Here is a 57,671-nt window from a genome sequence, read left to right as displayed (position 1 = left end):
GCCGAGGAGCATCGTGCCCGCCGTTCGCAGCGGCGAGCGGTCGGCGCCGCGCCGGGCCAGGGCGCCGACGGCCGCCGAGGCGAGGAGCATGCCGAGGACGTAGCCGAAGGAGACCGAGCCCGCGCCGGAGCCGCCCTCCGCGAACCACGGCATGCCCGCCACGCCCGCGAGCGCGTACAGGGCGAGGGAGAGGAAGCCGCGGCGGGCGCCGAGCGCGGTGCCGACGAGCAGCGCGGCGAAGGTCTGGCCGGTCACCGGCACCGGGGAGCCGGGCACGGGGATCGCCACCTGGGCCGCGATACCGGTGAGCGCGGCGCCGCCGAGGACGAGGGCCGCGTCGCGGACGCGGGACGCGGGGAGCAGGTCGGCGAGGACTGCGCCGGGACGAGCGGTGGCGGTGGCGGTGCTCATGGGGACTCCGCTGGGTGGTGTGGACACGTCGGGACACCGTGACGCTATCCCAGCGTCCTGGAGCCGATCACCGTTGGCGCTCGACAAAGGGTGGAACGGCGCCTTCGTACGCTTCGCACAAAGCGTGCCGCTTACACGCGGTCGGGCGTGATACCGGTCACTGAGGCAGCGACGCCCCGGTCACGCCGCTGACGTGGACCGCGTCTGTAGGGTCCCACCAAAGGGCGGCTGTTCGGGCGGGGTCCGTCTCGCCCGTCGGTCGCCGTCTGGGCAGCGCGGGGGCGTTTTGCTAGCTTCGCCCACATGGTTGCCCAGGCCCGGTACTTCACGTCGCGTCGCTATGTCGACCTGCGACGCCAGGGCACGGCCACCTGTCACCTCCGGGACTAGGGGCGGACCGCTCGGCACGCCCCGCCTTCGTACGACGTGCCGGCTCCCCCCCTTTTCCCGAGGACGGTCTTCCATGCCCCGTACCGCGGTGCCCCCTCCTGTCCTGCCCGTCTCGCCCGTTCCGCGTGCCGCCGACAGCGACCGGCGGCGCACCAGCGCCAGTGCGGTGCTGCGCTGTGTGCTGGAGCACGGGCCGGTGGCGCGCAGTACCGTCGCCCGGCTGACCGGGCTGTCGCCCGCGTCGGTGACCGAGTACTGTGCCCGGCTCGCCGACCGGGGCCTGCTCCGCGAGGCGGCCGTGCCCCGCCGCTCGAACGGGGTGGGCCGGCCGCACGTCCCCGTCGACCTGGACGACACGCGGTTCCTGGTCGGCGGGGTGCACGTGGCCGTGCCGTACACCACGGTCGCGCTGCTGGATCTGCGCGGCCGGGTGCTGGCGCGGCGGCGGTCGGCGCACGACGGGACCGATCCCGGCCGGGTGCTGGCGCGGGCCGCCGAGGGGCTCGCGGAGCTGCTGGCCGGGATGCCGGGCCGCCGGCCGCTGGGGGTCGGGGTGGCCGTCGGCGGCTGGGTGGACCGGGAGACGGGCACCGTGGTCGAGCACGAGCTGCTGGGCTGGCGGGAGGTGCCGGTACGGGAGCTGCTCGGCGCCCGCACGGGCCTCGCGGTCCATGTGGACGGGCACGCGCGGGCGTTGGTGAACGGGGAGCGGCTGTTCGGGCGGGTCCGGGGCAGCGGGAGCGTGCTGCACCTGTTCGTGGGGAACGTGGTCGACGCGGCCTTCGCCACGCATGACGAGGTGCACCACGGGCCGCGCTCGGCGGCCGGGACCATCGCCCATCTGCCGGTGCCGGGCGGCACCGAGCCGTGCGCGTGCGGCCGTACCGGATGTCTGCAGGCGGAGCTCGGCGAGCGGACGCTCGGCCGGCGGGCCCGGGCGGCCGGGGTGACCGACTCGGGCGATCCGCTGCGCGTGGTGGCCGCGGCGGCGGCCGGAAACGCGGTGGCCCGGCGGCTGCTGGTGGAGCGGGCCCGGGCGACCGGGCGGGCGGCCGGGCTGCTGCTGGACGTGCTCAATCCGGAGACCGTCGTGGTCACCGAGGTCGGGGTCATCCACTTCGAGGACTGCCTCGCCGCACTCAGGGAAGCGGCGGGAATACGGCGTGCGGCGGCCGTCCTTCCGACGAGTTTCCCGGATTCCGTGCTGGCGGTGGCGGGCGGTTCGGTGGCCCTCGACGTGCTGTACCGGGATCCGCTGGGCGCGTCACCTCAGGGTATTTAATTCAGAAACTCCGAATGTTGACAGGGCTCAATGGTGGGCAGGAACATGCTGGTCATGAGCCTTCTTATCAGCTGTCGCACCCTTTGTTGCTGACACGTTGCCGCGCGTGAAGCGCGTGTTTCCGGCTCACTGTTCTTCTCTTCCGTCCGGCCTGTGGTTCCGGAATTCCTCCTGTCTTCCCCCACTTTTCCTCCGGGGAGTCCTCGCATGCACCGTCGTGTTTTCCTCAGTTCCCTGCTGGGTGCGTCCACCGCGGCCGTGGCCCTCGGCGGCTGTGCCAGGGGCGACGCCTCCGCCGACACCCGCGGCGCCGCCACCCGGCCGCTCGCCGCGAAGGTCCCGGCCGGCACCAGCCTGAAGATCGCCGACTATCAGGGCCAGCAACAGCTCCAGTTCCGGCTGGCGAAGCTGCCCGCGCCGCCGTTCACCGTGTCCGGCTGGCTGAACATCGGCGCCGGTCCGGACGTCATCAACGCCTTCCGCGCCAAGTCCCTGCACGTCGCGAACAACGCGGGCATCCCGCCGATCCAGGCGCACTACCAGGGCTTCGACGCGAAGATCGTGGCGATCGACCTCACCCGCAAGCCGAACTACCTCTTCGCCACCAAGCCCGGCAGCGACATCCGCGCGGTCGGCGACTTCAAGGGCAGGCGGCTCGCCTTCTCGCAGGGGCAGGCGCAGGGTGTCGTCCTGCTGCGGGCGCTGAAGCGGGCGGGCCTGGCGTACGACGACGTGAAGCTGGTCCCGCTGACCAGCAACCAGTTCCTGACCGCGCTGCAGTCCGGACAGGTCGACGTGGCCCCGCTCGCCAACAGCCAGGCGCCCGCCTATCTGAAGCAGTACGCGGCCAAGGGCGCCCGCACGGTCCCGACCGACGTCGTGGATCTGCTCAATCTGCTGTGGGCCCCGCAGTCCGTCCTGAACGACCCCGCCAAGGCCGCCGCGATCGCCGCCTACGTCCCGCGCTGGGCGCAGGGCCAGGTGTGGGCGTACGAGCACCCGGACGTGTGGAACGAGGAGTTCTACGTCAAGACCCAGAACCTGACCCTGGACCAGGCCCGGGGCATCACGAAGCTCGCCAACAAGCCGCTGTTCCCGCCCCGTTGGGACGAGGCGATCGCGTGGGAGCAGGAGACGGCCGATCTGCTCGCCGAGGGCGGCTTCGTGAAGAAGTTCGACGTCTCCTCGCTCTTCGACCACCGCTTCGAGGCGCTCGCCGCCCGGGCCGTATCCGAGGAGTACCGGACATGACCGCCATGACCACGACGACCGCCGCACCGGCGGCGGCCGCAGCGGAGCCGCCCCCGGTCCGCCGGCGCCGCCGCCTCTCCCCCGGCCGCCGGCTGCCCGCCGCCCGGCTGGTCGGCCCCGTGCTCGTCCTGACGTTGTGGACCGCCGCCTCCGCCGCGGGAACCCTCGACACGAACGCCGTTCCGGCGCCCTGGACGGTGCTGCGCACGGCCGGCCGGCTGTGGGCCGACGGCACGCTGCCCACCGACGTCCTGACCTCCCTGGAGCGGGCCGGGTACGGCTTCGCTATCGGGCTCGCCGCCGGTGTGCTGCTCGCGCTCGCCTCCGGGCTCAGCCGGACCGGGGAAGCGCTGATCGACGGGACCGTGCAGCTCAACCGGGCGATCCCGACCCTCGGTCTGATCCCGCTGTTCATCCTCTGGCTGGGCATCGGCGAGACCTTCAAGGTCGCGATCATCGCGATCGTCGTCTACGTCCCGGTCTATCTGAACACGCATGCCGCGCTGTCCGGCATCGACAGCCGGTACGTCGAACTCGCCGAGGTGCAGGGCCTGTCGAGGCTCGCCTTCGTCCGGCAGGTCGTGATCCCCGGCGCGCTGCCCGGATTCTTCGTGGGACTCCGGCTCGGGGTGACCGGCTCCTGGCTGGGCCTGGTGGTGCTGGAACAGATCAACGCCACCAGCGGCCTCGGCTATCTGATGTTCCAGGCGCAGAACTACGGACAGACCGACGTGATCCTGGTCGGCCTGCTGGTCTACGGCGTCTTCGGCATGGTCTCCGACAGCGTGGTCCGGCTCGTCGAACGGAGGGTGCTGTCATGGCGCCGCACACTGGGCAACTGACCCGGCCGGCCGTCCGGCTGCGGGGCCTGACCCGGTCGTTCGACGGCCGTACGGTCCTCGACGGCATCGACCTCGATCTGCCCGCCGGCCAGTTCACGGCGCTGCTCGGGCACAGCGGCTCGGGCAAGTCCACCCTGCTGCGGGCGGTCGCGGGCCTGGACCACGGGGTGGCCGGCGCGGGGCGGCTCACCGCGCCGGAGCGGGTGTCGGTCGTCTTCCAGGACTCCCGGCTGCTGCCCTGGCGCCGGGTGCTGGACAACGTCCTGCTCGGTCTGGACGGCGAGGACGCCGTCGAGCGCGGCCGTGCGGCACTGGCGGAGGTGGGCCTCGCGGGCCGCGAGCGGGCCTGGCCGGGCGAGCTGTCCGGCGGCGAGGCCCAGCGGGCCGCGCTGGCCCGCTCGCTGGTCCGTGAGCCCGAACTGCTGCTGGCCGACGAGCCGTTCGGCGCGCTGGACGCGCTGACCCGGATCAGGATGCACACCCTGCTGCGCGACCTGTGGCAACGCCACCGGCCGTCCGTGCTGCTGGTCACCCACGACGTGGACGAGGCGATCGTGCTCGCCGACCGGGTCCTCGTCCTCGACCAGGGCCGGATCGCCCTCGACCAGACCATCGACCACCCCCACCCGCGCTCGTACCGCGAGCCGGTGCTGGGCGACTACCGGCAGCGGCTGCTGGCCGCCCTGGGCGTCACGGAGGAACACCGGTGACCGTGAGAAAGCTCCATCTGAACGCGTTCCTGATGAACACGGGCCACCACGAGGCATCGTGGCGGCTCCCGGAGAGCGACCCGTACGCGCACATCGACCTGAAGCACTACGTGCGCCTCGCCCGGATCGCCGAGCGCGGCACCTTCGACTCCCTCTTCCTCGCCGACGGCCCCCAGCTGTGGAGCAATCTCGCCCAGCGCCCGGCCGGCGCCCTGGAGCCGCTCACCCTGCTGACCGCGCTGGCGACGGCCACCGAACACATCGGCCTGATCGCCACCGCCTCCACCTCCTACAACTCCCCCTACAACCTGGCCCGCCGCATCGCCTCGCTGGACATCGTCAGCGGCGGCCGGGCCGGCTGGAACATCGTCACCACGGCCGGTGCCGAGGCCGCCCGCAACTTCGGCCTGGACGCCGAGCCCGCCCACGCCGAACGGTACGCACGCGCCGCCGAATTCCTGGACGTGGTGCTGAAGTTGTGGGACAGCTGGGAGGACGACGCGATCGTCGCCGACAAGGCGGCCGGCGTCTGGGGCGACGACGGCAAGATCCATCCGCCCCGGCACCAGGGCAGGTACTTCCGCGTGGCGGGCGCCCTCAACGTCCCGCGCACGCCCCAGGGTTACCCCCTGCTGGTACAGGCGGGGTCGAGCGAGGACGGCAAGGCCTTCGCCGCCCGCTACGCGGAGGCGGTCTTCACCGCACAGCAGACCCTCGCCGACGCACAGTCCTTCTACGCCGACCTCAAGTCCCGGACGGAGCAGGCGGGCCGGAATCCCGGGCACCTCAAGGTGCTGCCCGGGATCGTGCCCGTACTCGGCTCGACGGAGGCGGAGGCACGGGCGGCGGAGCGGCTGCTGGAGGACCACATCGTGTACGACCACGGGGTGGACCGCCTGGAGCGGCTGCTACAACTCCCCTCCGGGGCACTGGAGTTGGACGGCAGGCTGCCCGCCGGCCTGCCACCCGAGTCCGCCGTCGAGGGGGCGAAGAGCCGCTACACGCTGGTGGTGGAGCTGGCCCGGCGCGAGCGGCTCACCGTGCGGCAGCTGATCGCGCGGCTCGGCGGCGGGCGCGGTCATCTCACCTTCGCTGGGACGCCCGAGCAGGTGGCCGACCAGATCGAGACCTGGTTCACGCAGGGCGCCGCCGACGGCTTCAACATCATGCCCGCCGTACTGCCCTCGGGTCTGGACGCCTTCGTCGAGCACGTCGTACCGCTGCTGCGCGCCCGCGGCCTGTTCCGGACCGAGTACGACGGCCGCCACACGCTCCGGGAGCGCTACGGCCTGCCCCGCCCCGCCAACCAGTACCTGACCCCCGCATGCGCATAGGCGCTCAGAAAGGACCCGCCATGTCCCTCGGCATCACCAAGGTCACCGCCCGCATCGGCGCCCGCGTCACCGGCGTCGACCTCACGAAGCCCCTCGCCCCCGAGCAGATCACCGGGATCCGCGAGGCCCTGAACGTGCACAAGGCACTGGTCTTCGCCGCCGGTGACCTGGACGACGCCGGCCAGCAGGCCTTCGCCCGGCACTTCGGCGACCTGACCACCGCGCACCCGACGGTCGGCGCGGTCGACGGAGCCCCGAACGTGCTGCCCGTCGACAGCGAGCGCGGCCGCGCCAACCACTGGCACACCGACGTCACCTTCGTCCTCAACCCGCCGCAGGCCAGCACCCTGCGCTCGATCACGATCCCGCCGTACGGCGGCGAGACCCTGATCGCGAACGCGGCGGCCGCCTACCGCGACCTGCCCGAGCCGCTGCGCCGCTTCGCCGACACCCTGTGGGCCGAGCACACCAACGACTACGACTACGCGGTGCCGGACGAGGAGATCGACGAGGAGAAGGCCGCCCAGCGCGCCCGGTTCACGTCCATCACCTACCGCACCGCGCACCCGGTGGTCCGCGTCCACCCGCTCACGGGCGAGCGGGGCCTGTTCATCGGCGGTTTCGCGCAGCGGATCGTCGGCCTGTCGGCGGGCGAGTCGCGCAAGATCCTGGACCTCCTCCAGGCGTACGTGACCCGCCCGGAGAACGTCCTGCGGCACCGCTGGGCGGAGCGCGAGCTGGTCCTGTTCGACAACCGGATCACCCAGCACTACGCCATCGACAACTACGACGGCCAGCCGCGCCGGCTGCACCGGGTGACCGTCGCCGGTGACGTCCCGGCCGGCGTCGAGGGCAAGGAGAGCTACGCGATCGAGGGCGACGCCTCGCACTACACACCGGTGACCGCGGCCGCGTGACCGACCGTTCACCCTGCGTACGGCAGATGTCCGGATAGTGGGCAGCCCGTTGGCCTGAGCGGACGGGCCGCCCACACTGGCGGGGTTTTTGCCCGCCCATTGCAGGGGGAGAGCCGCGCTCATGCCGAACAGCGACACCACGACGGAGACGCCTCCGCAGCAACGGAGTGGCAGCTCCCTCTCCCACGGCCTCAAGCAGCGCCATCTGTCGATGATCGCGCTGGGCGGGGTGATCGGCGCGGGGCTGTTCGTCGGCTCCGGTGCGGGCATCGCCGCCGCCGGCCCGTCCATCGTGATCGCCTACACGGTCTCCGGCCTGCTGGTGATGCTGGTGATGCGGATGCTGGGCGAGATGTCGGCCGCGTACCCCTCCTCCGGTTCCTTCTCGGCGCACGCCGAGCGGGCGATCGGCCCCTGGGCGGGCTTCGCCGCGGGCTGGTCCTTCTGGATCCTGCTCTGCACGGCCGTCGGCCTGGAGGGCATCGGCGCGGCCCACATCGTCTCCGGCTGGGTGCCCGGCACGCCCGAGTGGATGTGGGTGGCGCTGTTCATGGTCGTCTTCTGCGGGACGAACCTGGCCGCCGTGAAGAACTTCGGCGAGTTCGAGTTCTGGTTCGCCACGCTGAAGGTCGGCGCGATCAGCCTCTTCCTGATCCTCGGCGTGCTGGCCATCGTGGGCGTACTGCCCGGCACGGACGCCCCCGGCACCTCGAACCTCTCCGACTTCCTCCCGCACGGCAGCAACGGCCTGATCATCGGCCTGCTCGCGTCCGTCTTCGCCTACGGCGGCCTGGAGACGGTGACCATCGCGGCGGCCGAGTCCGAGGATCCGGTCCGGGGCGTGGCGTCCGCCGTCCGCACGGCGATGTGGCGCATCGCCCTGTTCTACATCGGCTCCATGGCGGTCGTGGTCACCCTGGTCCCCTGGAACTCCGCGGAGGTCGTGTCGAAGGGCCCGTACGTCGCCACGCTCGACCACCTGGGCATCCCGGGTGCGGGCCAGCTGATGAACGTGGTCGTCCTGGTCGCCCTGCTGTCCGCGATGAACGCCAACATCTACGGCGCCTCGCGCATCGCCTACTCCCTGGTCGACCGCGGCTACGGCCCGAAGGCGCTGGCGAAGCTGTCCGGCGGGGTCCCGCGCATCGCGGTCCTGACCTCCTCCGTACTGGGCTTCGTCTGCGTGCTGCTCAGCTATTGGCGGCCGAACGACATCTTCAAGTGGCTGCTGAACATGATCGGCGCGGTCATCCTGGTCGTCTGGATCTTCATCGCGGTCTCCCAGCTCCTGCTCCGCCGCCGCATCGAACGCGAGACCCCCGAGAAGCTGGTCGTCCGCATGTGGGCGTTCCCGGTCCTCACCTGGGTCGCCCTGGCGGGCATGGCCGCGATCTTCGTCCTGATGGCCCGTGAGGCGGACACCCGGGTGCAGCTGTACTCGACGGGCGGGATGACGCTCGTCCTGGCCGCGGTGGGGTACGGATGGCAGCGGGTGCGGGCCAGGAACTGACGCCCGCTTCGCCCGGCATCCCCGTCCGGCGACAGAAAGGCCCCCACGTACGACACGTGGGGGCCTTTCTGTTGCTCCGGCGCTCTTGTTGCTACCGTGCACTTGCAAGCCATGTGCAATAAGGTTCCGGAGGGGATCACCCATGCCCGTCTACACGCTGCCCGACCTGCCCTACGACTACTCCGCGCTCGCCCCCGTGATCAGCCCGGAGATCATCGAGCTGCACCACGACAAGCACCACGCGGCATACGTCAAGGGCGCCAACGACACGCTGGAGCAGCTCGCCGAGGCGCGGGACAAGGAGACCTGGGGGTCCATCAACGGACTGGAGAAGAACCTGGCCTTCCATCTGTCCGGGCACATCCTGCACAGCATCTACTGGCAGAACATGACCGGCCCGAAGGACGGCGGCGGCGAGCCGCTGGCGCAGGACGGCGTCGGCGAGCTGGCCGAGGCGATCAAGGAGTCCTTCGGCTCCTTCGCCGGCTTCAAGACGCAGTTGTCCAAGGCCGCCGCGACCACGCAGGGCTCCGGCTGGGGCGTGCTCGCCTACGAGGCGCTGAGCGGCCGGCTGATCGTCGAGCAGGTCTACGACCACCAGGGCAACGTCGGCCAGGGCTCGATCCCCGTCCTGGTCTTCGACGCCTGGGAGCACGCCTTCTATCTGCAGTACCGCAACCAGAAGGTGGACTTCATCGAGGCCATGTGGCAGGTCGTCAACTGGCAGGACGTGGCCAGGCGTTACGAGGCCGCGAAGTCCCGCGCCAACTCCCTGCTGCTCGCCCCCTGAGAACGTCCTGCCTCGTGATCGTCTTCTCACCCTTCACGACGGCAGGCGGATGAAAGGAGACCCCCGCGAGGACGTGACTCGCGGGGGTTTTCCCCCTCCCCGGGGTCCACCGATCGGTCGACGGCAAGTTCCACCGGGCACCCGTGTCCCGCAACTGCCCTGCTCAGCGAGGCTTTCGGGCATGAACTCACCTACCGTGCGCATCGCACGCCTCAGCGCCAGGCACCCCTGGCGGGCGCTCGTCGGCTGGCTGCTCTTCGTGGCGCTGTGCCTCGCCGTGGGCAGCGCCGTCGGCACCCACGAGGCCACGACCTCCGACTACCGGGTCGGCGAGGCGGGCCGGGCCGAGGCGATGGCCGCCGACGGCCATCTGGAGCGCAGGCCCACCGAACAGATCCTGGTCTCGGCCCGGTCGGGCGCCCTGGACACCCGGGCCGCCGGCGCGGCCGTGCACGACCTCACCGCGCGGATGAAGCGACTGCCCGAGGTCGCCGGGGTGGCCGCGCCGGTACGGTCCCCGGACGGCCGGGTCCTCCTGGTCGAGGTGGCGATCAAGGGCGAGGAACTGGACGCCACCGGCAAGGTCGGGGCGCTCGTCGCGCAGACCGAGGCCGTGCAGCGCGACCATCCCGCGCTGCTCGTGCAGGAGACCGGAAGTCCCTCCACCAGCAAGGGGGTCGACCAGCAGCGCGACGACGACCTGGCCCTGTCCGAGAAGATCACCCTGCCGCTGACCCTGGTCACGCTGCTGGTCGCCTTCGGCTCGCTCGCCATGGCCGCCGTACCGCTGCTGCTGGCACTGTCCTCGATCGCGGCCGCCGTCGGGCTGGCGATGGTCGCCTCGCACCTCAGTCCGGACGTCGGCGTCGGCACCAACGTGATCCTCATGATCGGCCTCGCGGTCGGCGTCGACTACACGCTCTTCTATCTCAAACGGGAGCGGGAGGAGCGGGCCCGCTCGGCCGGGCGGCTGAGCAGTGAGGCGCTGGTCGAGCTGGCGGCGGCCACGTCCGGGCGGGCGGTCGTGGTCTCCGGGCTCGCGGTCGCCGCCTCCACCGCCACCCTGTATCTGGCCTCGGACGTCATCTTCTCCTCACTCGCCACCGGTACGGTCCTGGTCGTCCTGGTCGCGGTGGCCAGCTCCCTGACCGCGCTGCCGGCGCTGCTGAGCGTGCTGGGCCGGCGGGCCGAACGCAGGGCACTGCGCCGGACCCGGCGCGGCCGGCCGGCCCGCCGGATCCGGGACGACAACGGCGGCCGGTTCTGGTCGGCCCTGCTGCGGCCCGCGGCCCGGCACCCACTGGCCACGCTCGCCCTCTCGGGCCTCGCCCTGCTCGCGCTCGCCCTCCCGCTGTCCGGCCTGAAGATCACGGAGATGACCCAGGACACGCACTCGCGCGCGATCCCCGCGATGCGGGTGTACGACCGCCTCAACGCCGCCTTCCCGGACCGCCGGGTCACCCACCAGGTCGTCGTACAGGCACCGGCGGCCGAGTCCGCCGAGGTCGGCGGGGCACTTCGCGCGCTGGCCGACCGGACCGCCGCGGACCCGCTGTTCACCGACTTCGCCCGCGTCCGCACCTCCGCCGACCACCGGACCAGCACCCTGGAGCTGCGGGTGCCGTACCTGAGCGACTCCCCGCAGGCGTCCGCCTCCCTGGACCGTCTGCGGCACGACTACCTGCCCGCCACCGTCGGCAAGGTCCCCGGCGCGCGGTACGGCGTGACCGGTGATGTCGCCCGCTACGCCGACTATCCGGCCCACCAGGACAGCAAACTGCCGCTGGTCCTCGGTGCGTTGCTGCTGGTGACGTTCCTGATGACGCTGTACGCGTTCCGCTCGGTCGTACTCGGGCTGCTCGGCGTCGTCCTGAACCTGCTCTCGGCGGCGGCCGCCCTCGGCCTGCTCGTACTCGTCTTCCAGCACACCTGGGCCGAATCGCTGCTGGGCTTCCACTCCACGGGATCGATCGGCTCCCGCGTCCCGTTGTTCCTCTTCGTGATCCTCTTCGGTCTGTCGATGGACTACCAGGTGTTCGTCGTGAGCCGGATCCGCGAGGCGGTGCTCGACGGCACACCCACCCGGCAGGCCGTCGTCGAGGGCGTCCGGCGCTCGGCGAGCGTGGTGACCAGCGCGGCCGTCATCATGACGACCGTCTTCGTCAGCTTCGTCTTCCTGCACATCATCGAGATGAAGCAGATCGGTTTCGTGCTCGCCTCGGCCGTCCTGCTGGACGCCTTCGTGGTGCGCGTACTGATCCTGCCGGCGGCCCTGCTGCTGCTCGGCGAGCGCACCTGGTGGCCCGTGCGACCGCCCCGGATCGGCGCCTCGGACCCGAACCCCGCCCTGGTGGACGTAGGTTGACGGGTATGACCGCATCCGCCGCCCCGACCGTCGACGCCCTGTGGGTGACCTCGCTGCGCCGCTGGAACGCGGTGTGCTGGGTGCTGTTCGCCGCGATGGCGGTCGGGATCACCGCCCTGGGCGACGGCGCGGGCCGGTACGCGGCACTCGCCCTGCTGGGCAGCGTGGCCGGCTGCTTCGCCGTGCTGGACCGCCGCCCCGCCAACCCCGTCGTACGTCCGCACGGGTACCTCGCGGTGCTGGTGCTCGCCCTCGCCGGTCTCGCCTATCTCGGGACCAGTTACGCGGCCCTGTTCATGGTGACGCTGCCGCACTACTGGATGTTCGGCCGCACCCCCAGGATCTCCCTCACCTTCCTGGGGCTGGCCACCACCGGAACGCTGCTGGGCAGCTGGGTGCGGCAGGGCTGGTCCGGCAAGTTCTTCGGAGAGTCGGTCGTGGGCACGCTCATCGTGGTCGCGGTGGGCGTGCTGATCGGGCTGTGGGCCCGTGCGGTGGTCGAGCAGAGCAGCGAACGCGCCCGGCTGATCGTGGAGTTGGAGCGCACCCAGGCGGAGTTGACCGAGGCGCATGTGCGGCAGGGCGCGGCGGAGGAGAGGGAGCGGATGGCGCGGGAGATCCACGACACGCTCGCGCAGGGCTTCGCCTCGATCGTCGTCCTGGCGGAGGCGGCCCGCGCCGGGCTCGCCACCGACCCCGGACGCACCGCCCGGCAGCTGGTGTCGATCGAGTCGACCGCCCGGGAGAACCTGGCGGAGGCCAGGGAGCTGGTCGGCTCGGGCCGGCGGCCGGGCGGCGCGCACCCCGGCACGGTGGCGCAGACCCTGCGCCGGATCGTGGACCGGTTCGCCGAGGACACCGGGCTGAGCGTGACCGCCGAGCTGGCCGACCTGGACTGCGACCAGCAGACCCGGATCGCGCTGCTGCGCTGCACCCAGGAGTCGTTGGCCAACGTGCGCAAGCACGCCCGTGCCTCGACGGTCGGGGTGGTGCTGGCGAGACGCCCGTACGGCGTGGAGCTGGAGGTCACCGACGACGGCGCCGGATTCGTGGTGGAGGCCTCCACGGGCTTCGGCCTCGACGGGATGCGCAAACGCCTCGCCGAACTGGGCGGCCGGCTCACCGTGACCAGCTCGGTCGGGGACGGGACGCGGATCCTGGCGGTGATCCCGGCATGAGCGAGGAGATGCTGCGGGTCGTCGTGGTGGACGACCACACCGTGATGCGGGCCGGTGTGATCGCCCTGCTGGACGGGGAGGCGGACATCGAGGTCGTCGGCGAGGCGAGCGACGGCCGTGCCGCCCTCGGCCTGGTCGCCCGCCACGACCCGGACGTGGTCCTGGTCGATCTGCGCATGCCGGTGCTGGACGGGGTCGCGACGACCACCGAGATCGTCGCCCGGCACCCGCGCACCCGGGTGCTGATCCTCACCACCTACGACACCGACGCCGACATCGAGCGCGGGGTCGAGGCCGGCGCCATCGGCTATCTGCTCAAGGACACCACCCGCGACCAACTGGTCGACGCGATCCGCTCGGCCGCGCGGGGCGAGACCGTGCTCGCGCCCCGGGTGGCGGAGAAACTGGTCGCCCGGATGCGACGGCCCGTCCACGATCCGCTGACCGCCCGCGAGACCGACGTGCTGAGCGCGGTGGCCGACGGGCTCACCAACGCCGAGATCGGCCGCCGCCTCGTCATCACCGAGGCCACCGTCAAGACGCATCTGCTGCGGCTGTTCGCCAAGCTGGACGTCAACGACCGGACGCGGGCGGTGGTCGTCGCGATGGAACGCGGACTGCTGCCCCGCCCGTGACGGGAGCCGCCGGCCGGGGCCCGGGAACGGGCCCGGCCGGCAGCGCCCAGCGGGCTTACAGGTTGCTGAAGTCGGGGCCCTTGGTGCGGGTCCTCTTGAGCTCGTAGAAGCCCGGCACCGAGGCGACGGCGACCGTGCCGTCCCACAGCCGGGCCGCCTCCTCGCCCTTCGGGGCGGGGGTGACGACCGGGCCGAAGAAGGCGATCTGCTCGCCGTCGGGGCCCGGGAGCGCGATGACCGGGGTGCCGACGTCCTGGCCGACCTTGTCGATGCCCTCCTTGTGGGAGGCGCGCAGCTCGGCGTCGTAGGTGTCCTTGTCGCTGTACTCGATCAGGTCGGCGGGCAGGTCCGCGTCGGCGAGGGCGGCGGCGATGCTGTCACGGTTCACCCCGAGGCCCTGGTTGTGGAAGCGGGTGCCGAGCGCGGTGTAGAGCCTGCCGACCGCCTCGTCGCCGTGCAGCTGCTGGGCCGCGACCACCACCCGGACCGGCCACCAGGTCCTGCCGCCGGGCCGCATGTTCTCGGCGTACTCCTCCGGCAGCTCCTCCAGCCTGTCCTCGTTGAGCACGGACAGGCTCATCACGTGCCAGCGGACCTTTATGTCGCGGACCTTCTCCACTTCGAGGACCCAGCGTGAGGTCATCCAGGCCCAGGGGCACACCGGGTCGAACCAGAAGTCGACGGGGGTCTTGTCCGACATGTCTCTCCTCACGGGGAACGCTTTCCGGGGAGAACGCCCCGGTCCGCTCAGCCATTCCCGGTGCTGGCCGTCAGGAGCACATGGCAGGATCGGTCCTGTTCAGCCGCCATTCACGCGCCATCCGTGCGAACACGAGGGAGTGCCGCCCGTGCCCGGTGAGAATCTGTCCCGCGACGAGGCCCGGGAGCGGGCCGCCCTGCTGTCGGTCGACGGATACGACGTGTCCCTGGACCTCAGGTCCGCCGTCGGCGACGGGAACGGCGAGCCGCGCACGTTCCGCTCGGTGACCACGATCCGCTTCCGCTGCAACGAGCCGGGGGCCGCGAGCTTCGTCGATCTGATCGCGCCGAGCGTGACCTCGGTCTCGCTCAACGGCCGGGACCTGGACCCGGGCGAGGTCTTCGACGGCGCGCGGATCGCGCTGGAGGACCTGGCCGCGGAGAACGAGCTGGTGGTGGACGCCCAGTGCGCCTACTCCCGCACCGGCGAGGGCATGCACCGCTTCGTCGACCCCGAGGACGGCGAGGTCTACCTCTACACGCAGTACGAGCCGGCCGACTCCCGCCGCGTCTTCGCCAACTTCGAGCAGCCCGACCTCAAGGCCCCCTACCGCTTCGAGGTCCAGGCGCCCGAGGGCTGGACGGTGTGGAGCAACGGCGCGGGCGAACTCACGGACGGCGTCTGGCAGTTCGCGGAGACGAAGCCGATCTCGACGTACATCACCTGCGTGGTGGCGGGGCCGTACCACTATGTGACGGACCTCTACGAGCGGGTCCTCGCGGACGGCACGAAGCTGCGGGTCCCGCTCGGCGCGATGTGCCGCAAGGGCCTGGCCCCGCACTTCGACGCCGACGACGTCTTCCTGATCACCAAGCAGGGCCTGGACTTCTTCCACGACCACTTCGACTACCCGTACCCGTTCGGGAAGTACGACCAGGCGTTCGTGCCCGAGTACAACCTGGGCGCGATGGAGAACCCGGGTCTGGTGACCTTCCGCGAGGAGTACATCTTCCGCGGGAAGGTGACGCAGGCCTCGTACGAGGCGCGGGCCAACGTCATCCTGCACGAGATGGCGCACATGTGGTTCGGCGACCTGGTCACCATGGAGTGGTGGGACGACCTGTGGCTGAAGGAGTCCTTCGCGGACTTCATGGGCTCGTTCGCGAACGTGGGCGCGACCCGCTTCACGGGCGCCTGGATCACCTTCGCCAACCGCCGCAAGGCCTGGGCCTACCGCGCGGACCAGCTGCCGTCCACCCACCCCATCACGGCGGACATCCGCGACCTGCAGGACGCGAAGCTGAACTTCGACGGCATCACGTACGCCAAGGGCGCGTCGGTGCTGAAGCAGCTGGGGGCGTACGTCGGCCAGGACGCGTTCCTGGAGGGCGCCCGCCGCTACTTCAAGCGGCACGCGTACGGCAACACGCGCCTCGGCGACCTGCTGTCGGTGCTGGGCGAGACCAGCGGCCGGGACATGTCGGCGTGGTCGCGCGCGTGGCTGCAGACGGCCGGGGTGAACGCGCTGACCCCGCAGGTGCTGCTGGACCCCGAGAGCGGCCGGATCACCGAGCTGGCGATCGTCCAGGAGGCCCCGGAGTCCCACCCGGAACTGCGCCCGCACCGGGTCGCGGTGGGCCTGTACCGCCGGACGCCCGAGGGGTCGCTCGAACGGTACGCGCGCGTGGAGACGGACGTGGAGGGCCCGCGCACGGTCGTCGCGGACCTGGCGGGTGCCGAGGAGCCGGAGCTGGTCCTGGTCAACGACGACGACCTGACGTACTGCAAGATCCGCTTCGACGCGGCCTCGCTGGCGACGCTGCGCGGGCATCTGGGTGCCCTGGCCGATCCCCTCGCCCGCGCCCTGTGCTGGTCGGCGCTGTGGAACATGACGCGGGACGCGCTGCTGCCCGCGCGGGACTTCATCGCCCTGGTGCTGCGGTTCGCGGGCCGCGAGTCGGACATCGGCGTGCTGCAGATGCTGCACGCGTGGGCGAACTCGGCGCTGGTGCACTACGTGGCGCCGGCCTGGCGGGCGACCGGCGGGCGGCTGCTGGCCGAGGGTGCGCTGCGGGAGCTGCGGGCGGCGGAGCCGGGCAGTGAGCAGCAGCTGGCGTGGGCCCGGTTCTTCGCGGTGGTGGCCTCGGCCGTGCCCGATCTGGCCCTGCTGAAGGCCCTGCTGGACGGCACGGAGACGGTCGAGGGCCTGGCGGTGGACCAGGAGCTGCGCTGGGCCTTCCTGGAGCCGCTGGCCGCGCACGGGGTGGCCGACGAATCCGTGCTGGCGGCCGAACTGGCCCGCGACGACACGGCGTCCGGCAAGCGCCACCAGGTCCGCTGCCTCGCGGCCCGCCCGTCGGCGGCGGTCAAGGCGCAGGCGTGGGCGCAGGTGGTGGAGTCCGACACCCTCTCCAACGCCCTGGTGGAGGCGACGATCGCGGGCTTCGACCGGGACTCGCAGCGGGAGCTGACCGCGCCGTACGCCGAGAAGTACTTCTCGGTGATCGAACGGATCTGGCGGGAGCGCTCGATCCAGATCGGCATGGATGTCGTACGGGGCCTGTTCCCGGCCCACCAGGACCGCCCGGAGACGCTGGCGGCGACCGACGCGTGGCTCAAGGCGCACCAGGACGCGGCCCCCGCCCTGCGCCGCCTCGTCCTGGAGGCGCGGGACGACCTGGCGCGGGCGCTGCGCGCACAGGAGTGCGACGAGACGGCCGCCGGCCACTGAGCCTTGGCCTGAGCTTGCCCGGTAGGTCACCGTTACAAGACGCGTGCCCGGCCGGCCGTAACCCCTGGTCCACCCCCATCCGGACCAGGGGTTTCCGCTCCCTAGTCGGCATCCGAACACCTGACCTTTAGTCCCAGCTTGTCCGCATTCATCGACGACCGTGTAACAGCGGTTAAAGGGGGGATCGGGCGCGGGAATCCCGACGCCATGACCCACAACACCCCGCTCTCCCCCCGCCCCCTCCGCCACCTCTCCGAGGTCCACCGCCGCGTCCTGACGGTGGGCCGGCTGCGCGCCCACGGCGTGACGGCGGCCGAGCTGAACGAGCAGTGCCGTCCCGGCGGCCCCTGGCAGCTGCTGCTCCCCCACGTCGTCCTGCTCCACCCGGGCCCGCCGACGAGCGAGGAGCGTCTGCACGGGGCCCTGCTGTACGCGGCCCGCGAGAACGCGCCGGGCGTCCCGGCCCAGCCGACACCGGAGGAGTCCCCCCGCCCGGTCTACCCGGAGGCGATGATCACGGGCCTGACGGCCCTGACCCTCCACGGCTTCTCGACCACTCCGCCGCTGTCCTCCCTGGACCACGTCGACGTCCTGGTCCCCCGCCAGCGCCGGCTGCGCCCGGTGAGCTACGTCCGCGTCCTGCGCACCCCCGTCCTGCCCGCGCCCCGCACCGTGTCCGGCCTGCCGGTGGCGCCGGTGCCGCGCGCGCTGGCGGACGCGGTGGCGGGACTGACGGACGGGGAGACGGTGCGCCGTCTGCTGACCGAGGCGGTGCGCGCCGGTCACTGCGAACCGGCCTCCGTGGTGCGGGAGTTGACCCAGGCGAAACTTCTGAACCGCCCGCACGTGGTCGACGCCGTGGACTCCCTCCTGGCGGAGGGCCGCTCGATCGCCGAGGACCGCCTGTACCGGATGGTGACCGAGTACGCGCTGCCCGACCCGGTCTGGAACGTCGACCTGCGCCTGCCCGGCGGCCCGCACCTCGGCGGCCTGGACGCGTACTGGCCCGACCAGGCGGTGGCGGTGGAGCTGGACACGCGCGCACCCCGGCAGGACGAGGACGCCCTGTGGTCCGAGTACGCCCGCAAGCGCGAGCACCTGGAGCGCCTCGGCATCACGGTCGTCCACATCACCCCGAAGAAGCTCAGGGACTCGCTGGAGCAGCAGGCGGCGGTGGTCCGTACGGCGCTGATGGCGTCGGTGGACCGCGACCCGGCCGCGTACGTCGTGGTGCTCCCCCGGTAGTGACGGACCGGGACGGCATCAGGAGGGGAGAGGAGGGGCCACCGGGACCGACCCGGTGGCCCCTCCTCGCGCGTCAGGCCCGGCTACAGCTCGTCCGCCGTCCCACCCCGTCCAGCAGTGCCGCGTACGCCGCGATCATCCTCGTCCGGCTGAACCGCTCGCGGCTCAGCTCCAGCGCGGGCCCCAGGTCCGTACGGGCGCTGAGCGCGGCGGTCCAGGCGAGGGCGATCGCGGCCGGGTCCGGCGGGGTGACGAAGCCGAGACCCTCGACGATCGACGCGCTGTCGCCGACGTCGGTCGTCACCGGCACCGCGCCGCACATCATGCCCTCGATCAGGCACAGCGGGGCCGCCTCGCCCGAGACGGAGGTCAGGGCCACGACGTCGGCGCCGGCGTAGACGGCCTGCATGTCGTGCCGTACGCCGAGCAGGTGCACCCGGTCGGCCGGCCCCGGCGCCTTCCCGAACGCGGTCTCGATGTCGGCCCGCAGGGCCGGGTTCTCCTCGGTCATGCCCGCGCCGCACATCACCACGTGCCCGCCGCCCTCCCGGGCCAGCCAGGCGCGGGCGGCGGCGAGGAGCAGCGGAACGTTCTTCATGGCCGCGTACCGGGCCGCGAACACGACCACCGGGGCGGCACCGGCGATCCCCAGCGAGGCCCGGAAGGCGAGCCGGGCCGCCGGGTCCGGACGGAAGCGGAGCAGGTCCACGCCGTTGGGTATCACCTGCAGCAGCCCGGCCGGGATCCCCGCCGCCTCGTACGCCGCCCGCGTCGACTCCGCGCAGCACACGCACGCGACCACCGTGCCGTCGGCGATGGCGGCCTTCAGCTCGTCCAGCGCCGGGCCCTGGTTCTCGGGGTCGGAGCGGTGCAGGCCGACCACGACCGGGCGGCGGGGCAGACCGGCCTGGTTGAGCAGGGCGAGCGGCTGTTCCTTCAGGGACAGGATCACATCCGCCCCGGCCATCGCCCGCGCGGTATCGGCCAGCTCGGGCCCGCTGAAAACGTTCGCCGCCAGCGCGCCGTCGACCAGGCCGGCGCTGCGGCCGAGCGAGGTCACCCCGACCCCGCCCGCCGTCAGCGCCCGGTAGCAGGCGTCGTCCTGCATGCGCTGCCGGGTGGCCTCGCGCCGGACCTCGCCATGGATGCTGAGTACCTGGTGGGACTGGCCGCCCTCGGCCAGTCCCAGTACGACGTCACTGTGCACGATCCGGGCCCCTCCGGAGAAGAAACCCTCGTAGACCGACAGCACACGCAGTCCGTGCGTAGCGCGCACACGACCACCCGCCTTGCATAAATGATCGAGAAGATCGAGCCATACCCGTGAACAGCGGGTTAGCCGATATGAGGCGGTACGGACATTGCGTGCGCGTTAACACGAAACGACGCGAATGAAACAGTGACTAACAGAATTCCCCTTGGAGGACGGCCACCGAGTCCCCCGACCAGTCACCGTTGAAATTGAATGCCAGGGAATGCCGGCCATCGGCGGTCGTCGCCGCCGTCGACGCGGAGCCGTGAATGCCTCCGTCATGCCCCCAGACGTGAACGCCGCAGGTCAGCCGGGTATCCGCGAGGCCGAGACCGTAGCGCGTGTTCGGGATGCCCGTGGCCTCGACCGTGGTCTTCATCTCCTTCAGCTGGTGCGCGGGAAGGAGCTTTCCGCCGAGCAGGGCACTGTAGAAGCGGTCGAGGTCGGCGGAGTCCGAGATCATTTCGCCCGCGGCGGAGGCAAGGGACGGGTTGAGGTTCGTGACGTCGTACGTCGGCGCCTTCGGATCGGTGAATTTCGAGTAGGCGCGGCTGCTCGGCCGCGGCATGGTGACCTTCGTGCCCGGCAGGGACGTGCCCGTCAGACGCAGCGGGCGGATGACGCGGCGCTCGATCTCGGTGGCGTACGCGTGCCCCGTCACCTTCTCGATCACCATGCCGGCGAGGACGTAGTTGGTGTTGGAGTAGTGCCAGGCCGTGCCCGGCGCGAAGTCCGGCTTGTGCCGCATGGCGATCGCCACCAGGTCGCGCGCGGTGACGGTGTCGTAGCGGTGCCGCTCGAAGCCCGCCTCGGTGAAGTAGTCGCGGCCGAAGCCCGCGTCCTCGGTGTAGTTGTAGATGCCGCTGGTGTGGTTCAGCAGCTGGCGGACGGTGATCCGGCTGCCGTCGTGGCCGTGGCCGCTGACCACGCCCGGCAGCCACTTCGCCACGGTGTCGTCCAGGGAGAGCCGGCCCTCCGCCTCCAGCTGGAGCAGGACGGTGGCGACGAACGTCTTGGTGATGCTGCCGACGCGGTAGCGGTCGGCGGCGGAGCGCGGCTCGCCCGTGGTGGTGTCGCCCACGCCGGCGGTCGCGGACCAGGTGCCGTGGACGTCCTTCCCGGTGGCGGTCACGCCGGGCACCCCGGCCGTGACCGCCGCCTGGATCGCCTTGCGGGTGGCGCTGTGGCCGCCGCCCGCCGGGCTGCCGGCCGCGGCCACGGCCGGAGCCGCCAGGGCCGCCGAGACGAGCAGGGCGCCGGCGCCCGCCAGGGCCGTACCCAGGGTCGTCCGTACACGCATGTCTTCCCCCAACCTGTGATGTCACCTTGGTGTCGGTGCGGTCGGGGGAAGAAACCGACGCGGGATGCGCGAAGGTTGCTCGCCTGTAGGCCAGTTGGGTGAATTTCAGCCTTTCCGGAGCACCAGCTCCGCATTCCGGTCGGCCGTGCCGCCCGCGAGGGCCTTGCTCGCGCCGGGGGCGTTGAAGGCCAGCTCCCGGTAGAGCGCGGCGAGGCCGGTCTGGGAGAGGTCGGCGAAGTCGGTGCGGTGCGGGGCGGCGGACTCGATCAGCGTGGTGAACAGGGAGAGCGTGCCGTCCTTGTTGTCGACCAGCTCGACGATCCGGGCCAGGTGGGGGTAGTCGACGTGCGAGGCCGTGGAGATCTCCCAGAAGGAGCGGCCCCCGGATGCCTTGTGCGGGGTGATGACGTTCTTGTGGATGTGGCCGTTCACCCAGGCCAGCACGTTGGTGTGCGCGCCCAGCACGGAGAGCACCTCGGCACCGCCGTGCCGCTTCTCGGTCGGCCGGGCCGGGTCGGGGCGGGTGTTGTCCATCGTCTTGCTGGTGTGGTGGCTGAAGACGACGGCGTAGGAGTCCTTGTTGTCCTTCAGCGTCCTGTCCAGCCACTTCAGCTGGGCGGTGCCGACGGAGCCCGTGTAGTGGCCGCCGGGGTCGGTGGTGTCGATGCTGATACCGATGACGTCGTCGGAGATGCGGAAGGCGTAGTACTGGGTGCCCGCGTCCAGGTTCGCCGAGGAGTAGCCGTGCCCGACCGGGCCGAGCCCCTGGTGGGCGGGGTCGAGGTGGGCCTTCAGATAGTCGGCCTGGGTGTAGGGGGCGCGCTTCTCGTCCGGCGTGACCGAACGCATCGACCGGGCGTGGGCCTTGAGGAAGTCGCGGTAGCCGGTGCCCTTGGGGTCGGTCGCGTTGTTGATGCTGTCCAGGACCTTCTTCGCGTCGGCGGGCGGGACGTTCATCAGCTTCCTGCCGGCGACGGCCGCCTCGGCGAGGTAGCGGTCTCCGTGGGAGCCGTAGGTACCGAGCGCGAGGGCGTCGTGGTTGCCGGCGGTGGAGTACCAGGGCAGCTTCAGGCCGGGGCTGCGCACTTCGCGGATCGCGGCGGCCAGGAAGCCCTTCAGGTGCGGGAAGCCGAGCGCCTTGTCGCTGTCGCGGGTGGTGGAGTCGGGCTGCCAGTACAGCTTCAGGCCGCTGTTCTGCACGCCCTCGTAGTGCCTGGGGTCACCGGTGTTGGGGGTGATGCGGCCACCGCTCATCACCTTCATGAACCACTCCAGCTCGGAGTGCGCGTTGTTGTCGGTGTTGTCGCCGGTGGTCATCACGAAGTGCAGCGGGGCGCCGGTGACGGGGGCGCCCTTCAGCGCGTTGACCCGCTCGACGAGCGAGATGGCGCCGGGCACGGTGAGCGCCTCGTGCGGCCGCCAGGACTGCATCTGTGCCGAGCGCAGGAACTCCCAGCGCAGGGGGTGCTGGACGTCCATCAGGTGCAGGTCGGTGAACTGCACGAACGCGGCCAGTGGCGTACGGCGGTTCGCACGGCCGGACTTGGGCGTGGCCAGCTCCTCGCGCACCACGCGCTTCCAGCCGGGGCCGTCGCCGAGGCGCCGGTAGCCGGAACTGTTCCGGGGGGCGGCGACGGAGGCGAGGGTGGTGCCCTTGGTGTAGGGCGCGAGCGGCGCCTGCGCGGTGGCCTGCCGGGAGTGGGCGACGGGCGCGTCACCGGTGCCGGTGGCGGCCTCGCTGTCGGTGGGGCGCAGGGCGTAACCGACGCCCGCGGAGAGCGAGACGGCCCCGGCGGCGGCCAGGACGGTACGACGGTTGACCTCCAGCGCGGAGGTGGCGACAGAGCGTATGCGCGACATGGCGCGATCTCCCCGGGTGCGAACGCGTCGGCAGTGGTCGCGGGCCGCCGCAGGCGCGAACGCCCCGCTCGCTCTGGATGCTTGGCACCGGGAATGACCTGCGCGTGAACGCGGCGGCAACGCGCAGCGCCGATCACCGTACGTGGATCTCGGGGTGGGCGGGCGGCCATGGAGTGGACGGGGAGCGGATCGCGGGCCGCCGGGGACCGGTCACTCCTCGTTCATCTGCCGGGGTAGGGGACGGGCTCCGGCCGCCCGTGCGGCGGGCGTCCGCGCCACAGCCCGAGCGCGATGTCGACGAGGGGCACCCGGTTGAGTCCGGGTACGGCGTCCAGGTCCTGCCAGGCGGCGAAATCCGTTGATCCGCCCACTTCGTACCGGAGTTCACCGCCGACGACCTCGCCCGCGTAGACGATCCGCAGTGCGTGATGGTCCCTGCGACGGCCGACACGCGGGTCGCCGACCACCCGGAGGGAGTCGACGCCGAGGAGATCGGTCACCCGGATCCGGTAGCCGGTCTCCTCGGCGACCTCGCGGCGGACGGTGTCGTACGGATCCTCGCCGTGATCCATGCCGCCGCCGGGCAGCACCCACTCGGGAGTGCCGTCGGGGCCGGGCGAGCGGGCGAGCAGGAGCTGTCCGTCGCGGACGCACACGGCGTAGGCCGCCACCCTCAAGTTCCTTCGCATTCGGGGACGTTAGCCCGGCGGGTCCGGCTCGGCCGGAGAATAACGGCAGTGGGCTGTTCGGGTGCGGGTCGCGTCGGTTGCACGCACGGTTCTCCGCGCACCGCGGTCCAGCAGGAAGCCGTGCGGGATCACCGGAGACCGGTGTCTTCGGTGCCTCTTCGGCCTCCCCCCTCTCCGGCCGACGCCTCCGCCGGTCAAGCCGGTCGCCCCTGCACCGCCGTGACGGCGGCCATCAGCGCGTCCGTGCCGCCGCGCTCCCGGCCGCACCCCCCGCCGTACCCCCGGCACTCACCGCACCCTGCGCGCCCCTCGAGACCGTGCCCCTGCGGCGCCGCACACGTGCAGAGGCGTACGTCACACCGCCGTGTGGCCGGGGTCCGCACGGGCAGGGGCGGGACAGCACAGCTTGCGGCGCGAACCCCCTGCGGAGGGAATTCCTCCAGCTCAGCGGGGTGATCGGCGCAGGTGTGGAACCGTCGGCCGGGGGAAATCTGTCCCATTCTCCGGGCACGCCCGGCAAAGAATTGGACAGGCGGGCCGGGGTCGGCCGCATCATGGAAAAGCCCCGGTCATGCGCCTGGTCATGGAAGAGACACAAGAGGGAGTCGCTGTGAGGGTCGGAATCGTCGGAGCCACCGGTCAGGTCGGCACGGTCATGCGCAGGATCCTCACGGAGCGGAACTTCCCGGTCACGCAGCTGCGCCTGTTCGCCTCGGCCCGTTCGGCGGGCACCGTGCTGGACGGCGTCACGGTCGAGGACGCGGCGTCCGCCGACTACACCGGCCTGGACATCGTGCTGTTCTCCGCGGGCGGCGCGACCTCCCGGGCGCTGGCCGAGAAGGTCGCCTCCCAGGGCGCCGTCGTGATCGACAACTCCTCGGCCTGGCGCAAGGACCCCGAGGTCCCGCTGGTCGTCTCCGAGGTGAACCCGCACGCGATCGCCGACCGCCCCAAGGGCATCATCGCCAACCCGAACTGCACGACGATGGCCGCGATGCCGGTCCTGAAGCCGCTGCACGAGGAGGCCGGCCTGGAGGCGCTGGTCGTCGCCACCTACCAGGCGGTGTCCGGCTCGGGCCTCGCGGGCGTGGCCGAGCTGCACGGCCAGGCCCAGAAGGTGGTCGCGGACGCCGACAGGCTCACCCACGACGGCGCGGCGGTCGACTTCCCCGAGCCGCAGGTCTACAAGCGGCCCATCGCCTTCAACGTGCTCCCGCTGGCGGGCTCGATCGTCGACGACGGTCTGAACGAGACCGACGAGGAGCAGAAGCTGCGCAACGAGTCCCGCAAGATCCTGGAGATCCCGGGTCTGAAGGTCTCCGGCACCTGTGTGCGCGTCCCGGTCTTCTCCGGCCACTCCCTCCAGGTCAACGCACGCTTCGCCCGCCCGATCTCCCCGGAGCGCGCGACCGAGCTGCTCGCGAAGGCGCCGGGCGTCGTCCTCTCCGACATCCCGACCCCGCTCCAGGCGGCCGGCCAGGACCCGTCGTACGTCGGCCGCATCCGTCGCGACGAGACCGCCGACAACGGCCTCGCGCTGTTCCTCTCCAACGACAACCTCCGCAAGGGCGCCGCGCTGAACGCGGTCCAGATCGCGGAGCTGGTGGCGGCGGAGCTGTCCTCGAAGTAACACCGGTACGCAGTCGGTACGGCGCAGGGGCGGTCACGACCAAGTGGCCGCCCCTGCGCCGTCTCCACGACCGTCTGGACGGCCGCCGCCAGTGCGAGAACGGCGCCCGTGGCCAGGACGGCGGTCAGCCCGGGCCCGTCCGTGAGCCGGCCGCCGACCAGGGCGCCGAGCGCGATGGCCGTGTTGAACACCCCGGCGAACAGGGCGGAGGCGGCTTCCGGGCCCCGGCACGGCAGCCGTCAGCCGGCTCCGCCCGGTGACGGACACCCCGCCGCAGGCCAGACCCCGCACCACGAGCAGCACCGCTCGGCCGGTGGCCGTACCGCCCGCGGGGACCCGCAGCGGGACGACGGCGCCGAGGGCGGAGGCGACGGCGATCCCGCTGAAGACTTCAGCGGTGGCCCGCCCGGCGCCCGGTCCCGGCACCAGCCGCGCGCCGAGCCCGGCGGCCACCGCCCACACCCCGCCGATCCTCCAGGAGGCCCTCATCCTCGCCGCCACGGGCCGCCGCGCCCTCCTCGGCACCGGGGCTCGTGTGGCACCGGGAGGCCGCGACGGAGACGGTACGGGAGTTCGGGAGTTCGCTCGGGTGCCGGCGGGGACGGCTTTCGAGAGCGAGTGCTAACCCCGCCGCACCTCGTACAGGAAGCACCCGTACTCCACCGCCCGCACATGCACGACCGCCACCTCCGGGTCGGTGAAGGCCTCCGTGAGGGCGGGCCGGAAGTCGTCGTCCACCAGGCGGCCGCCCAGGATGTGGCCCTCGGGCGAGTAGCGGCGCAGGACGCGGTGGGCCTGGGTGAAGGGCAGGGCCGAGGTCGTCGGGCCCGGGCAGGGGGCGGCGTGGACGAAGACCGGGCCCTGTTCGTCGTAGGCGCCGGGCCGGGCTCCCGTCTCGGCCGCCCAGCGGCGCAGGGGCGCGTACGAGACCAGGGCGATCCGCTCGCCCGGTGTGCTGGGGCGCAGGCAGCAGCGCAGTGGGGAGCCGCCCTCCTCGTCCGGGTACGGGGTCATGGGGCGGCCCGCGTCGTCCGTGACCCGCAGGGCGTCGAGGACCTCCGGCGGGATCGGGCGGGCGGTGTAGGTGGTCGTGTGTGTCGTCTCCATGGGCCCAGCGTCCTGCGCCGGCGTCCCGCCCACCGGCCGGAACCGGACATCGCGTTCCCTGTGGATCCCATGGAAGGATGGCGCAACCCACACATAACGAGGAGATGACCGCGTGCCTGGCACAAACCTGACTCGCGAAGAGGCGCAGCAGCGGGCGGAGCTGCTCACCGTTGACTCGTACGAGATCGATCTCGACCTCTCCGGAGCGCAGGAGGGCGGTACCTACCGGTCCGTGACCACGGTGCGCTTCGACGTCGCCCGCACCGGTGCCGAGTCCTTCATCGACCTGGTGGCGCCCGCCGTCCACGAGGTGACCCTGAACGGCGACGCGCTCGACCCGGCCGGGGTCTTCGAGGACTCGCGGATCGCGCTGCCGGGACTGCTTCAGGGCCGTAACGTCCTGCGGGTCGTCGCGGACTGCGCGTACACCAACACGGGCGAGGGTCTGCACCGCTTCGTCGACCCCGTCGACGAGCAGGCCTACCTCTACACCCAGTTCGAGGTGCCGGACGCCCGCCGGGTGTTCGCCTCCTTCGAGCAGCCGGACCTGAAGGCCACCTTCCGGTTCACGGTGAAGGCCCCCGAGGGCTGGACCGTCATTTCCAACTCCCCGACGCCGGAGCCGAAGGACAACGTCTGGTCCTTCGAGCCGACGCCGCGCATCTCGTCGTACATCACCGCGCTGATCGTCGGTCCGTACCACTCCGTGCACAGCGTGTACGAGAAGGACGGGCAGAGCGTGCCGCTGGGCATCTACTGCCGTCCGTCGCTCGCCGAGTTCCTCGACTCGGACGCGATCTTCGAGGTGACCCGGCAGGGCTTCGACTGGTTCCAGGAGAAGTTCGACTACGCCTACCCGTTCGCGAAGTACGACCAGCTCTTCGTGCCCGAGTTCAACGCGGGCGCGATGGAGAACGCCGGTGCCGTCACCATCCGCGACCAGTACGTCTTCCGGTCCAAGGTGACCGACGCGGCGTACGAGGTGCGGGCCGAGACCATCCTGCACGAGCTGGCCCACATGTGGTTCGGCGACCTCGTCACCATGGAGTGGTGGAACGACCTGTGGCTGAACGAGTCGTTCGCCACCTACACCTCCATCGCCTGCCAGGCCGCCGCCCCCGGCTCGCGCTGGCCGCACTCGTGGACCACGTTCGCGAACTCGATGAAGACCTGGGCGTACCGGCAGGACCAGCTGCCGTCCACGCACCCGATCATGGCCGACATCAGCGACCTGGACGACGTCCTCGTCAACTTCGACGGCATCACGTACGCCAAGGGCGCCTCCGTCCTCAAACAGCTCGTCGCGTACGTCGGCGAGGACGAGTTCTTCAAGGGCGTGCAGGCGTACTTCAAGGCGCACGCGTTCGGCAACACGCGCCTGTCCGACCTGCTCGGCGCCCTGGAGGAGACCTCCGGGCGTGACCTGAAGAACTGGTCGAAGAAGTGGCTGGAGACGGCGGGCATCAACGTCCTGCGTCCCGAGGTGGCCACGGACGCCTCCGGCGTCATCACCTCCTTCGCCGTCCGCCAGGAGGCCCCGGCGCTGCCCGCCGGCGCCAAGGGCGAGCCGACCCTGCGCCCGCACCGCATCGCGATCGGCTTCTACGACCTCGACGCCGGCTCGGGCAAGCTGGTACGCACCGAGCGCGTCGAGCTGGACGTCGACGGCGAGCTGACGGCCGTACCGCAGCTGAACGGCAAGCACAGGCCGGCGGTCGTCCTGCTCAACGACGACGACCTGTCGTACGCGAAGGTCCGCCTGGACGAGGAGTCGCTGGCGTTCGTCACCGAGCACCTCGGCGACTTCGACTCCTCCCTCCCGCGCGCCCTGTGCTGGGCCTCGGCCTGGGACATGACGCGGGACGCCGAGCTGGCCACCCGCGACTACCTCGCGCTCGTCCTGTCCGGCATCGGCAAGGAGTCGGACATCGGCCTCGTGCAGTCGCTGCACCGTCAGGTCAAGCTCGCCATCGACCTGTACGCCGACCCCACCGCCCGCGAGTCCCTGCTGACCCGCTGGACCGACGCCACGCTGGCCCACCTGCGCACGGCCGAGCCGGCGAGCGACCACCAGCTGGCGTGGGCGCGTGCCTTCGCGGCGACGGCCCGCACCCCGGAGCAGCTGGACCTCCTGGAGGGCCTGCTGGACGGCACCCACACCGTCGAGGGCCTCGCCGTGGACACCGAGCTGCGCTGGGCGTTCGTGGAGCGGCTGGCGGCGGTCGGCCGCTTCGACGAGACGGAGATCGCGGCCGAGTACGAGCGGGACAAGACCGCGGCCGGCGAACGGCACGCGGCCACGGCTCGCGCGGCCCGCCCGACGGAGGAGGCCAAGGCGGAGGCCTGGGCGGCGGTCATCGACTCCGACACGCTGCCCAACGCCGTGCAGGAGGCCGTGATCGGCGGCTTCGTGCAGACCGACCAGCGCGAGCTGCTGGCGCCGTACGCGGACAGGTACTTCGAGGCCCTCAAGGGCGTCTGGGACTCCCGTTCGCACGAGATCGCCCAGCAGATCGCCATCGGCCTGTACCCGACGGTCCAGGTCTCCGAGGAGACCCTGACCAAGACGGACACCTGGCTGGCCTCGGCCGACCCGACCGCGGCCCTGCGCCGCCTCGTCTCCGAGTCCCGCTCGGGCGTCGAACGGTCCCTGAAGGCCCAGGCGGCGGACGCGGCGGCCCAGTAGGAGTACGCGCCCCGGGCGCCCGGCCTGTGTGCCGGGCGCCCGGGGCGCGGTACGAGTTCACTCCCGGGTGACCGGGCCGGTGTGAGTGACCGGGCCGGTGTGGGCGGCCGCCACCTCCCGCAACGCCCCCAACACCCGTCCGACCGCCCGCCCCGTCTCCCCGCCCTTGCGTACCGCCGCCGTCACATGCCGGACCGGGGCGGCCGGGCCGAGGTCGCGCAGGGTCACGCCGTCGCGGCGGCCCGCGGCCAGTCGCGGGATCAGGGCCACGCCCATGCCGGCCTCCACCATGGCGAGGATCGCGGTCCAGCCGGAGGCCGAGTGGCCCTGGTGGGGGCTGAACCCGGCTGCCTCGCAGGCGCGGCGGGTGATGTCCGACCAGGGGCCGCTGCCGCCGAAGATCCAGGGTTCCGCGGCCAGGTCGGTCAGGGCGAGGGACGCGGCGTGGGACAGCGGGTGGTCCGGGGGCAGGGCCACGTCCAGGGGGTCGGCCAGCAGGGGGACCTGGGTGAAGCGGGGGTCGGTCGCGCTCGGGGCCTCGGCCGCCAGGGACAGGGCGAGGTCCACGTCGCCGGCGGTCAGGAGGTCGTAGGCCTCGGCCGCCTCCGCCTCCCGGACGCGGACGGTCACCCCGGGGTGCGTGCCGCGCAGGGCCCGTACGGCCGGTACGACCAGGGCGGGGACCGAGGTGGAGAAGGCGCCGACCCGGACCTCGCCGGCCTCGCCCTGGGTGTACGCCGCCAACGCGGCGTCCGCGCGCTCCAGTTGCTCGAACAGCGGCTCCGTGTGGGTCAGCACCAGGCGGGCCGCGTCGGTGAGCCGGACCCGGCGGCCCCGCGCCTCCAGCAGGGGTACGCCGAGTTGCCGGGCGAGGTTGGTGAGCTGCTGCGAGACGGCGGAGGGGGTCATGTGCAGGGCCTCGGCGGTCGCGGTCACCGTCCCGCGCTCGCGCAGGGTGCGCAGGATCTGCAGCTTCCGGATGTCCCACTCGGCCATGCCGGGAAAGCTACACGTCAACGGCGTGCACCCGCGCCCAGCACCACCCCGCCCAGGATCAGCGCCATCGAGAGCAGTTGGGGCCGGCCGGTCGTTTCACCGAGGACGGCCCAGGAGAGTGCGGCCACGCAGACCGGCTGGAGGTAGTAGACGATGCCCGCGCGGGTCGCGCCGATCAGGGCTATGGCCTTGTTCCAGGCGAAGAACGCGACCGCCGAGGAGGCCACGCCCACGTAGAGGAGCGGCAGGACCGTGCCGGGGGTCGGGGCGAAGCCGCCCTGGAGGGCCAGGCTCGCCGCCTGGGCGGGCAGGAGCAGGACCGTGCCCACGACGAACGTGGTGAACAGGAAGGCCGTACCCGCCAGTTCGGCCGGCTTGCGGCGCAGCAGCGTGCTGTAGCCCGCGAAGCAGCAGGCGGCGGCGATCATCCACAGGTCGCCGGCCGAGAAGTGCGCGCCGCCGCCGACGAGCAGCGCCACGCCCGCGCAGGCGATCAGCAGCCCGGTGGTGCGCCGCGCGCCGAGCCGTACGCCGCCCAGTCGTTCGAACACCGCCATGAGCACCGGCGAGGCGGCCATGATCATGCCCATGGTGGCGGCCGGGGTGGTCAGTCCGGCCTGGTTGACGAGGGTGTTGTAGACGGCGACGCCGAGGAGCGACGCGAGGAGGACGTAGCGGGCGTGCCGGCGGATCAGCGCCCGCTGCCGCCAGGCCTGCCGGGCCCCGAAGGGGGCCACGGCGACCAGGGCGATCACCCAGCGCCAGAAGGCGTGCTGGATGGGCGGGACGCTGTCGTGCAGACCGCGGGAGGTGACGAAGCTGCCGGACCAGACGACCGTCGCGAGGGCGGCGCGGGCGAGGCCGAGGAGCGGGGCGGCGGGTGAGGTGTTCGTAGTCGTGGTCGTGGTCCGGTGCAGGACGGCGGTCACAGAGGTCCTTTCGCTGGCTGGCGGGGCGTGCCGGTGTGCCCCTACCGTCGCAGCGAGCGACCTGTCAGGTCCATCGAAACTTTTCGACCGTTCTTTTCAGCAGAACTGAACGATTGGCTCCGGCCCCTCCCGACGCCCCCGTCGATGCCCCCTCGACCGCCCAGCTGCCCCGCCAGCGTCGCCCCGAACGCCAGCGCCATGCCCGCCACCTGCACCGCGGTCAGCGACTGTCCGAGCGCCGCCCAGCCGACGACGGCGGCGGTCAGCGGGGACAGCGGGCCGAGGAAGGTGACCTGGGTGGCGTTGAGCCGGCCGATGCCGCGGAACCAGAGCCAGTAGGCGACGGCCGTGTTGGCCAGGGCCAGATAGAGGTAGCCGCCGACGGCACGGCCGTCCAGGGCCGGCGGGGCGCCCTCGGCCAGGACGGCGACGGGCGCGACGAGCAGGCCGCCCGCGGTGAGCTGCCAGCCGGTGAGGGCCAGCGGGCCGACGCCGTCCGGGCGGCCCCACCGCTTGGTCAGCACCGTACCGGTGGCCATCGAAGCGGTGGCGGCCACGGCTGCGAGCACCCCGACCGCGTCCAGGGCACCGGCTCCCTGGAGGACGACGAGGCTGACGCCGAGCGCGGCCACGGCGCCCGTGACCAGCGTGCGCGCGGTCGGCCGCCGGCCCAGCAGCAGCGCCGAGAGGCCTACGACGAACAGTGGCTGGACGGAGCCGACGACGGCGGCCATGCCGCCGGGCAGCCGGTACGCCGAGACGAACAGCAGCGGGAAGAACGCGCCGATGTTCAGCGCGCCGAGCACCAGCGCCTTCCACCACCAGGCGCCCTTCGGCAGTACCCGGGTCAGGGCGAGCAGCAGCAGTCCTGCGGGCAGGGCACGCATCAGGGCCGTGAACAGCGGGCGGTCCGGCGGCAGGAACTCGGTGGTCACCGCGTAGGTGGTGCCCCAGGAGACGGGGGCGAGGGCGGTGAGCGCGACGGTGGCCGCGGAGCGTTTCATGACCGGGCTCCTTCGAGCGCGGTGCCGACCGGGGTCAAGGGGTGCGCGGAGGGCTGGGCGGAGGGACGCGGGGAGGGCTCGGCGGAGGGGCCGTCTTGGGCGCCCGTCACGGTCACCTGCGGCGGCAGCGGCCGTACCGCCTCCGCGGGCAGTCGGCGCTCCACCCGGACCAGGAGAACGGCGGCGATCGCCGAGGTCGCCACGAGGACCGCCCACGGCGCCCGGCCGTCGAGCGCCAGCAGGCCCGTGAACAGGGACGGCGCCACCGCCTTCGCCAGCGACCAGGACATCTGGTAGGCCGCCAGATACCGGCCGCGCACCGCCTCGGGCGCGGCCGACACGGCGAGCACCTCGGCGGCGGGGCTGTGGATCAGCTCGCCGAGGGTGTAGACGGTGACCACGGCGGCCAGGGCCGCGCCGAGGACCGTGCCGGAGTCCGGCCGTACGGTGCCGAGCACGATCTGCGCGGCGAACGCGGTCGCGAACAGGGAGCCGCCCAGCGCCGCCGCCCGGGTGCGCCGGGCACCCGCCCGCCGGACCCGCGCGCCGACGAAGACGCCGGCCGCCGCGCACAGCACGGTGTTGAGGGTGAACGCGGCACCGGTGAACATCGCGGGCCCGTGCAGCCACTCCACCATGAACAGCGGGAAGAGCACCGAGAGCGCCGAATAGCTGAGCGCGTTCAGGAAGTTGGCGCCGGTGACGATCAGGAAGGGCCGGTCGGCGAGGACGAGCCGGTAGCCGGCGCCCGCCCGGCGCGGGGCCGCAGCGGCGTCCGCCGTGCGCACCGGCCGCAGCGGGCGCAGCAGCAGGGCCGCGAGCGCGAAGGAGAGGGCGTTGCCCCAGGCCGCGTACGAGTAACCGGCGCTGCCCGCGAGCGAGATGACCAGCGTGGCCAGCAGCGCGCCCGCGCCGTTGCCGGCGTTCTGCAGCGCGCGTGTCGCCGCCTGCAGCCGGTCCCGGCCCGCCCCGCGCGCCACCTCGCCGATCAGGGACTGCTGGGCGGCCGGGAAGGCCCGGTCGGCGGCCGCCGTGACCAGGGCGACGACCGCGAAGGCGGTGAGCGAGCGGGCGAAGGGGTAGAGGGCGAAGCCGACGACCCGGACGGCGTAGAGCACGTGGAGCATCCGCTTGGCGCCGTACCGGTCCACCGCCGTCCCGGCGAGCGGCAGCGCGCCGATGCCCACGAGGCCGGTGACCGTGAGCACGGCGCCCACGACCGGGAAGGACAGCCCGGTCACGGCGTGGAAGAAGACCAGCGTGAACGGTACGTACATGCCGGTGCCGATGCCGTTGACGGCGGCGGTGACGGGCAGCGCCCACTCCCCTGGGACGCGCCCGCTCTTCCTCTGCCTCTTCACGACGCCTGCCATGCCTGCCCCCTCCAAATGACTTGATGGAGAGTAACTTAGCACTAAGCTACTTTCTCGCAAGCCACTTTCTTGCCGTTGACCGTTCCACGAGCGATACTCGGCGCATGAGTGCAGGCAAGGACCCCGTCGACGCGATCATCAGCCAGTGGGCAACCGCCCGGCCCGACCTCGACACCAGGGCGATGGAGGTCTTCGGGCGGATCTACCGCCTCTCCCGCGCCATGGGCGACCGCATGGAGGAGGCGTACCAGCGCTACGGCGTCTCACGCGGCGAGTTCGACGTGCTCGCGACCCTGCGCCGCTCCGGCGAGCCGTACGCCCTCTCGCCCCGCCAGCTGTCGGCGACCCTGATGCTCACCACCGGCGGCATGACCGGCCGGCTCGACAAACTGGAGAAGGCCGGACTGCTGAGCCGCTCCCCCGACCCCCATGACCGCCGGGGCCTTCGGGTCACGCTCACCGAGAAGGGGCTGGCCGTCATCGACGGGGCGGTCGGCGCGGGCCTCGCCGTCCAGACGGAGGCCCTGTCGGCCCTCGACGACCAGCAGGCCGACCAACTGGCCGGCCTGCTGCGGGAGTTGCTGGCGGGGACGCGGGAGGCGGAGGGCTAGGGCGCCGGCGCCCCGAGGGGAGTGCCGTGACGGGCCGTCCCACGGCTACGGGCCCGGCGTCCAGCCACGGCCCCGTCGCGAGCGGTCACACGCGGGCGCCCATGTGTGCCGTCAGCGCGGCCTCGATCTGTTCCGCGTCGGCCGAGTCCGCCGCCCACGCCGCGTAACCGTCGGGGCGCACCAGCACGGCCGTACGGCGCCCGCTCGCCCAGTGGACCACGGCCAGCCGGTCCGCGTAGCCCGGCCGTCCGTCGTACGGCTCCGGGGCGATCAGCACGAACCGGCCGCCGCGCAGTGCCTCGTAGAGGCGGCCGCCGCCGGCGAGGGCGACGTCCGGGACGCGGGTGCCGGTGAGGCGGTGGGCGCCGCGGGGTGCGGGGTAGCGGTAGCCGATGCCGGTGACCTGGGTGGCCAGGGCGCGGCGGGCGGGGCCGACGGCGTTCAGGAACGTGGTGAGCGCGGCGCGCGCCGCCAGTGTCCAGGGGCGCTTGGCCATGGCGAGGCGGACGATCCCGCCACTGCTGCGCAGCACCGTCCGGCCCACGGGGTGCCGCTCGGCCTGGTAGGTGTCGAGCAGCGCGGGGTCCGCGTGGCCGGTGAGGACCGCGGCCAGCTTCCAGCTCAGGTTGGCCGCGTCCTGCAGGCCGGTGTTCATGCCCTGACCGCCGGCCGGGGAGTGCACGTGCGCGGCGTCGCCGGCCAGGAAGACCCGCCCGACCCGGTAGGCCGGCGCCTGGCGTTGGTCGCTGTGGAAGCGGGACATCCAGCGGGCGTCGTGCATCCCGAAGTCCCGGCCCAGCGCCAGCCGGACGATCTCCTTGACCTCGGCCAGGTCGAGCGGCTCGCGGTCGGGGACGTCACGGCCGCGCAGCCAGCCCATCACCCGGTAGTAGCCGTCGCCGAACGGCGCGAGGAAGGCGAACGCGTCACCGGCGGCATGCAGCGTGAGCAGGGCCGGCGGCTTCTCGGCGAGCCGGACGTCGGCGAGGACGACGGACCGGATCACCGACTTGCCCGGGAACGGCAGCCCGACCGCCTCCCGTACGGCACTGCGCATACCGTCGGCGCCGACGACGTACGCGGCGCGGAAGGCCCGCGTACGCCCCTCGGGCCCGCGCACCTCGACCGTGACCCCGTCCGCGTCCTGGGCGAGCCCGGCCAGCTCGCTCTCGTACCGGAACTCCACGCCCGCCTCGACCGCCCGCCGCTCCAGGGCCCGCTCGACCTCGTACTGCGGCAGGACGAGGAGGTGGCGGAAGCGGGAGGGAAGGGTGCCGAGGTCGATGTCGAGCCGGTCGAAGACCCGGAGTCGGTCGAGGGGCCGGCCGGCGGCCTCCAGGTCGTCGGCGAGCGCGCGGGCGTCGAGCTGCTCGAGGGTGCGGGCGTGCAGGACGAAGGCGCGGGAGAGGTTGCTGATCCGGTGGGGTCGCTTCTCGATGACGGTGACCGGGACGCCGGCGGCGGCGAAATCACCGGCGAGGAGCAGGCCGGTGGGTCCGGAGCCCACGACGATGACGGGACCGGTGGTGCCGTCGGCACCCGTGGCGTCGGTGGTGTTGGTGGTGTTGGTGGTGCCGGTGACATCAGTGGTGCCGGTCATGATGGCCTCCTGGGTGCCAACACTCGTTGGTCAACACTTGTTGGCCAACGCTTGTTGACAACGGTAGAACCGGGCCGCGACGTAAGTCAACACTTGTTGGCCCACGGCTGTTGGCCTACGCTCGTTGACATGACCGGCAGCACGCATGCACACCAGAAAACGGGCCAGGGCACGGGCCAGGGCACGGCGCGACGCTCGGACGCCACGCGGTCCGCCATCCTCGCCGCCGCCCGCGAGCGGTTCGCCACCGACGGCTACGAGCGGGCCACCATCCGGGCCATCGCCAAGGACGCGCGCATCGACCCGTCGATGGTGATGCGGTACTTCGGCAGCAAGGAGGGGCTGTTCGCGGCGGCCGTCGCGCTGGATCTGCGGCTGCCCGACCTGGGGCAGCTGCCGCGGGAGGAGGTCGGGCGGGCACTGGTGGGCCACTTCCTCGACCTGTGGGAGGAGAGCGGGGAGCTGACGGCCGTCCTGCGGGTCGGTGTCACCAACCAGGCCGGGGCGGAACGGATGCAGAACATCTTCCGGGACCAGCTGCTGCCGGTGGCCCAGCGGGTGTGCCCCGACCCGGAGCAGTTCCCGGCGCGGGCCGCGCTGTGTTCCGCGCAGCTGCTCGGGCTGGCCCTGACCCGCTACGTACTGCGTCTGCCGCCGGCGCGGGAGCTGACCCGCGAGGAGCTGCTGGCGTGGCTCGGGCCGACGGTGCAGCGCTACCTGACCGCGCCGCACCCCTAAGGGCGGGACGGACGAACCACCCGTAGGGAACGGCCGCGCAAAAACACCGGGGGCGCCTGCCCCACCCGGGGTACGGCTCGTGCGCGTACCGACGGGAGGACAGGCGCCCCCGGCGAGAAAACCGGTGTGCGGTCAGGCCTTGCTCGTGGCCTTGGCCTTGGTGGTGGCCGCCGGCTTGATGGTCCTGATCTTGGACTTGTCCAGCGCCATCACCAGACCGGCGATCACGGCGAACAGGGCGAGTGGGATCAGCACATAGAGGCCCAGCGTCTGGATGACGCTCAGGCCGGTGCCGGGGTCGTCGCCGTCGTCGCGGGTCAGCGCGAGCGCAGGGGACGACATGAGCAGCATCATCAGCGTCGTACCGGCGGCCAGGGCGCCGGCGCGCAGGGCGTTCTTCTTGTCCACGTTCTCAAGTTAGCGAATCACCCGGACGGGCGCGCGCCCGGGGTCCCGTACACGCCGATCTCTCACCCTCGGCCTGTGCGAACACCGCGAGCAAGTCCCTCAATCGCGGCGAAGCCGTCAATTCCTCCAGCGGCAGCGGCCGGTTCTCCCGGTCGGCGATCGGCAGCCGCCAGTTCGGGTACTGGTCCCACGTGCCCGGCAGGTTCTGCGGGCGGCGGTCGCCCACGCCGTCCGGGAGCCAGACGCCGATCAGCCGCGCCGGAGTGCGCAGCAGGAAGCGGTGGACGGCGCGGATCTCCTCTTCCTCGTGCGTGCCGGGCGGTCCGGCGGCACCGAGGTCCAGCAGGGCGAGGCTGCCCAGCAGGGCGAGCCACTCGGCGGTGTCGGCGGCGGCCTCGGCGTGCTCCTGGGGGGCCGGACGGGTGAGCAGGCCCAGACGGTCGCGCAGGCCGATGTGTTCGCCGGTGAGCCGGGCGGCCGTGGGCGGCAGGTCGTGGGTGGTGGCGGTGGCCAGGCAGTCGGGGCGCCAGCGCTCGGGCGGCAGCGGGTGGCCGTCGCCCTCCCAGTCCCGTTCGAACCACAGCACCGAGGTGCCGAGCACCCCGCGCCGTTGCAGGGTCTCGCGGACGCCGGGCTCGACCGTGCCGAGGTCCTCGCCGATGACGACGGCTCCGGCGCGGCCGGCCTCCAGGGCGAGGATCGCGAGCATGGCGTCGGCGTCGTAGCGCACGTACGTGCCCTCGGTGGGCGCGCTGCCCCGGGGTACCCACCACAGCCGGAACAGGCCCATGACGTGGTCGATGCGCAGGGCGCCGGCGTAGCGGAAGAGGGCGCGCAGGAGGTCGCGGTAGGGGGCGTGGCCCGAGGCGGCGAGCCGGTCCGGGCGCCAGGGCGGCAGGCCCCAGTCCTGGCCGCAGGCGTTGAAGGCGTCGGGCGGGGCGCCGACGGACATGCCGGCGGCGAAGACGTCCTGCTGCGCCCAGGCGTCGGCGCCCACGGGATGCACGCCGACGGCGAGGTCGTGCACGATCCCCACGGACATGCCGGCCTCGCGGGCGGCGCGCTGGGCGGTGCGCAGCTGGCCGTCGGTGAGCCAGGCGAGGCGGGTGTGGAACTCGACGCGGTCGGCCAGGTCGGTGCGGGCCCGGGCGGTGGCGGCCGAGCGGGGGTCGCGCAGTGCGTCGGGCCAGGTGTGCCAGTCGCAGCCGTGGATCTCGGCGAGGGCGTACCAGGTGGCGTGGTCGGCGAGGGCCTGGCCGTGGGCGGCGCGGAAGTCGTCGTAGGCGGCCTGGCGGCCGGGGGCGAGGGGGACGGCCAGGACCGGTTCCAGGGCCTCCCGCTTCAGCTCCCACACGGCGTCCCGGTCGATGAGGGCGCCCTTGTCGAGGACGGCGGCGCGCAGCCGCCCGGCACGCTCCAGCAGCCCGCTGAGCCGCTCGCGGTCCTCGACGTACGCGTACTCGGGGATGTCCTCGATCCGCAGGTGCACGGGGTCGGGGAAGCGACGCGAGGACGGGCGGTACGGGGAGGGGTCCGTGGGGGCGCCGGGTACGGCCGCGTGCAACGGGTTGACCTGGACGAATCCGGCGCCGGCCGTGCGCCCGGCCCAGCCGGCCAGCTCGGCCAGGTCGCCGAGGTCGCCCATGCCCCAGGAGCGGCGCGAGAGCAGGGAGTACAGCTGGACGAGGAGGCCGTAGGAGCGGCCGGCCGGGGTGGGCAGCCGGTCGGGGGCGACGACGAGGTGGGCGCGGGCGCTGCGGCCGTCGGGGGCGACGGCGGTCAACAGGTGGACGCCGAGCGGGAGTTCGGCGACCCCGCCCCACGCCTGTTGCTGCCCCTGCTCGGTCTCGACGGTGAGCCGGGTGCCGGCGGGCAGTGCGGCGAGGGCGGCGGGGGGTGCGGCGCCGGTCCAGTGCACCAGGGTCGGCGGCAGCAGGCGTTCACGCAGCTCGCGTTCCCGGGCGGCCAGCGCGGCACGCACGGCATCCGGTCCGCCCGCGTCGGTGCCGGCGTCGACGCCGAGGGCGGCCAGCGCGGCGATCACGGCGGAGGCGGGGACCGTGACGGTACGGCCCGGGGCGGGGCTGTAGGAGGTCGCGACCCCGTACAGCTCGGCGAGCCGGGCCAGCTCAGGCTGCGCATCCAGCTCCGGCCCCGGCTCCGGCCCCGGCTCCGGCTCCGGAGGCTCGTCGTACGCCGCCGCCATCTACAGCCCCGGGCCGAAGAAGTCCGGAACCGGGTCGGACTCGCTGGTCAGCGCGGCGGTCTCGGCGAGTGGCGGCTCGCTGGTCAGGGGCTCGGCGTCGGGCAGCGGCGGTTCGCTGGTCAGCGGCGCCTGGGCGCAGGCGCTCTCCGCGCTGAAGACGCACACCGGCGCCTCGTCGGTCGTGGCGGACAGCTCCGCCAGGGGTTTCCACTGGGGCGGGATCGGAAGTCGAGCCGGTGCGGCCATGGGGGCCTCCTTGCCGTGAATGGGTCAGGGCAGGCCTACCCCGCGATGGCGTCGGCACTCCCGACAACCGCTCGAACGCCGGTCGCCCGGTGGTGCACGGACTCCTTCACGGACCCTTTCGGCACTTCCGCTCGCCGGTTCCACGCACCGGTTCCACTCACCGGTTCCCGCGGCCCACGCGGGGTCCGGGACGGGGGTTCCAGGTGGCGACCGGGCTGCTCGTGATCCCGGCCGGGTGCGTCGCCCCGGCCCCGTTCGCCGGCCGTCCGGCGGCGTTCGCCCGCGTCCCGCTCACGGTCTTCTCGCCGACGCTGCCGGTCGGTGCGGTGGCGGTGCGGCTGGCCGGCTGGACGTCCCGGCCGGTCGGTCGTACGGGCGGCACCGGGGCCGGACACCCCGTGGCCGTGTGCCGGGTGACCCGGGGTGTGCGAAGGCCCGGACCGACTACGCGGAAATGCCGTCGATCCGGGCCATGGCGTCGTCCGCGCCGTACGGCTGCAAGTAGGGCAGCCAGCGCGGATCCCTATGTCCGGTGCCGATGATGCGCCAGGCCAGTCCGGTCGGCGGGGCGGGTTTGTGGCGCAGGCGCCAGCCCAGTTCGACGAGGTGGCGGTCGGCCTTGACGTGGTTGCAACGGCGGCAGGACGCCACCACGTTGTCCCAGACGTGCTTGCCCCCGCGGCTGCGCGGGATGACGTGGTCGACGCTGGTTGCGACGCCACCGCAGTACATGCACCGGCCTCCGTCGCGTGCGAAGAGCGCACGGCGGGTGAGAGGAACGGGCCCCCGGTAGGGAACCCGCACGAATCGCTTGAGCCGGACCACGCTGGGTGCGGGGACTGTGACGGTCGCGCTGTGCAGATAGGCGCCGGATTCCTCGAGGGAGACGGCCTTGTTCTCCAGGACGAGGACGAGCGCGCGGCGAAGCGGTACGACGCCGAGCGGCTCGTACGACGCGTTGAGGACCAGGACATGCGGCACGGGGGCCTCCTTGGGCGTCGGCGGCGCGTGGCTCGCGCCGGGACGATCTGCAGTCAGTCTCCCCTCATGCCTGGTGAACGCGCCACCATGTCCCGGTAACGGGCTGGGAGTGTTTTCGACCACATCCGATACATCCCCCGGTTGACAGGCTGTTCAAGCCAGGGTGAGCCGTGTCTCTCCTGCGCCCCTCCTTGGCGGATCCGCGCTGGGCACGCACAATGCCCCGTTAGTGTGGTGGTCCAGTCCGTCCGGTGACCTTTTCGTGACCTTGCAATCCTTGACCGCCCCACCGGTACGGACGTGTGCAGCACCTTGGAGGTACCTGCCGTGTCGTCCTTGCCCGTCGTCCTCCTGGCCGCCGGTGCGTCGCCGACCTCGACCCCGTCACCCTCGGGATCGACCGCGCCGGCCGTGCCCTCGCTCCAGGACGCCCAGGAGAGCGCGACGAACGCGGCGAGCTGGGTCGAGCAGAACTGGTCGACGTGGCTCGCGATGGGTCTGCAGATCCTGCTGATCGTGGTCGTGGCGGTGGCGCTGCGTGCGGCGGTGCGGCGCGCGATCACCAAGCTGATAGAGCGGATGGGCCGCACCGCGCAGGCCGTGGACGGCACCGCGCTGGGCGGGCTGCTGGTCAACGCCGAGCGGCGGCGGCAGCGGTCGGCGGCAATAGGCTCGGTGCTGCGCTCGGTGGCGAGCTTCCTGATCATGGGTACGGCCGCGCTGATGGTGCTGTCCACCTTCAAGATCAACCTGGCACCGCTGCTCGCGTCCGCCGGTGTGGCCGGTGTGGCGATCGGTTTCGGCGCGCGCAACCTGGTCACGGACTTCTTGTCCGGCGTGTTCATGATCCTGGAGGACCAGTACGGCGTCGGTGACGTGATCGACGCGGGTGTGGCGACCGGCGAGGTGATCGAGGTCGGGCTGCGTGTGACCAAGCTGCGCGGCGCGGACGGCGAGATCTGGTACGTCCGCAACGGCGAGGTCAAGCGGATCGGCAACCTCTCGCAGGGCTGGGCGACGGCCGGGGTCGATGTGACGGTCCGGTCGAACGAGGACCTGGACAGGGTCAAGGAAACGCTGGACCAGGTCGCCCAGCACATGAGCAAGGAAGAGCCCTGGAACGAGTTGCTGTGGGGCCCGATCGAGGTGCTCGGCCTGGACTCGGTCCTGATCGACTCGATGGTGGTGCGGGTCTCGGCCAAGACGATGCCGGGCAATTCGCTGAAGGTCGAGCGGGAGCTGCGCTGGCGCATCAAGCGCGCGTTCGACGCGGCGCACATCCGCATCGTGGGCGGCACGACGGCGGTGGAGGACGTCGAGGACACCCCGGACCCGACGGCCACGATGGCGGCCCCCTCCGCCTACTCCAACGCGGACTCCCCGCAGACCAAGGCGGCGGCGCCGATACCTCCGCAGCCGCCCACGGCCACCGGCAAATAGCGAGCGGAACGGTTCAGCACCCGCGTTCCAGTGAACAGGTGGGGCATTCCGGCGCCCAGGGCGCACGGGGTGCCCCATTGTTGTGCCGGTCGCTCTGCCGGTCGTTCTGCCGGTCGTTCTGCCGGTCGGCGCCCCCTCCCCCTCCCGGCGCCCTACCCCGCCCTCGACACCACCCCCTTCCCCGACAACCGGGCTCCCGGACCAGCGGGCCCCCGAGGTAACGACTCCGTTTCCTCGGATGCGTTGTCTATTGACGCCCCCTTCGTCCTGGGCTTACGTTCCTCCCACCCCAATAGGAAAGTTTCCTAACAGTGATCTTCTGGACGTTCCGGCCAGGTCACTGGAAAGCTGGGCGGCTGGAGAGGCAGGTGTCGACCATGGCAGGAACCGCCGGTACGCCGGGGACCCCGCGCGTCCTGCGCGCCATGAACGACCGCGCCGCCCTGGACCTGCTGCTGGAGCACGGACCGCTGTCGCGCACCCGGATCGGGAAGCTCACCGGCCTGTCCAAGCCCACCGCCTCCCAGCTGCTGGCCCGTCTGGAGGCGGCCGGTCTGGTCCGGGTCACCGGCACCAGCGAGGGCCGGCCGGGCCCCAACGCCCAGCTGTACGCCGTCAATCCGACGGCCGCCTACGCCGCCGGGCTCGATGTCACCCCGGAACGCATCCGCGCCGCCGTCGCCGACATCACCGGGCGGACCGTGGGCGAGTTCGCACTGCCCACCCCGGGACGGCATCCCGCGCAGCCCGTCGTACGGCAGGTCACCGACGCGCTCGACGGTGCCGTCAAGGCGGCCGGGCTCGCGCGGGCCGATGTGCACCGGCTGGTCATCGGCACCCCGGGCGCCTTCGATCCGGGCACCGGGCGGCTGCGCTACGCCTCCCACCTGCCCGGCTGGCACTCCCCCACCCTGCTGGACGAACTGGCCGCCGCCCTGCCGATGCCGGTGGAGTACGAGAACGACGTCAACCTCGTCGCCCTCGCCGAACAACGGCTCGGGGCCGCCAGGGGCCACGCGGACTTCGTACTGCTGTGGAGCCAGGAAGGGCTCGGCGCCGCCCTGGTCCTCGGCGGCCGGCTGCACCGCGGCTGGACCGGCGGGGCCGGCGAGGTCGGCTTCCTGCCGGTGCCGGGCACGCCCCTGGTGCGCCAGGTGACCAAGGCCAACAGCGGCGGCTACCAGGAGCTGGCCGGCTCCCAGGCCGTACCGAAGCTGGCCCGTGAACTCGGTATCCCCGACCTTCCGTCGGGGCCGTACACCGAGGTCGCCGCGGAACTCGTCGCCCGCGCCGCCGACCACGCCGCCGGACCCTACCGGGAGCTGCTGCAGACCTACGCGACCCGGCTCGCCACCGGTCTCGCCTCGCTCGTCTCCGTCCTCGACCCCGAACTCGTCGTCCTCAGCGGCTCCGCCCTGGCGCCCGGCGGCGAGGTGCTGCGCGCCCTCGTCCAGGCCGAGCTGGAGGAGCTGGCGGCGGCCCGGCCCCGGCTGGTCGTCGGCGACGTCCACGAACACCCCGTCCTGCGCGGCGCGTTGGAGTCCGCCCTCGTCACCACCCGCGACGAGGTCTTCGACACCTCGCGCTGAACGTCGAAGCCCCGCAGTTCCTCTCCTCTCTCACCCACCCCGTCCCTGGGAGACCTCGTCATGCCCACAGCCATACCCGAAGTCACCCGAAAGGCGGCCCTCGCCGTCACCGCCTCCCTCGCCCTGCTCACCACCGCCTGTACGGGTCAGTCCGGATCCGGTGCCACGGACGACGCGTCGAAGGACACGACGATCAACTTCTGGCACGCCTGGAGCGCCCCGAACGAGGTGAAGGCGGTCGGCACACTGATCGCCGGCTTCGAGAAGGCGCACCCCAACATCCACGTGAACGTCGTCGGGAACATGACCGACGACAAGATCAACCAGGCGCTGCGCTCCGGCGGGGACAAGGCGCCCGACGTGATCTCCTCCTTCACCACCAACAACGTGGGCAAGTTCTGTTCCTCGGGCGCGCTGGTCGATCTCAACCCGTTCTTCAAGAAGTCCGGGATCGACCCGGAGACGACGTTCCCGAAGACGATGAACGAGTACACCCAGTTCGACGGCAACCGCTGCACCGCGCCGCTGCTCGGGGACGCCTACGGTCTCTACTACAACAAGACGGAATTCAAGAAGGCGGGCATCGCGGGCCCGCCGAAGACCTGGTCCGAATTCGAGGCCGACGCCAAGAAGCTGACCATTTCCGACGGGGACTCCTACAAGCAGCTCGGGTTCATGCCGGACTACCACGGCTGGGAGACCACCACCGAGCACTACTTCGCCCAGTTCTCGCCGACGTACTTCGACAAGGACGGCAAGTCGAACCTCGCCAAGGACCCGGCCTTCGAAAAGGGATTCAGCCTCCAGAAGCGGCTCGTGGACGAACTCGGCGGATTCCAGAAGCTGGAGAGGTTCCGGGCGACGCTGGGTGACGAATGGGGCCCCAAGCACCCCTTCCACACCGGCCAGGTCGCCATGCAGCTCGACGGCGAGTGGCGGCTCGGGATGGCCGAGGCGGCCAAGCCGGGCTTCGAGATCGGCGTCGCCCCGCTGCCCGTGCCCGACGACCAGGCGGGGCAGTACGGCAAGGGCTACATCACCGGCACCATCACGGGCATCGCCGCCACCAGCCACAAGCAGAACGCGGCCTGGGAGCTGGTGAAGTACATGACCACGAACACGGACGCGGTGGTCGGCTTCTCCAACGACCTGCACAACGTGCCGTCCACGCTCGCCGCCCTGAAGTCGCCGCAGCTGAAGTACGACCCCCGCTTCAAGACGTTCCTCGACATCGCCGCCAACGCGAACTCGACCACCACACCCGCCTCCCTCAACGGCGGTGTGTACCTGGTGACGATCCAGCAGTTCGGCTACGACTACGAGAGCGGCAAGGTGAAGGATCTGAAGTCCGGCCTGCGGAAGACGGCCGCGCAGATCGACACGGACATCGCGCAGGCGAAGTAGCCGATGAGTACGGTCACTCTGGCGTCCAAGCGCCGCCGGTCGGCGCTGCGGACCCTCGCCTTCATGTCGCCCTGGCTGATCGGCTTCGCGGTCTTCTTCGCGTACCCGCTGATCTCGACGGTCTACTTCTCCTTCATGCACTACGACGGCTTCAGGCCGCCGACGTGGAGCGGGGGCAAGAACTGGGCCTACGTCTTCGAGCACTACCCGCTGTTCTGGCCCGCCCTGCGCAACACCCTGTGGCTGGTCGTGGTGATGGTGACCCTCCGGGTCGTCTTCGGACTCGGCATCGGGCTGCTCATCACCAAGATCAAGACCGCTACGGGGGTCTTCCGCACCCTGTTCTACCTGCCGTACCTGGCCCCGCCGGTCGCCGCGACCATGGCCTTCGCCTTCCTGCTCAACCCCGGTACGGGCCCGGTCAACTCGATCCTGGAGAAGGTCGGCATTCCGGCGCCGGGCTGGTTCAACGACCCCACCTGGTCCAAGCCGGCGCTGACGCTGCTGGCGCTGTGGGGCATCGGCGACCTGATGGTCATCTTCATGGCCGCGCTGCTGGACGTACCGACGGAGCAGTACGAGGCGGCCGAGTTGGACGGCGCGTCGGCGTGGCAGCGCTTCCGGTACGTGACGCTGCCGAACATCTCCCCGATCGTGATGTTCGCGGTCGTCACGGGCGTGATCCAGACCATGCAGTACTACACGCAGCCACTGATCGCGGGGAAGGTCGCCTCCGGCGTGATCCAGGGCGCGGGCACCCAGTTCGAGCCCGGCTACCCCGACAAGTCCACGCTCACCCTCCCCCAGCTCGTCTACAACCTCGGTTTCCAGCGCTTCGACTACGGCTCCGCGTGTGTCGTCGCCCTCGTCCTCTTCGCCCTGTCGATGGTGTTCACCGCCTTCCTGATGCGGCGCCGGGGCGGTCTCATCCAGGCAGGTGACTGACCATGACCCACGTACTGGACAAACCCGTCAAGACGGCACCGCAGGTGTCCGGGGCCGAGCGCACCGCGCGCCGCAGGGCACTGCTCGAATGGATCGCGGTCCACTCCCTCGGGGTCGCCGCCGCGCTGTTCTTCGTCCTGCCCTTCGTGTTCGTGTTCCTGACCTCGCTGATGAGCGACAGCCAGGCGCTGAGCCGGGATCTGATCCCGCACACCTGGGAGTGGGGCAACTACCGGAAGGTCTTCGACACTCCCGGCTTTCTGACCTGGTGGAAGAACACGCTGATCTACGCCGGACTCGGCACCGTGCTGACCGTGGTGTCGTCGATCCCGGTGGCGTACGCGCTCGCCAAGTTCCGCTTCCGGGGCCGCAATCTGTCCCTGATGCTGGTCATCTCGATGATGATGCTGCCCCCGCAGGTGATCATCATCCCGATGTACCTGTTCTGGGCGAAGCAGCTGGACCTGTCCGGCACGCTGTGGCCGCTGATCATCCCGATGGCGTTCGGCGACGCGTTCTCCATCTTCCTGCTGCGCCAGTTCCTGATGACGATCCCGAACGAGTACCTGGACGCGGCGAGGGTCGACGGCTGCGGCGATCTGCGCACGCTCGTCCGGGTCGTCCTGCCCATGGCGAAGCCGGGCATCTCCGCGGTGGCCCTCTTCCAGTTCTTCTACGCCTGGAACGACTACTTCGGCCCGCAGATCTACGCCTCCGAGAACCCCGGCGCCTGGACCCTGTCCTACGGCCTGGAGTCCTTCAAGGGCGCCCACCACACCGACTGGAACCTCACCATGGCCGCGACCGTGCTGGTCATGGCCCCCGTGATCCTCGTGTTCTTCTTCGCCCAGAAGGCGTTCGTCGAGGGCGTCACGCTCACCGGAGTAAAGGGTTGAACTAGCTATGAAACTCACCGTGGTCGGCGGCGGCTCGACCTACACCCCCGAACTCATCGACGGCTTCGCGCGCCTGCGGGACACCCTGCCCATCGAGGAACTCGTCCTCGTGGACCCGGCCGCCGAGCGCCTGGAGCTGGTGGGCGGCCTCGCCCGCCGGATCTTCGCCAGGCAGGGACATCCCGGCCGGATCGTCACCACCGCCGACCTGGACGCGGGAGTCGACGGCGCCGACGCCGTGCTGCTCCAGCTGCGCGTCGGCGGCCAGGCGGCCCGCGAGCAGGACGAGACCTGGCCGCTGGAGTGCGGCTGCGTCGGCCAGGAGACGACGGGCGCGGGCGGGCTCGCGAAGGCCCTGCGCACGGTTCCGGTGGTGCTGGACATCGCCGAGCGGGTCCGCCGTGCCAACCCGCGCGCGTGGATCATCGACTTCACCAACCCGGTCGGCATCGTCACCCGCGCCCTGCTCCAGGCCGGGCACCGGGCGGTCGGGCTGTGCAACGTGGCGATCGGCTTCCAGCGCAAGTTCGCGCAGCTGCTCGGCGTGGCCCCGGCGGACGTCCACCTCGGCCACGTGGGCCTCAACCACCTCACCTGGGAGACGGGGGTGCGTCTCGGCGGCCCGGAGGGCGCGAACGTCCTGCCCGAGCTGCTGGCCGAGCACGGCGAGGCGATCGCCGACGACGTCCGTCTGCCCCGCCCCCTGCTGGACCGCCTGGGCGTGGTCCCCTCCTACTACCTGCGCTACTACTACGCCCACGACGAGGTCGTCGGCGAACTGCGCACCAAGCCCTCCCGGGCGTCCGAAGTCGCCGCCATGGAACGCGAGTTGCTGACCATGTACGGCGACCCGGCCCTGGACGAGAAGCCCGCGCTGCTCGCCAAGCGGGGCGGCGCCTTCTACTCCGAGGCGGCCGTGGACCTGGCGGCGGCCCTGCTGGGCGGCGGCGGCAGCCCGTACCAGGTGGTGAACACGCTCAACCAGGGCACGCTGCCCTTCCTGCCGGACGACGCGGTGATCGAGGTCCAGGCGGCGGTCGGACCAGGCGGTCCCTCCCCGCTGCAGGTCGCGGACCTGGACCCGCTCTTCTCGGGTCTGGTCGCGAACGTCACGGCCTACGAGGACCTGGCCCTGGAGGCGGCGCTGCGCGGCGGCCGCGACCGCGTCTTCCGCGCCCTGCTCGCCCACCCCCTGATCGGCCAGTACGCATACGCCGAGACCCTCACCGACCAGCTGATCGCACACAACCGGGAGCACCTCGCGTGGGCCTGACGTCAACCGTCCTCGCCGTGGACGCGGGGAACAGCAAGACCGACGTGGCCGTGGTCACCGCCGCCGGGGAGGTGTTGGCCACGGCCCGCGGCGGCGGCTTCCGGCCGCCGGTGGTCGGGGTGCCGGCGGCGCTGGACGCGCTGGCCGAGCCGATCGGGCGGGCCTTCGCGGACGCGGGCGTCACCTCCGTCTCCCATGTCTCGGCCTGTCTCGCCAACGCGGATCTCCCCGTCGAGGAGGAGCAGTTGGCGACCGCGCTGGAGGCGCGCGGGTGGGGCGCGTCGGTGGAGGTCCGCAACGACACCTTCGCGATCCTGCGGGCGGGCGTGGCCGAGCCGCGGGGCGTGGCCGTGGTGTGCGGCGCGGGCATCAACTGCGTCGGTATGCGCCCCGACGGCCGTACCGCCCGCTTCCCGGCCATCGGCCGCATCTCCGGTGACTGGGGCGGCGGTTGGCACCTGGCCGAGGAGGCGCTGTGGTACGCGGCCCGGGCCGAGGACGGCCGGGGCGGGCCGACGGACCTGTCCCGCACGCTGCCCGGGCACTTCGGGCTGCCGACGATGTACGCGCTCATCGAGGCACTGCATCTGGAGCACGTCGGCCACGACCGCCGGCACGAGCTGACCCCGGTGCTGTTCGCGACGGCCGCCGAGGGCGACCCGGTGGCCCGCACGATCGTCGCCCGGCTCGCGGAGGAGGTCGCGGTGCTGGCGACGGTGGCACTGACCCGCCTGGACCTGCTCGGCGAGCAGACGCCGGTGCTGCTCGGCGGCAGCGTCCTGACGGCCGGTCACGCCCTGCTCGACGAGGGCATCCGCGACCTGCTGACGGCCCGCGCCCCCAAGGCCGACGTCCGCGTGGTCAGCGCGAGTCCGGTCCTGGGCGCGGCCCTGCTGGGCCTGGACCGGCTGGCGGCGGGGGCGGCGGCGCAGGAGCGGGCCCGGGGGTACTGGGAGCGGTAGGCGGCAACCGGACCCGGCGGAACCGAACAGCTGCGCGGGGCGTATTCATGTGGGGCGCACACTGCGATCCAATCAAGATCCAGTGAAGGCCGGTGCGGATACCGGTGCGTGCCGCGATACTGGGCGGCGACGAAGGACCCTGGGGGAGGTCGAGTGACACACCCGCCGAGAAGCAGCACGGCACCGCCACCGGCGGGCCCCGGCCTGCCCGCCGCGCCCGGCATCCCGGCCCAGCCGGGCCGTCCGGCGCCGCTGGGCTCCCCCGCCCCGCCGGCCCGGACCGCGTTCGCCGAGGGCGTCGACCGGCTGCGGGCCGCGGCCACCACGGAGCCGGGCCGGCTGCGGATCATCGGTGCCGTCCTGGCGCTGCTGGTCGTGGCGTTCGGGGCCAGTGCCGCCTGGCAGGCCGACGCGCGCTCGGCCGCCGCCGACGACGTGCTGCACCGCAGCCAGCCGCTCAGTTCGGGCGCGGCCGACATCTACCGCTCGCTCGCGGACGCCAACACGGCGGCCTCCAGCGGCTTCCTGGCCGGCGGTCAGGAGACGGCCGCCTCCCGGACGCGGTACGAGACGGACATCAGCACGGCCGCCTCGGGCCTGGTGACGGCCGCCGCGAACGCCGAGCCCGGCTCGGCCTCCGAGGCCACGATCGCCAGGCTGAACCGGCTGCTGCCCGAGTACAAGGGGCTCGTCGAGCGGGCCCGGACCTACAACCGGCAGGGCTATCCGGTCGGCGGCGCGTATCTGCGCTACGCCAACGAGAAGATGCAGAAGGAGATGCTCCCGGCGGCGGAGGATCTCTACACCACGGAGAACGGCCGGCTCGACGCCGACTACGGCGACGCCACGCCGTATCCGTGGGTCGCGATCGGGCTCGGTGTGCTCGCGCTGGCCGGGCTCGGCTGGGCCCAGCACCGCACCTACCGGCGCACCAACCGGGTCCTCAACCACGGCCTGGTCGCGGCCTCCACCGCCACGGCGGTCGCCCTGCTGTGGCTGGTCGTCGGACACGCGGTGGCCCGTTCGGAGCTGAACGGCTCCTACGACCACGGCATCCGCTCGCTGACCGTGCTGCACGACGCGCGGATCGCCTCCCTGAAGGCGCGCGGCAACGAGAACCTGAGCCTGGTGTCGCGCGGCGCCGAGACCGTCACGGTCGACGGCAAGCAGTACGACACCTACTACTACGACTTCGACAAGGACATGGCCGTGCTCGGCAAGGGCCTGACCGAGGCGGCGCAGCTCGCCGACGACCAGGGCGGCAGCGCCCCGGTGAAGTCGGCCGAGAGCAACATGGCGGTGTGGAAGCAGCGGCACACCGCGGCCCGCACCGAGGACGAGAACGGCAACTACCAGCAGGCGCTGGACAAGGTCATCGGCGCCAAGGGCGCCACCGGCGAGTGCTTCGACGGGGTCGACGGCTCGCTCGCCCGGGCCATCGACCACGAACAGTCGGAGTTCCAGCGGGCCGCGCAGGACGGCCGGGACGCGCTGGCCGGGTTGCCGGCGGGCGCGGCCGTGCTCGCGGTGCTCGGCGCGGCCGGTGCGCTGGCCGGCGTCGGACGCAGACTCTCGGAGTACCGGTGACAGGGGGCAGGACGATGTACGCGAGCCGTGTACGGGCCTCCCTGCGGGGCTGGGGCGGAGTCGGCGCGATGGCGGTGCTGTGCGTGCTGGCGCTGGCCTTCGTCCTGCTGCTGCCGTACACCCAGCAGGCCCGGCACCCCGCGCAGCGCTCCGGGCAGCCCGTCGCCGACGGCGTCCAGGCCCGCTCCGGCAGCTGCAAGGACGACGAGGCGCAGGACCAGACCCTGTCGCCGTCCGGCGCGGACGGGCCGACGATCGACGCGATCAAGGCCCGTACGGGTGAACGGCGCAAGCTGATCGTCGGCGTCGACCAGAACAGCTACCGCTGGGGCTACCGCAACCCGAACACCGAGGGCGCGGAGCTGGAGGGCTTCGACATCGACCTGGTGCACCGGATCGCGCAGGACATCCTCGGCGACCCGGACGCGGTGCAGTTCAAGGCGATCCCGACCAGCCAGCGCATCTCGGCGATCCAGGACGGCCGGGTGGACATGGTCGTGCGGACCATGACGATCACCTGCGACCGGCTGTCCCAAGTCGCGTTCTCGGCGCCCTACTTCAAGACCGGTCAGCAGGTCCTCGCGCCCAAGTCGTCCCCGGTCACGGGCTACAACTCCACGCTGGCGCACCAGAAGGTGTGCACGGCGGCCGGTTCGACGGCGTACACCAAGCTGGACGCCGACAGGAAGAGCGGCGCCCTGCCGGCCTCCACCGACATCTCCACCACCGTCCCGAACCAGCTGGACTGCCTGGTCAGGCTGCAACTCGGCGAGGTGGACGCGGTGGTGACCGACGGCGCGCTCGCCGCCAGTCAGGCCGCGCAGGACCCGACCGTCGAACTGAAGGGCGCGGCGTTCACGACGGAGTACTACGGCGTGGCGATGAAGAGGGACGCCACCGATCTGGTACGCCGGGTCAACCGCGTCCTGGTGGACTACCGCGCGAGCGGCTGGCAGCAGTCGTACGACACCTGGCTGTCGGCGACACTGGGCAAGGACTCGACGGCGTCGAAGCCGCCCGCACCGCAGTACCTGCGGACCAGTTGAGACAGATTCGACCGTGGACACACACAGCAGCGAGAGGTGATCGATGGGCGTCACGGACCCCGCCGGGCCGGTAATGGACCGGGACGAGGTGGACCGTGCGCTGGCGCGGCTCGGCCAGGAGCACGAGGCGATCGAGACCTCGCTGCTGGCCCTGCAGGACCACGCGGGCCGCAGACTCCTCGAAGGCGCCGAACTGACCGGTGTCACCAAGGAGCGCTGGCAGGCCGCCGAGGACCGGATCACCCGGCTGTGGACGTACTTCGACGCCTACGCGGCCGCACTGCGCTCCGCCGGTGAGATCCGCGCCCGGCGCCGCTGGTCCAGCCGCGAGGACCTGGTCGAGCTGACGGGGCTGCTGCGCGGCGAGGCGGTGACCGTCGCCGGCGGCGGGAGCGGCAGGCTCAGCGAGAGTTTCTCGCTGACCGCCCTGGTGGACCGGATGAACGAGCTGTACGCGACGAGTTTGGACCTGGTCGTCGCCGCCGACGCGGTGTGGTCGGCGCTGCCCGCCCGGATCGATTTACTGGCCGCCGAGCTCCAGCGCACCCGCAAGCTGGCGCACTCCGTCGGCGTACGCCCCGGCGAGCACCCGGCGGGCGACGACCTGGAGCGGATCACGCGCACGCTGACGAAGCTGCGCGCGGACGTGGTCTCCGACCCGCTCGCCTTCTGGGTGCCGACCGCGGGCAGCTCGGCGCCCGGCGGGGGCCGTCCGGACACCAGGGTGTACGACCGTGAGGCGCGCGCCCTGGAGGACGTGCGCCGGGAGATCGACGCCGTGCTGACGGTCCGGCAGGACGCGGAGACGCGGCTGATCCGGCTGCGGGACGTGCTCTCGCGCGCCGACCGCACCCTCGCCGAGGCGCGCACCGCGCGCGGCGAGGTGCTGGCGAAGATCGCCGCGACCGAGGTGCCGGTGGTCAGCGGTCCGCCGACCGTGCTCCAGGAGCAGCTGGCGGCGGCCGCCGAGTACCGCAGGAACGCGCAGTGGCACCGTCTCTCCCCGCTGCTGGAGTCGCTGGAGGAGAAGGCCGAGGACGAACTGCTGCGCGCCCGCGAGTCGTTGACCGCGGTGACCGCGCCGCTCGCCGTCCGTGCCGAGCTGCGCGGACGGCTCGACGCGTACAAGGCGAAGGTGGCCCGGCACGGGCTCGCGGAGGACCCGTTCCTCGTCGAGCGGTACGACGCGGCCCGCCGCATGTTGTGGAGCGCGCCCTGCGACCTGCGGGTGGCCGAACAGGCCGTGCTGCGCTACCAGCGGCTGGCGGCCGATCTGCTCGGCGGGCCGGGCGCGCCTGAGGACCGTAAGGGGGGCCAGTCATGAGTCAGCCGGGGCAGAACTGTCAGCGGCCGGGCTGCGAGGGGGCGTACGAGGACGTCGGCGGTGGCGAGCTGTACTGCGACACGTGCGGGCTCGCGCCGGTCGTCTCGGTTGGGGGTCCCCCCTCGGGGGGAGGCATGGTCGGCTCGCCGCCCACCGGGGTCACCAAGGGGGCGGTGGAGAGCGGCAGTTCGCGCAGTTCCCGGTCGTCCTCCCAGTCGTCGAAGTCGCGCCGCTCGGTGTCCGGGCGGCTGTCGCGGTCGGCGTCGGGCGCGTCCACCGCACGGTCGGTGTCGGTGCGCAGCTCCGGTTCGTCGTCGGGGTCGTCGACGCGCGGGCGGCTGGGCGCCGGGCTGGTGAGCGTGCCGCAGGTGCCACGGCCCGACCCGCGCGCGATGGTGCTGGAGAACCCGGAGGTGCCGGAGCGCAAGCGGTTCTGCTCGCGCGCGGACTGCGGGGTGCCGGTCGGGCGGGCCCGGGGCGAGCGTCCGGGCCGCACGGAAGGTTTCTGCACCAAGTGCGGGCACCCGTACTCCTTCGTGCCGAAGCTGAAGGCCGGGGACGTCGTGCACGGCCAGTACGAGGTCGCGGGCTGTCTCGCGCACGGCGGGCTGGGCTGGATCTACCTCGCCGTGGACCGGGCCGTGTCCGACCGCTGGGTGGTGCTCAAGGGCCTGCTGGACACCGGCGACCAGGACGCGATGGCGGCGGCGATCTCCGAGCGGCGCTTCCTCGCGGAGATCGAGCACGCCAACATCGTGCGGATCTACAACTTCGTCGAGCACCTCGACCAGCGCACCGGCTCCCTCGACGGCTACATCGTCATGGAGTACGTCGGCGGCAAGTCGCTGAAGGAGATCGCCAACGCCCGCCGCACCCCCGACGGCCGCCGTGACCCGCTGCCGGTGGAGCAGGCGTGCGCGTACGGCATCGAGGCCCTGGAGGCGCTCGGCCATCTGCACAGCCGGCACCTGCTCTACTGCGACTTCAAGGTCGACAACGCCATCCAGACCGAGGACCAGCTCAAGCTGATCGACATGGGCGCGGTGCGCAGGATGGACGACGAGGAGTCGGCCATCTACGGCACGGTCGGCTACCAGGCGCCGGAGGTGGCCGAGGTCGGCCCGTCGGTGGCGAGCGACCTCTACACGGTGGGCCGCACCCTCGCCGTGCTCACCTTCGACTTCCAGGGCTACACCAACGTCTACGCCGACTCCCTGCCCGACCCGGACACCATCGAGGTCTTCCGCCGCTACGAGTCCTTCTACCGGCTCCTGGTGCGCGCCACGGATCCCGACCCGGCCCGCCGCTTCGGCTCCGCGCAGGAGATGGCCGAGCAGCTGACCGGGGTGCTGCGGGAGGTCGTCTCGCTGCAGACCGGACAGGCACGGCCCGCGCTGTCGACGCTGTTCGGGCCCGAGGTGAAGGTCACGGACCGGGAGTTGTTCCCCCGGCTGGACGGGGACGTGTCGCGGCTGGGCACACGGGCCGTGGGCAGGACCGCGCCCGCGGCCCCGGCCCTGCCCCCGGCCGCCCTGGTGAAGCCCGTCGACACGCCTCCCGCCGCGCTCGCCCTGCCGGTGCCGCTGGTCGACCCCGGCGACCCCAACGCCGGTTTCCTGGCGGGCCTGCTGGCCTCCGCGCCGGCCGAGCTGATCAGCGCCCTCGACGCGGCACCGGCGCAGACCGTGGAGACCCGGCTGCGCCAGATCCGGGCCCGGCTGGAGAGCGGCGAGCAGCAGACCGCGCTGATGAGCCTGGCCAAGCTGGACGAGGAACGGCCCGACGACTGGCGGGTGGTGTGGTACCGGGGCCTGGCCGCGCTGGTCACCGGCGACTTCGAGGGCGCCGCGCTCGCCTTCGACGCGATCTACGACGCGTTCCCCGGCGAGACCGCGCCCAAGCTGGCGCTCGGCCTGTGCGCGGAGGTGCTGGGCCAGCTGGACAACGCGGCCGAGTACTACCGGCTGGTGTGGGCGACCGATCCGAGCTTCGTCAGCGCGGCCTTCGGGCTCGCCCGGGTGCGGCTGGCGGCCGGGGACCGGGGCGGTGCCGTCCACACCCTGGAGTCGGTGCCGGAGTCCTCGATCCACTTCACGGCCGCCCGGGTCGCCGCCGTCCGGGCCCGGCTCAGACAACGTACGGCGAGCGCGGCCGACGTACCGTTCCTGGACGACCTGACCGCCGCCGCGGGCCAGGTCGAGGCGCTGGACGCGTACGGTCTGGACCCGGCGCGACGCGAGCAGTTGGCGGCGGAAGTCCTCGGCTCGGCGCTGGACTGGATACTCTCCGGGGGCCAGGGCACTTCGCCGGCCGCCGGCGGGCGGGTGCTGCTGGGCAGCGGTCTGGACGAGCGGGGCCTCCGCTTCGGTCTGGAGCGCGCCTACCGCACGCTGGCCCGGCTGGCGCCCGGCGGCGAGGAGAGGATCGAACTGGTGGAACGGGCCAACCGTTACCGCCCCCGGACGTGGGTGTAGTTGATGTCGCAGATGCCCCAGCAGGCCGCACTGTCGAAGTGCCCGAGCTGCGCGGAGCCCGTGGAGTCGGGTGACCTCTTCTGCGGAGCGTGCGGATACGACCTCTCCGTCGTGCCCGCGCCGCCGCAGGACCATCCGACGCTGACCATGACCACTCCCGAGCCGGCGGGCTTGGGCGACACGCCTGCGCACGGGCACGAGCACGGCTCCGGGGTGCGTTTCGACCGGCCCGAAGACCCCGAGGAGTACCCGTTGCAGGCACCCGACCCGCGCGCGGCCGCCGACGCCGCAGACGCCACCGGTGCCGTACCGGCGGCTCCCGACGCGCCAGAGGCGGATCCGTCGCAGGTGTGCGTGGCCTGCCGGGCGGGCCGGGTGGACAGCGACGGCTACTGCGAGAACTGCGGGCACGCCCAGCCCCGCGAACGCGACCACGTGGAGCGGGAGTCGGGCCCGGTCGCCGCCGTCAGCGACCGCGGCCTGCGCCACCACCGCAACGAGGACGCCTTCACCGTCGGCCACACCGCGCTGTCCGACGGCACCCCGGCCACCCTCGCGATCGTCTGCGACGGCGTCTCCTCGGCCACCCGCCCCGACGACGCCTCCCTGGCCGCCGCCCGGACGGCCGGGGACGCCCTGCTGGCCGCCCTGCCGCGCGGCACGCACCCGCAGGCGGCCATGCACGAGGCGATCGTCGCCGCCGCCCAGGCCGTCGACGCGCTCGCCGGGGAACCGGCCACGGCCCGCGAGCACACCCCGCACCAGAACGCGCCGGCCTGCACGATCGTCGGCGCGATCATCGCCTCCGGACTGCTGGTGGTCGGCTGGGTCGGCGACAGCCGCGCCTACTGGGTGCCGGACGACCGCACCGCGCCCGCGGCCCGGCTCACCGAGGACGACTCCTGGGCCGCGCAGATGGTCGCCGCCGGCCTGATGAGCGAGGCCGAGGCGTACGCCGACGAGCGCGCCCACGCGATCACCGGCTGGCTCGGCGCGGACGCCTACGAACTGGAGCCGCACACCGCCTCGTTCAAGCCGGACCGGCCAGGCGTCGTCGTGGTGTGCACCGACGGCCTGTGGAACTACGCCGAGACGGCCGAGGAGATGTCCGAGGCGGTGCCCGCGGACGCGGCCCTGCGCCCGCTGCACAGCGCCCGGGTCCTGGTCGGCCACGCCCTGGACGGCGGTGGCCACGACAACGTAACAGTGGCCGTCCTGCCGTTCCCGGCACCGCCGCAGGGGGCAGGATCGGCCTGAGGCCGCGGGCCGGAGGGGACCGGTCCGTTCACAGCCATCGCCCTGCCTCGGCAGGGCGGTCGAGGGGGATTTGAGTACGCATGGCCAATTTCTCGAAGTCGAACGTGCCGCAGTTCTCCATGGACGTCTACCAGAACGAGTACCTGCCGGAAGGCGGGCGCGAGGTCAACGCGATCGTCACGGTGACGGCGACCGGCGGGGGCACGATCGGCAGCGCCGCGTCCCACGTGTATCCGCAGGGCAGCGGCCCGTCCGCCGCCGTGGCGCTCATGGTCGACTGCTCCGGCTCCATGGACTACCCGCCGACCAAGATGCGCAACGCCCGCGACGCCACGGCTGCCGCGATCGACACCCTGCGCGACGGCACGCACTTCGCGGTGATCGGCGGCACACATGTGGCGAACGAGGTCTATCCGGGCGGCGGGCGGCTCGCGGTCGCCGACGCCACCACCCGCGAGCAGGCCAAGCAGGCGCTACGGCGGCTCAGCGCGGGCGGGGGTACGGCGATCGGCACCTGGCTGCGGCTCGCCGACCGGCTGCTGTCCGTGCCGGACGTCACCATCCGGCACGGCATCCTGCTCACCGACGGCCGCAACGAACACGAGTCGCCGGAGGATCTGCGGGCGGCGCTGGAGGCGGCTGCCGGACGCTTCACCTGTGACGCGCGTGGCGTGGGCACCGACTGGGAAGTGAAAGAAGTCACAGGGATCGCCTCCGCGCTGCTGGGCACCGCCGACATCGTCGCCGACCCGGCGGGCCTGGCCGCCGACTTCACGCGGATGATGGAGACAGCGATGGGCAAGGAGGTCGCCGACGTCTCCCTCAGGGTCTGGTCGCCGCTCGGCACGGCCATCCGCTTCGTCAAGCAAGTCGCCCCCACCGTCGAGGACTTGACCGCCCGCCGCACCGAGGCCGGGCCGCGCGCCGGGGACTATCCGACCGGCTCCTGGGGCGACGAGTCCCGCGACTACCACCTGTGCCTGGAGGTCCCGTCCGCCGACCTGGGCCAGGAGATGCTGGCCGCCCGGGTGTCCCTGGTCGTCCCGCAGCCGGACGGCTCCGTCCAGAACCTGGGCGCGCAGGGCCTCGTACGGGCGGTGTGGACCGACGACATGACGGCCTCCACCGCGATCAGCCCCCAAGTCGCCCACTACACCGGGCAGGCCGAACTGGCACAAGCCATCCAGCAGGGGCTCGACCTTCGCAAAGCGGGCGATTTCGATGGAGCAACCGCCAAACTGGGGCGTGCTGTTCAGCTCGCGAGTGCCTCCGGGAACGCGGATACTGCGAAACTGCTTGCGAAGGTGGTGGACGTGGTCGACGCCGCGACAGGTACTGTGCGGTTGAAGACGAGGGTCGCGGAGGCGGACGAGATGACTCTGGAGACCCGGTCCACAAAGACTGTTCGTGTAAAGAAGTAACCCTGGAAACGTAGGAGAAGGGGAAGCACCGACATGCCGACCTGCCCGAACGGACACCAGTCGGGTTCCGACGACTGGTGCGAGGTCTGCGGTCACCGCATGGCCGGTGCCGTACCTCCGCCCCCTCCCCCGCCGCCCCCGGCCCC

Annotated in this window: 47 protein-coding genes (1 of these 47 running past the window's edge); 31 read left to right on the top strand and 16 right to left on the bottom strand. The window is 72.2% G+C overall.

The window, feature by feature from the left end:
• Window positions 1-411 carry the 5' portion of a biotin transporter BioY gene (locus tag ADK64_RS15570; RefSeq protein ID WP_053659245.1) on the bottom strand. The gene continues 171 nt to the left of window position 1, outside the view, so 411 of the gene's 582 nt are visible here — the first part of the coding sequence; it begins with the start codon at window positions 409-411; its stop codon lies off the left edge, out of view.
• A gap of 463 nt (window positions 412-874) precedes the next feature.
• Between ADK64_RS15570 and ADK64_RS15565 the strand changes: the two genes are divergently transcribed.
• The 11 genes from ADK64_RS15565 to ADK64_RS15515 all read left to right on the top strand — a co-directional run bounded on the left by ADK64_RS15565 (window position 875) and on the right by ADK64_RS15515 (window position 13,615).
• Window positions 875-2,083: an ROK family protein gene (locus tag ADK64_RS15565; RefSeq protein WP_053659243.1), complete on the top strand. Its 1,209-nt coding sequence runs from the start codon at window positions 875-877 to the stop codon at window positions 2,081-2,083.
• Between the two features lie 207 nt (window positions 2,084-2,290).
• Entirely contained in the window at window positions 2,291-3,334 is a 1,044-nt protein-coding gene (locus ADK64_RS15560; protein WP_053659241.1) for an ABC transporter substrate-binding protein, read from the top strand.
• Window positions 3,331-4,176, top strand: a complete 846-nt coding sequence (locus ADK64_RS15555) for an ABC transporter permease (protein ID WP_078992676.1) — start codon at window positions 3,331-3,333, stop codon at window positions 4,174-4,176. The genes ADK64_RS15560 and ADK64_RS15555 overlap by 4 nt, the downstream gene beginning before the upstream one ends.
• Window positions 4,152-4,886, top strand: coding sequence for an ABC transporter ATP-binding protein (locus ADK64_RS15550; RefSeq protein WP_053659239.1), 735 nt, complete (start codon window positions 4,152-4,154; stop codon window positions 4,884-4,886). The genes ADK64_RS15555 and ADK64_RS15550 overlap by 25 nt, the downstream gene beginning before the upstream one ends.
• A complete protein-coding gene (locus tag ADK64_RS15545; RefSeq protein ID WP_107093000.1) occupies window positions 4,883-6,220 on the top strand; it encodes an LLM class flavin-dependent oxidoreductase in 1,338 nt (445 codons plus the stop codon). The genes ADK64_RS15550 and ADK64_RS15545 overlap by 4 nt, the downstream gene beginning before the upstream one ends.
• Window positions 6,221-6,240: 20 nt before the next feature.
• Complete coding sequence (locus ADK64_RS15540) at window positions 6,241-7,137, top strand: TauD/TfdA dioxygenase family protein (protein ID WP_053659237.1); 897 nt, start codon at window positions 6,241-6,243, stop codon at window positions 7,135-7,137.
• Between the two features lie 121 nt (window positions 7,138-7,258).
• On the top strand, window positions 7,259-8,647 hold the full coding sequence (locus ADK64_RS15535; RefSeq protein WP_053659234.1) for an amino acid permease: 1,389 nt from the start codon (window positions 7,259-7,261) through the stop codon (window positions 8,645-8,647).
• Between the two features lie 142 nt (window positions 8,648-8,789).
• A complete protein-coding gene (locus ADK64_RS15530; protein ID WP_053659232.1) occupies window positions 8,790-9,437 on the top strand; it encodes a superoxide dismutase in 648 nt (215 codons plus the stop codon).
• A gap of 181 nt (window positions 9,438-9,618) precedes the next feature.
• Window positions 9,619-11,802, top strand: coding sequence for an MMPL family transporter (locus ADK64_RS15525; protein ID WP_053659230.1), 2,184 nt, complete (start codon window positions 9,619-9,621; stop codon window positions 11,800-11,802).
• Window positions 11,803-11,807: 5 nt separating this feature from the next.
• Window positions 11,808-12,980: a sensor histidine kinase gene (locus ADK64_RS15520; RefSeq protein WP_199829624.1), complete on the top strand. Its 1,173-nt coding sequence runs from the start codon at window positions 11,808-11,810 to the stop codon at window positions 12,978-12,980.
• Window positions 12,977-13,615 carry a response regulator gene (locus tag ADK64_RS15515; RefSeq protein ID WP_053659226.1) on the top strand — a complete coding sequence of 213 codons (639 nt, stop codon included), beginning with the start codon at window positions 12,977-12,979 and terminating at the stop codon, window positions 13,613-13,615. The genes ADK64_RS15520 and ADK64_RS15515 overlap by 4 nt, the downstream gene beginning before the upstream one ends.
• Before the next feature lie 55 nt (window positions 13,616-13,670).
• On the opposite strand, the gene ADK64_RS15510 is transcribed toward ADK64_RS15515, so the two are convergent.
• Entirely contained in the window at window positions 13,671-14,315 is a 645-nt protein-coding gene (locus tag ADK64_RS15510; protein WP_053659224.1) for a DsbA family protein, read from the bottom strand.
• Window positions 14,316-14,463: 148 nt separating this feature from the next.
• On the opposite strand from ADK64_RS15510, the gene pepN (ADK64_RS15505) reads away from it, so the two are divergent.
• Together pepN (ADK64_RS15505) and ADK64_RS15500 are read left to right on the top strand one after the other, a co-directional pair.
• Complete coding sequence (gene pepN, locus ADK64_RS15505; protein ID WP_053659222.1) at window positions 14,464-17,046, top strand: aminopeptidase N; 2,583 nt, start codon at window positions 14,464-14,466, stop codon at window positions 17,044-17,046.
• Window positions 17,047-17,253: 207 nt separating this feature from the next.
• Entirely contained in the window at window positions 17,254-18,291 is a 1,038-nt protein-coding gene (locus ADK64_RS15500) for a hypothetical protein (RefSeq protein ID WP_053659220.1), read from the top strand.
• A 73-nt stretch (window positions 18,292-18,364) separates the two neighbouring features.
• On the opposite strand, the gene ADK64_RS15495 is transcribed toward ADK64_RS15500, so the two are convergent.
• The 4 genes from ADK64_RS15495 to ADK64_RS15480 form a co-directional block, all read right to left on the bottom strand.
• Window positions 18,365-19,543, bottom strand: a complete 1,179-nt coding sequence (locus ADK64_RS15495) for a glycosyltransferase (RefSeq protein ID WP_053659218.1) — start codon at window positions 19,541-19,543, stop codon at window positions 18,365-18,367.
• 151 nt (window positions 19,544-19,694) lie between these two features.
• The gene (locus ADK64_RS15490) at window positions 19,695-20,843 is read right to left on the bottom strand and encodes a serine hydrolase domain-containing protein (protein WP_053659216.1); all 1,149 of its coding nucleotides are present in this window, start codon (window positions 20,841-20,843) and stop codon (window positions 19,695-19,697) included.
• Between the two features lie 105 nt (window positions 20,844-20,948).
• Window positions 20,949-22,703 (bottom strand): TIGR03767 family metallophosphoesterase, encoded by a 1,755-nt coding sequence (locus tag ADK64_RS15485; RefSeq protein ID WP_053659214.1) that lies wholly within the window; start codon window positions 22,701-22,703, stop codon window positions 20,949-20,951.
• A gap of 221 nt (window positions 22,704-22,924) precedes the next feature.
• Window positions 22,925-23,392, bottom strand: a complete 468-nt coding sequence (locus tag ADK64_RS15480; protein WP_107092999.1) for an NUDIX hydrolase — start codon at window positions 23,390-23,392, stop codon at window positions 22,925-22,927.
• 610 nt (window positions 23,393-24,002) lie between these two features.
• On the opposite strand from ADK64_RS15480, the gene ADK64_RS15475 reads away from it, so the two are divergent.
• Both ADK64_RS15475 and ADK64_RS15470 read left to right on the top strand, forming a co-directional pair.
• The gene (locus ADK64_RS15475; protein WP_053659210.1) at window positions 24,003-25,022 is read left to right on the top strand and encodes an aspartate-semialdehyde dehydrogenase; all 1,020 of its coding nucleotides are present in this window, start codon (window positions 24,003-24,005) and stop codon (window positions 25,020-25,022) included.
• Window positions 25,023-25,278: 256 nt separating this feature from the next.
• Window positions 25,279-25,647 carry a hypothetical protein gene (locus tag ADK64_RS15470; protein ID WP_159046262.1) on the top strand — a complete coding sequence of 123 codons (369 nt, stop codon included), beginning with the start codon at window positions 25,279-25,281 and terminating at the stop codon, window positions 25,645-25,647.
• Here the strand turns inward: ADK64_RS15470 and ADK64_RS15465 are convergent.
• On the bottom strand, window positions 25,644-26,129 hold the full coding sequence (locus ADK64_RS15465) for a DUF1203 domain-containing protein (RefSeq protein ID WP_053659206.1): 486 nt from the start codon (window positions 26,127-26,129) through the stop codon (window positions 25,644-25,646). The two genes, ADK64_RS15470 and ADK64_RS15465, sit on opposite strands and share 4 nt — an antisense overlap.
• 112 nt (window positions 26,130-26,241) lie before the next feature.
• Here ADK64_RS15465 and pepN (ADK64_RS15460) point away from each other — a divergent pair, with 112 nt between their 5' ends.
• The gene (gene pepN, locus ADK64_RS15460; RefSeq protein WP_053659204.1) at window positions 26,242-28,815 is read left to right on the top strand and encodes an aminopeptidase N; all 2,574 of its coding nucleotides are present in this window, start codon (window positions 26,242-26,244) and stop codon (window positions 28,813-28,815) included.
• Window positions 28,816-28,872: 57 nt separating this feature from the next.
• Here pepN (ADK64_RS15460) and ADK64_RS15455 read toward each other — a convergent pair whose 3' ends face one another.
• From ADK64_RS15455 to ADK64_RS15440, 4 genes are read right to left on the bottom strand one after another with little or no spacing between them, the layout of a single operon-like run.
• Complete coding sequence (locus tag ADK64_RS15455; RefSeq protein ID WP_053659202.1) at window positions 28,873-29,811, bottom strand: LysR family transcriptional regulator; 939 nt, start codon at window positions 29,809-29,811, stop codon at window positions 28,873-28,875.
• Between the two features lie 17 nt (window positions 29,812-29,828).
• Entirely contained in the window at window positions 29,829-30,740 is a 912-nt protein-coding gene (locus tag ADK64_RS15450) for a DMT family transporter (RefSeq protein ID WP_078992675.1), read from the bottom strand.
• A 41-nt stretch (window positions 30,741-30,781) separates the two neighbouring features.
• Window positions 30,782-31,744, bottom strand: a complete 963-nt coding sequence (locus ADK64_RS15445) for an EamA family transporter (protein WP_053659200.1) — start codon at window positions 31,742-31,744, stop codon at window positions 30,782-30,784.
• Entirely contained in the window at window positions 31,741-33,117 is a 1,377-nt protein-coding gene (locus ADK64_RS15440; RefSeq protein WP_053659198.1) for an MFS transporter, read from the bottom strand. The genes ADK64_RS15445 and ADK64_RS15440 overlap by 4 nt, the downstream gene beginning before the upstream one ends.
• A 104-nt stretch (window positions 33,118-33,221) precedes the next feature.
• Here ADK64_RS15440 and ADK64_RS15435 point away from each other — a divergent pair, with 104 nt between their 5' ends.
• Window positions 33,222-33,728, top strand: coding sequence for a MarR family winged helix-turn-helix transcriptional regulator (locus ADK64_RS15435; protein ID WP_053659195.1), 507 nt, complete (start codon window positions 33,222-33,224; stop codon window positions 33,726-33,728).
• Window positions 33,729-33,813: 85 nt separating this feature from the next.
• On the opposite strand, the gene ADK64_RS15430 is transcribed toward ADK64_RS15435, so the two are convergent.
• Window positions 33,814-35,328, bottom strand: a complete 1,515-nt coding sequence (locus tag ADK64_RS15430; RefSeq protein WP_053659193.1) for an FAD-dependent monooxygenase — start codon at window positions 35,326-35,328, stop codon at window positions 33,814-33,816.
• A gap of 129 nt (window positions 35,329-35,457) precedes the next feature.
• Between ADK64_RS15430 and ADK64_RS15425 the strand changes: the two genes are divergently transcribed.
• Window positions 35,458-36,066 carry a TetR family transcriptional regulator gene (locus tag ADK64_RS15425; RefSeq protein WP_053659192.1) on the top strand — a complete coding sequence of 203 codons (609 nt, stop codon included), beginning with the start codon at window positions 35,458-35,460 and terminating at the stop codon, window positions 36,064-36,066.
• 132 nt (window positions 36,067-36,198) lie between these two features.
• Here the strand turns inward: ADK64_RS15425 and ADK64_RS15420 are convergent, their stop codons facing one another.
• The 4 genes from ADK64_RS15420 to ADK64_RS15400 all read right to left on the bottom strand — a co-directional run bounded on the left by ADK64_RS15420 (window position 36,199) and on the right by ADK64_RS15400 (window position 39,907).
• On the bottom strand, window positions 36,199-36,474 hold the full coding sequence (locus ADK64_RS15420) for a hypothetical protein (RefSeq protein ID WP_053659190.1): 276 nt from the start codon (window positions 36,472-36,474) through the stop codon (window positions 36,199-36,201).
• Between the two features lie 4 nt (window positions 36,475-36,478).
• Window positions 36,479-38,680 (bottom strand): 4-alpha-glucanotransferase, encoded by a 2,202-nt coding sequence (gene malQ / locus ADK64_RS15415; protein WP_078992674.1) that lies wholly within the window; start codon window positions 38,678-38,680, stop codon window positions 36,479-36,481.
• The gene (locus ADK64_RS15410) at window positions 38,681-38,926 is read right to left on the bottom strand and encodes a hypothetical protein (RefSeq protein ID WP_053659188.1); all 246 of its coding nucleotides are present in this window, start codon (window positions 38,924-38,926) and stop codon (window positions 38,681-38,683) included. It abuts the gene before it with no gap.
• Window positions 38,927-39,370: 444 nt separating this feature from the next.
• Entirely contained in the window at window positions 39,371-39,907 is a 537-nt protein-coding gene (locus tag ADK64_RS15400; protein ID WP_053659184.1) for an HNH endonuclease, read from the bottom strand.
• Window positions 39,908-40,234: 327 nt separating this feature from the next.
• Here ADK64_RS15400 and ADK64_RS15395 point away from each other — a divergent pair, with 327 nt between their 5' ends.
• The 13 genes from ADK64_RS15395 (at window position 40,235) to ADK64_RS15330 (ending at window position 57,525) form a co-directional block, all read left to right on the top strand.
• Window positions 40,235-41,347, top strand: a complete 1,113-nt coding sequence (locus ADK64_RS15395) for a mechanosensitive ion channel family protein (protein WP_053659182.1) — start codon at window positions 40,235-40,237, stop codon at window positions 41,345-41,347.
• A gap of 377 nt (window positions 41,348-41,724) precedes the next feature.
• Window positions 41,725-42,936: an ROK family transcriptional regulator gene (locus ADK64_RS15390; RefSeq protein WP_053659179.1), complete on the top strand. Its 1,212-nt coding sequence runs from the start codon at window positions 41,725-41,727 to the stop codon at window positions 42,934-42,936.
• Between the two features lie 60 nt (window positions 42,937-42,996).
• Entirely contained in the window at window positions 42,997-44,340 is a 1,344-nt protein-coding gene (locus ADK64_RS15385) for an ABC transporter substrate-binding protein (protein WP_078992673.1), read from the top strand.
• A gap of 3 nt (window positions 44,341-44,343) precedes the next feature.
• Entirely contained in the window at window positions 44,344-45,285 is a 942-nt protein-coding gene (locus tag ADK64_RS15380) for a carbohydrate ABC transporter permease (RefSeq protein WP_053659178.1), read from the top strand.
• Between the two features lie 2 nt (window positions 45,286-45,287).
• Window positions 45,288-46,181 carry a carbohydrate ABC transporter permease gene (locus ADK64_RS15375; RefSeq protein ID WP_053659175.1) on the top strand — a complete coding sequence of 298 codons (894 nt, stop codon included), beginning with the start codon at window positions 45,288-45,290 and terminating at the stop codon, window positions 46,179-46,181.
• A 7-nt stretch (window positions 46,182-46,188) separates the two neighbouring features.
• Window positions 46,189-47,454, top strand: a complete 1,266-nt coding sequence (locus ADK64_RS15370) for a 6-phospho-beta-glucosidase (RefSeq protein WP_053659173.1) — start codon at window positions 46,189-46,191, stop codon at window positions 47,452-47,454.
• Window positions 47,445-48,416: an N-acetylglucosamine kinase gene (locus ADK64_RS15365; protein ID WP_053659171.1), complete on the top strand. Its 972-nt coding sequence runs from the start codon at window positions 47,445-47,447 to the stop codon at window positions 48,414-48,416. Before ADK64_RS15370 ends, ADK64_RS15365 begins: the two co-directional genes overlap by 10 nt.
• 153 nt (window positions 48,417-48,569) lie before the next feature.
• Window positions 48,570-50,003: a hypothetical protein gene (locus tag ADK64_RS15360; RefSeq protein ID WP_199829623.1), complete on the top strand. Its 1,434-nt coding sequence runs from the start codon at window positions 48,570-48,572 to the stop codon at window positions 50,001-50,003.
• A gap of 14 nt (window positions 50,004-50,017) precedes the next feature.
• Entirely contained in the window at window positions 50,018-51,049 is a 1,032-nt protein-coding gene (locus tag ADK64_RS15355) for a glutamate ABC transporter substrate-binding protein (protein ID WP_053659169.1), read from the top strand.
• A gap of 43 nt (window positions 51,050-51,092) precedes the next feature.
• Complete coding sequence (locus ADK64_RS15350; RefSeq protein ID WP_053659167.1) at window positions 51,093-52,373, top strand: hypothetical protein; 1,281 nt, start codon at window positions 51,093-51,095, stop codon at window positions 52,371-52,373.
• A complete protein-coding gene (locus tag ADK64_RS15340) occupies window positions 52,370-54,847 on the top strand; it encodes a serine/threonine-protein kinase (protein WP_078992672.1) in 2,478 nt (825 codons plus the stop codon). Before ADK64_RS15350 ends, ADK64_RS15340 begins: the two co-directional genes overlap by 4 nt.
• Window positions 54,848-54,850: 3 nt before the next feature.
• Window positions 54,851-56,104, top strand: coding sequence for a PP2C family serine/threonine-protein phosphatase (locus ADK64_RS15335; protein WP_053659161.1), 1,254 nt, complete (start codon window positions 54,851-54,853; stop codon window positions 56,102-56,104).
• A gap of 80 nt (window positions 56,105-56,184) precedes the next feature.
• Window positions 56,185-57,525: a vWA domain-containing protein gene (locus ADK64_RS15330; RefSeq protein ID WP_053659159.1), complete on the top strand. Its 1,341-nt coding sequence runs from the start codon at window positions 56,185-56,187 to the stop codon at window positions 57,523-57,525.
• Window positions 57,526-57,671: the final 146 nt, after the last annotated feature.

Origin of the sequence: Streptomyces sp. MMG1121 (genome assembly GCF_001280015.1) — a bacterium.
GTDB lineage: Bacteria > Actinomycetota > Actinomycetes > Streptomycetales > Streptomycetaceae > Streptomyces.
Note: the sequence above shows the minus strand (reverse complement) of the source record. Positions and strands in the feature narration are given on the sequence as shown.

Bases quoted from the DNA above. Each gene is read 5' to 3' on its own strand.
- ADK64_RS15565 (WP_053659243.1), top strand. From the start codon at position 875: ATGCCCCGTACCGCGGTGCCCCCTCCTGTCCTGCCCGTCTCGCCCGTT.
- ADK64_RS15560 (WP_053659241.1), top strand. From the start codon at position 2,291: ATGCACCGTCGTGTTTTCCTCAGTTCCCTGCTGGGTGCGTCCACCGCG.
- ADK64_RS15555 (WP_078992676.1), top strand. From the start codon at position 3,331: ATGACCGCCATGACCACGACGACCGCCGCACCGGCGGCGGCCGCAGCG.
- ADK64_RS15550 (WP_053659239.1), top strand. From the start codon at position 4,152: ATGGCGCCGCACACTGGGCAACTGACCCGGCCGGCCGTCCGGCTGCGG.
- ADK64_RS15540 (WP_053659237.1), top strand. From the start codon at position 6,241: ATGTCCCTCGGCATCACCAAGGTCACCGCCCGCATCGGCGCCCGCGTC.
- ADK64_RS15535 (WP_053659234.1), top strand. From the start codon at position 7,259: ATGCCGAACAGCGACACCACGACGGAGACGCCTCCGCAGCAACGGAGT.
- ADK64_RS15530 (WP_053659232.1), top strand. From the start codon at position 8,790: ATGCCCGTCTACACGCTGCCCGACCTGCCCTACGACTACTCCGCGCTC.
- ADK64_RS15525 (WP_053659230.1), top strand. From the start codon at position 9,619: ATGAACTCACCTACCGTGCGCATCGCACGCCTCAGCGCCAGGCACCCC.
- ADK64_RS15520 (WP_199829624.1), top strand. From the start codon at position 11,808: ATGACCGCATCCGCCGCCCCGACCGTCGACGCCCTGTGGGTGACCTCG.
- ADK64_RS15515 (WP_053659226.1), top strand. From the start codon at position 12,977: ATGAGCGAGGAGATGCTGCGGGTCGTCGTGGTGGACGACCACACCGTG.
- ADK64_RS15510 (WP_053659224.1), bottom strand. From the start codon at position 14,315: ATGTCGGACAAGACCCCCGTCGACTTCTGGTTCGACCCGGTGTGCCCC.
- ADK64_RS15500 (WP_053659220.1), top strand. From the start codon at position 17,254: ATGACCCACAACACCCCGCTCTCCCCCCGCCCCCTCCGCCACCTCTCC.
- ADK64_RS15490 (WP_053659216.1), bottom strand. From the start codon at position 20,843: ATGCGTGTACGGACGACCCTGGGTACGGCCCTGGCGGGCGCCGGCGCC.
- ADK64_RS15485 (WP_053659214.1), bottom strand. From the start codon at position 22,703: ATGTCGCGCATACGCTCTGTCGCCACCTCCGCGCTGGAGGTCAACCGT.
- ADK64_RS15480 (WP_107092999.1), bottom strand. From the start codon at position 23,392: ATGCGAAGGAACTTGAGGGTGGCGGCCTACGCCGTGTGCGTCCGCGAC.
- ADK64_RS15465 (WP_053659206.1), bottom strand. From the start codon at position 26,129: ATGGAGACGACACACACGACCACCTACACCGCCCGCCCGATCCCGCCG.
- ADK64_RS15455 (WP_053659202.1), bottom strand. From the start codon at position 29,811: ATGGCCGAGTGGGACATCCGGAAGCTGCAGATCCTGCGCACCCTGCGC.
- ADK64_RS15445 (WP_053659200.1), bottom strand. From the start codon at position 31,744: ATGAAACGCTCCGCGGCCACCGTCGCGCTCACCGCCCTCGCCCCCGTC.
- ADK64_RS15440 (WP_053659198.1), bottom strand. From the start codon at position 33,117: ATGGCAGGCGTCGTGAAGAGGCAGAGGAAGAGCGGGCGCGTCCCAGGG.
- ADK64_RS15435 (WP_053659195.1), top strand. From the start codon at position 33,222: ATGAGTGCAGGCAAGGACCCCGTCGACGCGATCATCAGCCAGTGGGCA.
- ADK64_RS15430 (WP_053659193.1), bottom strand. From the start codon at position 35,328: ATGACCGGCACCACTGATGTCACCGGCACCACCAACACCACCAACACC.
- ADK64_RS15425 (WP_053659192.1), top strand. From the start codon at position 35,458: ATGACCGGCAGCACGCATGCACACCAGAAAACGGGCCAGGGCACGGGC.
- malQ (WP_078992674.1), bottom strand. From the start codon at position 38,680: ATGGCGGCGGCGTACGACGAGCCTCCGGAGCCGGAGCCGGGGCCGGAG.
- ADK64_RS15410 (WP_053659188.1), bottom strand. From the start codon at position 38,926: ATGGCCGCACCGGCTCGACTTCCGATCCCGCCCCAGTGGAAACCCCTG.
- ADK64_RS15390 (WP_053659179.1), top strand. From the start codon at position 41,725: ATGGCAGGAACCGCCGGTACGCCGGGGACCCCGCGCGTCCTGCGCGCC.
- ADK64_RS15385 (WP_078992673.1), top strand. From the start codon at position 42,997: ATGCCCACAGCCATACCCGAAGTCACCCGAAAGGCGGCCCTCGCCGTC.
- ADK64_RS15380 (WP_053659178.1), top strand. From the start codon at position 44,344: ATGAGTACGGTCACTCTGGCGTCCAAGCGCCGCCGGTCGGCGCTGCGG.
- ADK64_RS15375 (WP_053659175.1), top strand. From the start codon at position 45,288: ATGACCCACGTACTGGACAAACCCGTCAAGACGGCACCGCAGGTGTCC.
- ADK64_RS15370 (WP_053659173.1), top strand. From the start codon at position 46,189: ATGAAACTCACCGTGGTCGGCGGCGGCTCGACCTACACCCCCGAACTC.
- ADK64_RS15355 (WP_053659169.1), top strand. From the start codon at position 50,018: ATGTACGCGAGCCGTGTACGGGCCTCCCTGCGGGGCTGGGGCGGAGTC.
- ADK64_RS15350 (WP_053659167.1), top strand. From the start codon at position 51,093: ATGGGCGTCACGGACCCCGCCGGGCCGGTAATGGACCGGGACGAGGTG.
- ADK64_RS15340 (WP_078992672.1), top strand. From the start codon at position 52,370: ATGAGTCAGCCGGGGCAGAACTGTCAGCGGCCGGGCTGCGAGGGGGCG.
- ADK64_RS15335 (WP_053659161.1), top strand. From the start codon at position 54,851: ATGTCGCAGATGCCCCAGCAGGCCGCACTGTCGAAGTGCCCGAGCTGC.
- ADK64_RS15330 (WP_053659159.1), top strand. From the start codon at position 56,185: ATGGCCAATTTCTCGAAGTCGAACGTGCCGCAGTTCTCCATGGACGTC.